The following is a 57,507-nucleotide window of genomic DNA, read 5'->3' as shown; positions in this document are numbered from 1 at the left end:
TCGGTGATCTGACGGTCTTCCTCGCCGTTCCCAAGCGTGGGCGTGGCGTCGGTGGCTTCCCCCTTCAACTTCGACACGGGGAACTCACCGGTCGTGGCGACCTCGGCGGCCACCTGCTGTGCCCGCAGCTGCCGCACGGCGAGGAACTCGAGCACGCGATCCTTCACATCCTTGAGCCCGTAGTGATCCTCGTCGAGGATCTCCCCGGCGCGCGCCAGTTCGAGATGGTCGTCGCTGCGCGTGTTCCACGGCAGCTCGGCGATCCACTCGAGATAGGTGCGGATGACCTGCGCCTCCATGCTTTCGCGACCGGCACGCTCCAGACGCCCGAGCTCGCGCTCCACCTCGGCGCGCGCCTCCTTGGGCAGCAGCAGCTTGCTGAGCTTCTCGCGGAGCTCGCTGATCTCCTTGCCGGTGTCGTCGTCGCCCAGCTCCTTCTGAATGGCCTTGAGCTGCTCGCGCAGGAACATCTCGCGCTGGCGCTCGCCCAGCTCCTCCTGGACCTGACTCTTGATGTCCTCCTGTGCCTCGAGCAGGCCGATCTGCCGCTGCACATGCACGAGCACACGACGCAGCCGCTCTTCCACGCTGAGCGTTTCCAGCAGCCCCTGCTTCTCGGGAACGGTGAGCTCGATGTAGCCGGCAACGAGGTCGGCGAAGCGACCAGCATCCTCGACCGAGTCGAGCACCTGATGCACGACCTCCTCGGGCAATCCCCGCTTCTCGCCAAGCTCTGCGGCGCGCTCGCGGGCTTCCTTGTGGAGCGCCGTGAACGCCGGATCCTTGAGATCGAGCGGCATCATCTCTTCGGCGGGCACGATGACGGACGTGAGATAGCCGTCCTGCTCGCCATAGTGCAGGGCGGTGGCGCGCTGTTCACCCTGCAGCAACAGCTGCACGCCGCCGAGGCCCCGCTGTACCTGGCCGATCCGTGCAATGACGCCGGTGCTGAACAGGATATCGGCGGTGGGCTCCTCGGTGTTGTCCCGCTGCGCCACCGCGAAGACGAGCCGGTCGCCCTTGAGCGCCGTTTCAATGGCACGCAGGGTTCCGGGTCGCCCGGCGGCGATGGGGGCCGTGATACCGGGAAACATGACCGTCCCACGCAACGGGAGGACGGGGAGGGTCTGGCGCTGACTCATGGGAGTTCCTGAGCAAAGGGATTGGCGCCACCAATGGAGCACGATCCGCACCATGCAAACTGCGTCACGACGGCAGGTACGCGTGAGATCTACCCTGATCGGCACTGTCAGGGTGGCGGGGCTGACCGCCGGTCCGGCGAAATCGGCAGGCATCCCGACGACTGCTCCGCCGGACGCCGCTGCTCAGGGGGTGAGTCAATCTGCAACTTTCCGGGGGGCACCCCACGTAGTGCCGGCACACCTCCCGTTCGTCCCATGCTGTCGTCCGTTTCCCTGCCGTGCTACACTAAGGAAGACGGTCATCTCCCCGAATTCCGCTTCGAGTGTCCGAAAACACCGCCCATCACGCCGAAGACGCCGAACTGCGTGCCCACGTGGAGCAGGCGCTCAGCGCCGCCTACGAGCTCGACCAGGAAATCGGCCGTGGCGGCATGGGCATCGTGTATCGTGCGCGCGATCGTCGTCTCAAGCGGCACGTCGCCATCAAGCTGCTGCCGCCGGAGCTGTCGTTCCGGCGTGACGTGCGGTCGCGGTTTCTCCGCGAGGCGGAAACGGCGGCGCAGCTGAGTCACCCGAACATCGTGCCCATCTACTCGGTCGACGAGGTGGGCAACCTGGTGTTCTTCGTCATGGCATGCATCGACGGGGACAACCTCGCCACGCTCGTGCAGAAGCGTGGCCCGTTGCCCGTGGACAGCGTGCGGCGCTGGCTGGGCGAAGTTGCCGATGCGCTGGCGTACGCGCACTCGCGCGGCGTGGTGCACCGCGACATCAAGCCCGACAACATCCTGCTTGACGGCATCGACGGGCGTGCGCTGGTCACTGACTTCGGCATCGCGCGGGCCGCCACGGACAGCGGAGAAACGTCGCGGCTCACGGCTACCGGGATGGCCATCGGCACGCCGGCGTACATGAGTCCGGAGCAGGCGTCGGGCGATCGCGATCTCGACGCGCGCAGTGACCTCTATTCACTGGGCATCGTGGCCTACCAGATGCTGTGTGGCGAACCGCCGTTCGTGGGCGGCACCACGCCGGCGCTGCTGGTCAAGCATCTGGCCGAGGCGCCGGTCCCCATTCAGCAGCGTCGCGCCGATGCCCCGCCGGACCTGGCGGCCATCGTGATGCGGCTGCTGGAAAAGAACCCCGATCATCGGTTCCAGCAGGCCACCGAGTTGTCGCAGGCTCTGCGGACGGGCGTGGTGCCACCCGCGCCGGCGGGAGCCACCTCGGCCAGCGTGCCGTTGTCCACCGCGCCCGTCTCGTTCAACGGCGCGCCCATTGGCGGCATGCCCATGGGTGGTATGCCCATGCCCGGGAATGGCAACAGTGGCTACCAGGCCGCGCCGTATCCGGCCCCCGGGTATCAGGCACCGGCCTATTCGCCGCGTACGCTCACCACGGCCCCGGCGGGGTTCGGCACCGCCGCGCCCGCGCCCGGTGGCGCCACGGTTCCGTCGTATGGCTATGGGCCGCGCAACGACGATGCGTACATCCCCACCACCGAAGACCGTGCCCGGTGGGAGGCGCCGCGCGTCGTGAAGTTCCGGCGCCAGCTCGTGCCGTACCTGTTCGTCAATTTCGCGTTCCTCGTCATCGCGATCTTCGGCGACTCCAGCTTCGGCAGCGTGACGACGATCTGGACGATCTTCTTGGTTTGGCAGTACACGAAGCTCTGGACCGACGGCTACGACTGGAAGGACGTGCTGCGGCAGCCCAAGCATCGGCTCTTCGGCGAAGTGCTGGAAGACATCACGAACAGCGTGTGGGCGACCTTCAGCAGCAGGAAGCGCGAAGAGCTGCGGGCGCAGGGCAAGCTCACCAATCGGCTCGCCGGCGCCCTCACGCTGGGCGGCGCGAACGCGCCCGTGCCCCTGGCCGCTGGTGGACGTGTGGCCCCGGCCCTGCCGGTGCGCGATCAGGAACTGGGCGCGTATCTGCCGCTCGTGCGCGCGGCACGTGCCGATCGCGAAGAAATCGGCCGGCTGCTGGCCACACTCCCCGCTGAGGATCTCCAGCGCATCCCCGATGTGGCCAACACCGCCATCGATCTGGTGCAGAAGCTCGAGGCCATCACCAAGGATCTCGTGCGCCTGGAGGCCACGCTGGCTCCCGAGCTGCTGACGCGTACGGAGCAGGAGATCGACACGCTGGAGCAGGAGGCGAACCCGCTCGACACGACGCGCAGCGAGGCCCGCGTGCGCCGGCTGGCACAGCTGCGCCGCGAGCGGCGGGCGCTGGTCGATGGTCAGGCCAAGCTGCAGGCGCGACGGGGGCAGGTGGACAGCTGCCGCCTGGCACTCGAGAACGTGCGCCTCGATCTGGTGCGCCTGCGCACCGGCAACAGTTCGGTGCAAAGCGTGACGCTCGTGGCGGAACAGGCGATGCAGATGGCCCGCGAGGTGGACATCGCCGTGCAGGCGGTGAACGAGGTGCGCGACCTCGCGTCGCCGCGCACGGCGTCGCGCGGCGCCTGACCCCCGGGAGCCGACGATGTTCGACACGCCTGACGTCGGTCCCGCGCAGCCGTCGGCTGGAGCCCCACCGGTGAACATGCCCGGCAATCTGGGGCGCGAGGGGGCGTACGGTACCGATGCGGCGATGCTGCGCGATCGGGTCACTGCCGCCATGGGCGACCACTATCTGGTCGGACGTGAAGTCGGCCGTGGTGGCATGGCGGTGGTGTACGCAGCCGAGGATGTCCGGCTGCAGCGCAAGGTGGCGCTCAAGGTGCTGCCCCCCGACCTCGCCTTCCGGCCGGATGTGCGTGAACGGTTCGTACGCGAGGCGCAGATGGCCGCACGCCTCAATCACCCACACATCGTGCCCATCTACGCCGTGCACGAGGTGCCCGGTCTGGTGTGTTTCGCCATGGCGCTGGTCGAGGGAGAGAGCCTGGCCACGCGCATCCTGCGCGAGCCGCGTCCGCCGTTCCCCTTCGTCGCGAGCGTGCTGGAGCAGATGGCCGACGCCCTGGCCTACGCGCATGCCTGCGGTGTGGTGCATCGGGACATGAAGCCGGACAACGTGCTGCTCGATCGCGAGTCCGGGCGCGCGCTGGTCACCGACTTTGGTATTGCGCGCGCGGCCGAAAGCGGTTCGCGGCTCACGCAAACGGGCATCGCCGTGGGAACGCCTGCCTTCATGAGCCCCGAACAGGCTATGGGGGACAAGGAGGTCGACGGGCGCAGTGATGTGTATGCCGTGGGCGTGATCGGCTATCTCATGCTGGCCGGCCGACTGCCGTTCGAGGCGCCCACAACGCCAGCGATGCTCATGAAGCATGTGAGCGACACCCCACCGCCGCTGCGCAGCCTGCGTCCCGAGACGCCGCGCGTGCTGGTGGACATTCTGGAGCGCTGCCTCGCGAAGAGACCCGCCGATCGCTGGGAGAGTGCGCTGCAACTGCGCGATACGCTGCGTCGGGTGCAGCGCGACGGGTCACTCTCGGCGCCGCTGCCAGCGCCCGTGGCGCCGTTCGCCGCTCCGCTGCCGGTGCCCGCCCCGCCGGCGCGGCCATGGGACCCCGACCGCGATGAACGCATCGGCTATCGTGCCGAGGACTGGGCGCCGCGGCGTGTCGTTGAGCCGTCGCCCGCCCCGCGGCATGCTCCAGCGCCCGGGGCGCTGCCGCCCATGCCGCAATTGCCGCCGCTGCCCATGGGGGCGGATCGCTCGACCCGGCGGGAATGGAAGAAGGCGAGCCGGGCGGCGGTGAAGCAGTGGCGCAAGTCGGTGAAGCGGCAGCGCAAGCAGGCGAACGAGGCGTACGTGGCCGAACTCAAGGCGCAGGAGATTGCGGGCAGGATGGCGGGGGGGCCAGCCAGCACGCCCGCCGTGGTGGCCGACCGCGTGATGCGTTTTCGCACGAGCCTCAAATGGTTGGGGGCCTCGTCGGCACTCGGGATCGGCAGCCTCATCGTGGGGGTCTCGCTGAACGAAGAGGTGTTCGTGGCGCCCATGCTCGCCGGACTCGTCGTGGGGCTGGGCAGCCTCGCTGTGGCGGGGCGGCGCGCGCTCCGGCTGCGGCGCTTGGGCATTTCCCCGCTGGCGGCGTTAGGGGAGGCGTGGCGCACGGCGCCGGCGGCGCGTGACAACCGCGCGCATCATGTGCGCCTGGCCGAATTGGTGGACAAGACGGCTGGTGGTGGGGTCGCCCAGTCGGCTTACGGGGACCTCGTGCGCAACGCCTGCGACGACCGGCTCGTGATTGCCGACATCTTGTCGAAGCTGTCGCCGGAGGACCAGGCGCTCGTGCCCGATATCGATCCCACGGCCGATGCGCTGCTCGAGCGCATTGGCGGGTTGGCGAGCGGTCTCGAACGGCTCGATCGTGACCTGCCCGGTGGTGCCCTGGCCGATCTTGCCGTACGCATTGCCGCCGTGGAAGCGGAGCCGCTCACCAGCCCCGATCGTGAGCGCCGTCTGACGCTGCTCATGCGTCAGCGCGCGTCACTCGACGATCTGCAGTCGCGCCGTGAAACCATGCGCCGACAGATCGACAGCGCGGGCATGGCGCTGCGTTCGTTGCGCCTCGACATCGTGAAGCTGCGCACGATGGGGATGCTCACGTCCATGGACGACGTGACCAGTGCTACGCAGGAAGCGCGCGCGGTGTCACGCGAACTGGGATACGTGCTCGAGGCGGCGGAGGAGAGCCGGCGGCTGTAGGGTCCGCGTTTCGGGATCGGGGGGCTGCCGTTGGGCCGTTCAGCCGCCGTACCGTTCCTCGAATTCCTGCACCATGCTGCCGTGCCCGTATCGTGTGGCCGCATCGATGCCCTTGGCAGCCGCCGCGCGCGCCTCAGTGTGGCGCCCCAGCGCGGTGAGCGTATCGGCATAGCGCAGCCACCCGTTGCCTTCGTCGTCGTAGCTGGCGAGGTACGCCTGCAGTTCGGTCGCGGCTTCCTCGAGCAGATTGGCCTTGAGCAGCTCGTTGGCGAGGCCGAAGCGCACGAGGGCATTGCCGGGCTGGCGAGCGGCCATGGCGCGCATGGTGGCAAGTCGATCGGTCATGGTGGCGATGAAGGAGTGCCGTGGGTGGTCGACGGGAACGTACTGGGCAGGTGACGGCGGTTCAGCGGGCAATGAGCTCGCCCACGAGGGTGCCGAGTCGGTCGGGCGCTTCTTCGGGAGCCACGTGGGCCACGCCGGGTAGGGTGTGCACGTCCACGGTGTTGCCGGTGGCGGTGCGGAGCCACCCCGCAAGCCGTTCACTGCGTGCGGCATTGAGAAACGGATCGTGTTCCCCCAGCACCAGTGCGGTGGGGCAGCGCAGCGCTCCGGGGGCAAGCGCCGCCACGGTGTCCCCGCGCGACTGCCCCAGCGCGCGGAGTTGGGCGCAGGCCGCGTCGCGCCCGTCGCGCTGGCGGAAGGGCATGAGGTACACATCGAGCGACCGCGCGCCGACATCGCGGTGGGCGAAGCAGGGGAGGAGCGCCGCGTGCAGCGCCGAAGCTACCCACGACGGGGCGAGTCGCTGCCAGAGCCAGACGAGCAACGCCACCCGGCGCACCTGGCGGTTGAGCAGCGCTTCACTGGCGTGCGCCGCGAGCAACGTGGGGTTCACGAGCATGAGGTGCGCGATGCGCTCGGGGTGTTCATGCGCCACGCGCGCGGCCACGGCGGCGCCCATGCCATGGCCCACCAGCACGACCTGCTGCACGCCCATGATGTCGAGCAGCCGCTCCAGCCGTTCCGCATGCGCGGCCACGGTCATGGACGCGGAGCCTGGCGGGTCGCTGCGACCGTGCCCCAGCAGGTCGAGCACCAGCACCCGGTGTCCCTTGGGGAGCCGCGGGAGCACGTCCTGCCACAGGTGAGAGGAGGTGAACGAACCATGCACCAGCACGATGGGGTGACCCGCGCCGCGTTGTCCGAAGGCATAGCAGTACAACCGGACCCCATCGAGGTCCACGAACTCGCCGCGCATTCAGCGGCACTCGCCTGCGAAGACGGTCCTGATTGGCATGATGGCCGAACGCTAATGCCCACAACGGCACAGGGGCACCGGCGATGTCGCCGATGCCCCCCGTGGCCGCCGGTGCCGTGGGGACGGCGCCGGGGATGTCTCAGCCCTCCGCGGCTCGGCGGCCGCCGCGGCGCCCCTGCGGCATGTTCTTGAGATTCTCGTCGAACTTCGCCTTGTCGGCGTCGCTGGTGAGCAGCGCCTTGAGGGCGTCGTTCCGCTCGGTGTTCATCTTCTGCATCTGCTCGCGCATGCTGGCCATGTCGCCACCGCCGGAGCGGGCAGCCTGCATGGCTTCCATCTGCTTGCGCATGCCCTGCATGATGAGGGTGTCGGCCTTGGCCGACTGGTCAGCCGACAGGGTGATGCCCCGGAAGAGCATTTCCTTCTGGCGGGCGAGGCGCTGTTCGGGGGACATCTGCCCCATGCCGCCGCCCGGGGGACCACCCTGGGCGAGGGCCGGGCTGGCAAAGGCGAGTGCCGCAAAGGCGGCCAGAGCACGCAGTGTGGTCTTCATGGATGGAGTTGGTGACTGGGGAGGGCGGGAGCGCCGACGCCTATGCGTCGGGTTCCGCGTTGTGAGGTGAGACGCACCAGGGCGCGCGTTCGTTAAGCGGGTGGGCCAATGGCGCGCAGCCTCTGGCGGACCCGCGAAATGCACGTACAATTGCGGAATTGTGACGATTCCCCCCTCCCCGATGCCACCGGCCGGCAGTGATGCGATTCTGGTTCCGGGCGAATTGACGGTACCGCGGCCGGTGTTCGTGCCGCCTCCGCCGCCACCGATGCCGGTGACCGTACCGATTTCGTGGCTGCTGGTGAATGGGTCGCCGGCGGTGCAACTCCGTGCCTGGCGAGATGTTGCCCTGCAGCGCCCGCCTGCGGGGCGCTGGGGGGTGCTGCCGTACGCGAGCCGAGCCGGGTGGTATCTGCTGGGGACCCAGGACCACGACGGCACGTGGCCGGGTGGCATGCTGGCGGTACCCACGGGTACGTCGCTGCAGGGGGTGGGCACCATTCCCGCGTTTCGGCGTCTGCTCGAATTGGGGTGGGATGTGGACGCCCCGGGGATGGCGGCAACCCGACGGCTGCTGTTCCGGCTGCTGGCCGAAGACACCGACCCCACCCTGCTGGCCGAGTTGCGTCCGGCGGACGACAACGACGAGCTGGTGCGCCGGGGGCGTCTCTTGCTGCGCGAGGCGGCGGCGGCGGCGCTGGCGCACGCCGGATTCGAGGCGGACCCTCGGTTGCGGGGGGCGGCACGCCGGCTCATTGACCGGGTGCACGGGTTCCTCACGTCACCGCAGGCGCAGAAGCCCTGGGTACGGATCGGCAACCAGCACGTGCTTCCACCGGAGGTGGCGATGCCGTCGTTCCACCTGCTGGTGATGCTGAGCTACATGCCGCAGTTCTGCAGCGAGCACTATCACTTCATGGATCTGCTCTTCAAGTGGCTCACGCAGCCGTGGCCACGGCAGGTCCCGATGCAGCAGGTTGGGGAGCATGTGGTCGAGCAGTCGCACTACGTGCTGGGGGATTTCCTGACCACGCGCAGCGCACTCGACGGGGACATGCCCAGCGCGCTGGCGTGGCTGGAAGCCGTCGCCCGACTGGGGTGGCTGCCCAGGCAGGAGGGGTGGGTGAAGCTGCTCGACCGCACGCTCGATGACCGCAAGCGCGGGGTGTGGACGCCGCCGCGGTCGGTGGTCATGCCGGCGCAGGTCCCGGTATGGTCGTGGCCGGTCCTGCCGCTGCACGATGCTGCGGCCGAGTCCGCTGGTGAGGCGGGAGCAGGCCGCGATGCCGCGGGGCTGTCGGCCGACGTTACCTTCCGTTTGGGCCTTGTGGCGAGACTCGCTGGCCGCACGATCGAGCTGGGGTGATCGTCCCCCGGCGTGTGGTGTTCGTCCCCACCTGCCGAGCGAGGGTGTTATCTTTCTCGGCTATACATGACAGTCATCGATCCTGATACGCTTGTCGGCGATGTGACCTTCGCCGATCTGGGGCTGGCGCAGCCCCTGTTGGATGCCCTGCACGAGGCCGGGTATGAGCGCCCCACACCCATCCAGCGTGAAGCCATTCCCCTGGCACTGACGGGGCGCGACCTCATTGGTCTGGCGCAGACCGGCACCGGCAAGACCGCCAGCTTCACGCTGCCGGTGGTGCATCGGCTCATTGGCGGACCGCGGCGAACCCGTGTGCTGGTGCTGACCCCCACCCGCGAGCTGTGTCTGCAGGTGGAAGAGAGTGTGCGGAAGTACTCCCAGTACGCGCCGGTGGATGTGATTCCGGTGTACGGCGGGGTGGGGTACGAGCCGCAGGAGCGCGCCTTGCGCAACGGCGTGGACGTGGTGGTGGCCACCCCCGGCCGCCTGCTCGATCACCTCGAGAAGCGCAACGTGGACTTCACGTATCTCGAGACGCTGGTGCTCGACGAGGCGGACCGCATGCTCGACATGGGGTTTGCGCCGCAGATCAATCGCATCGTGGACCAGATTCCGCGCTATCGGCAGACGTTGCTCTTTTCGGCGACGATGCCGCCGGAAGTGGAGGCGCTGGGGCGCAAGTATCTGCGCAAGCCGGTGGTGGTGCAGGTGGGGCGGCGTTCGAGTGCCGCGACGACGGTGACGCACGCCGTGTATCCGGTGCCGCGGCACCGGAAGAACGACCTGCTCGTGCACCTGCTCACGAAGGATGACCACGACTCGGTGCTGGTGTTCACGCGCACGAAGAGCGGCGCCGACCGGGTGGTGCGCGATCTCGAGCGTGCCGGGGTGAAGGCGGGTGCGATGCACGCCGACAAGTCGCAGCGCGAGCGCATGGCCGCATTGGAGGATTTCAAGAGCGGCAAGCTGCGGGTGCTGGTGGCCACGGACATTGCCCAGCGCGGCCTCGACATCAGTGGCATCACGCACGTGATCAACTTCGACGTGCCGCAGCAGCCGGAGGACTACGTGCACCGGATCGGGCGCACCGGTCGCGCGGCGAGCACTGGCGATGCGTACACGTTCATGAGCGCCGAAGAGATCGGGATGGTACGCACGATCGAGCGCACCATCGGGCAGGAGATTCCGCGCGTGTCGGTACCGGGGTTCGATTTCGGTACGTGAGGGCGGGGCGGGTGTGGTGGGTCAGTGCCACTGCACGCGCCCGAGTCGCGAGATGGTAATGGTGTCGGCGCGCGCGCCGCGCGACAGGACAAGCCGGAGATTGGCGGCGCCCACACCCAGCCCGTTGGCCGCGTAGGCCATGGAGTCGCGGGTGGCGTGCAGCCGCACGCCACGGTCGGTGAAGTCGGCGCGGGCGACGGTATCCGTGCCGATATGGACCACCACCTGCTGGTGCCCGAAGTGCACGGCTGTGCGTTCGCCGGCCGACAGGGCGTGATCACGGGCGAGCCCCAGCAGCGCCGTGGCATCGCGTGACGCGGTTTCCACGGCGGCGGCCTCCAGCAACGGGGCGCTGGTGGTCATGGCGATGAGCGCCAGGATGGCAAGCAGGGTGATAACGAGGAGTTGCTCGAGGAGCGTGGTGCCGGGGCGGGAGGGCATCGGAGTGCGGTGTGATCGGATTGATCGACTTGTCGGACATTGGATGTCCGATGAATGCCGGAGGTCGGAGGTGGGACGGTTGTCGGAGGGCGGAGGACGGATGGTTCGGCTGCGACGGGAAGATGGCATGGCCAGCGGGAGGGGCCGTTACCGAAAAACGGCCGATAGGGCCACTTAAACGCGCCACCCCCTTCCCTCCATTTCGGGTCCCGAGGGTACATTTGTGCACCTTCCCACACCCACGTCATTTTCAGAAACATGCGGATTGCCATTTCCACCGGTGGCGGTGACGCCCCGGGCCTGAACGCGGTCATTCGGGCCGCGGTCCTTTCGGCGCGTACCCGTGGCTGGGACGTGCTAGGCATCAAGCGCGGGTTTGCCGGTCTGCTTGGCGAGGACGAGATCGTCCCCCTCACGGTGGACAGTGTTCGTGGCATCGCGGGCCAGGGCGGCACGATCATCAAGACCACCAACCGCGGTAGCCCGTTTGCCTATCCCATTCAGCAGCCCGACGGCAGCTGGAAGAACATCGACCGTTCCGATGAGTTGGTGGAGAACGCCCGCAACCTGGGCATCGAAGCCATCATCTCCATTGGTGGCGACGGCTCGCTCAAGATCGCGCAGCAGCTGCAGGCCAAGGGGGTGCGCGTGGTGAGTGTGCCCAAGACGATCGACAACGACGTGGCGGGGACAATTACCACATTCGGGTTCGACACCGCCGTGAACACGGCGATGGAGGCGATCGACAAGCTGCACACGACGGCCGAGTCGCACGATCGCGTGATGGTGCTGGAGGTGATGGGGCGCGAAGCCGGCTTCATTGCCCTGCATGCCGGCGTGGCGGGTACCGCCGACGTGATCCTGATTCCCGAGATCGAGTGGGAGCTGGAGAAGGTGTGCGACAAGATCATGGCGCGCGACGCGAGCGGAAAGCGCTTCAGCATCGTGGTGGTGGCCGAGGGGTCGAAGCCGAAGGGGGGCAACGAGTCGATCATCGGCGCCTCGCTCCCCGGGCAGGACCGTCGCCTTGGCGGCATCGCGGAGCGGCTGGGGTACGATATCCAGCGGGTCACCGGGAAGGAGACGCGCTCGATGGTGCTGGGGCACCTGCAGCGCGGCGGGTCCCCCACGGGGTACGACCGGCTGCTTGCCACCCGCTTTGGTGCCGCGGCGGTGCAGGCGGTGGCGGACAAGAAGTGGGGGCACATGGTGGCGCTGCAGTCGCCGCACCTGGTGACGCTTCCCATTGAAGAGGTGCTGCGCGAAACGAAGCGGGTGGATCCCAAGCATGACATCGTGCAGACGGCGCGCATGATCGGGATCAGCTTCGGGGACTGAACGGAGGACACCTGCTGTCCCCCCGCTCGGACACCCCCGTGCCGTTGCGGACCCTCCCCCTGTCGGGAGGGTACTGATCTGCCGATACTTAGCGATGTCGGCCGATGACGCCGGCGCTGGCATGTACCCTGCCCCTGCTACCGGCAGGAGGACGGACGGCGGCTCACCGTGAGCGGCTGCCGGTCTCCGCTGGAGGATGTGCCCCGATGTTCTCACCCACTCGCATTTCGAACACGTCCGTGTCTGCTCCGTGGCGCCTGCTGGTGGCGGCCTCGGCGCTGGCGCTGGCGTTGCCGTTGGCGCAGGCGTCTGCCCAGTCGCGCGACCGGGACAAGGATCGTGAGAGCGACAAGACCGGTGTGCCGCGGGAGTTCCTGCCGCCCGCCGGGATGTGTCGTGTCTGGATCGATGGCGTGCCCGCGCAGCAGCAGCCGGCGCCCACCGACTGTGCGTCGGCGGTCCGCAACAAGCCGGCGAACGGTCGCGTGATTTACGGCGAGGACAAAGCCAAGGGGAAGAAGATTGACAACCTTCCCATCAAGAGCCTGCGCGGGATCGACCGGAAGGGTCCTCCGCTCATTCCGCCGGATCTGTCGCTCGCCGACGGCCGCGCGCGGGATGCCTGGGAAGCAAAGAAGATCACCGACGAACAGCTCCACGGCGATCGGCCGGCGTCCACTACGCCGGCTTCTTTGTATCCGGGAGGGGGACCGTTACAGCCCGGGATGGCAGGGTCATATGGTGGGTATGTCACCCCGGGCGGCGTCGTGGTGCCGGGCGGCCTGAACGATCCGCGCTACTTCGCGCCAAACACCCCGCCACCGGGCCGTGGCAGTGCGAGCTGCCTCGACCGCGACGGCGACGGCTGGTGCGATGATCAGCGCTTCGGCCCGCCAGTATGCGTGGATCGCGACAAGGACGGCCGGTGTGATGACCTGCCGGAGTTCGCCGCGCAGGCCTACCCGCAGACGCTGCCGAGCATGCGCAGTGCGCTGGACGTGGTGCAGGGGCGGCCGAGCACCGAGATCATGCAGTGGCTGGGGACGAACGAGTTTGTGCTGCGCATCCCCGACCAGGGGCGAGGCGGGGTGCCGTGGCGCGCCATCTTTCTCGACGTGAACAGCGAACTGCTGCAGGTGTGGACGGATGTGAACCGCGACGGCCGGGCCGATCGCGTGGAGGTCTTCCGCGGCGGGCAACGGGTGAAGCTGATTCAGCGGTGAGCGGGCGCCGGCGTCGTCCGAGCCCAGCCCCTGACAAGTAGATTGCGGTGGTGAGACAGACCACCGACCGCTTCCTGCCCCCCGACCGCGAGACCTATCTCGCGTCGAAGCCCGCCACCGGCCGCATCATCGTCATCGCGCCCACGCGCGCGGCGTGCGAAACGATCGAGCTGGCCGTGGGACTGCACCTCGACACGTTCCTCGAGCGCACCCGCGGCGACGATCTCCGGCGGCTCGCCGCAAGCGGCCAGGGGTTCGGCATCGTTGCCGGCACCGGCACCGGCAAGACCCTCGCCATCCGCCCCATCGCCGAAACCATCCTCGGCACCACCGACCTCCGGGTCGGCGTGGTGAACCGCGAGCGCGAAGCCACTCCGGACACCCCCTCCTGGAACGTGGTGGTGGTGACCACCGGCATCGCGCGGCGCTGGTTTCAGGATGGCGACATCCTACCCACCGACACCCTGGTCGTAGACGAGATCCATCAGACCAGCGCCGAGCTCGAGCTCTGCCTCGCCCTCGGCAAGCGCGTGGGGTGCCGCTATATCTGGCTCTCCGCCACCGTCGATCCCACGTTCTACGCGCGCTATCTCGAAAGCGCCGACGTGCTCAAGGTGTCCGCCTTCGACGCGACCAAGGCAGCCAAGGTGGAGGTGGAGCGCAAGCAACCGCTCGCCTTTCTCGATGATCGCTTCCTGCAGAAGCTCGCCCGCAGCGAGCGCGGCGTGGCGATCTTCCTCCCCACGCGGGCCGGCGTGGAGGAAGCGGCGGAGTGGGTGCGGCATCGATTCCCGCGCATCACCGCCGCGCACTATCACGGTGGCGAGCCCATTCGCGTCATCCGCCCGTTTCTCGAGGGCGTGGTACCCAAACCCTTCTTCCTGGCCATGACGGCAGCGGGGCAGAGCGCACTCAATGTGCCGGGGCTCGACACCGTCATCATCGACGACACGCGCTTTACCAACCTCATCGATCGCGGGCGCAACGTCCTCACGCGCGTGCACCTCGGCGCCAACGAGATCCTGCAGATGGCGGGGCGCGTGCACGGCCGCGTGGAAGGCGGACGCGTGTACATCCTGAGCGATCGTGACATCCGCTTCGAGGCGTTGCGCCCGACCGAACCCGAATTCCAGCTGGCGGGCGACAGCGAGCGGGTCGCGCTCACCTGCGCCGACCTCGGTGTGCGGGCCGATGCGCTCGACCTGCCGGTGCCCCTCGATCGCGCCGCCTACCGGAAGGCGGTCGCGCTGCTGGAGGCGCGCGGGCTCATCGAGAACGGTCGTCTGACCGCGTACGGCCGTGCGGTGGAGAAGCTCCCCGTGGAGCGCGCCTGGGGGGAACTCATCGTCAATGGTGACGACGAGCTGCTCCCCGCGCTGGCGGTAATGAGCGGCGTGGACAGCCTTCATCGCATGACGCGCGAAGGGCGCGATCTCGAGGGGCTGGTGGTCCGAGGCAGCGATCATCTCACCGCGTACAACCTGTACGCGGAAGCGTTTCGCGTGGCTGGCTATATCGGTGAAGTATACGGGCTGCCCCGTCACCTTTTCGAGGCGGAGCGCATTGCCCATTGGGCCGAGCAGCGCGGGGTCCTGGTGAAGGCGCTCGAGGACGCGGCGCTGGCCATGGCCAGCGTGTATCGCAGCGTGGGGATGCCGTTGCCGCAGACCCTGCCCATTGCGGGCGCCGCGATGCATCGCCGCTTTGCCGAGCTGCTCGCCCGCTACATGCCCTTCGATCTCGTCATCGAGGAGGAAACGGTGGATGGGCACGAAGCGCGCGTCTCCAAGACGAGCGTGTGCGGATCGTGGGGCGCGGTGGCCGGGTCGCTGCGGTACTTTGCCGACCGTCATGGCATTCCGCGCGCCGCCATTGAAGGGACACAGCTGTCGATGGACCTCGTGCGTCAGCATGCACAGCGGCACGAGCCCGAGTTGGCGCTCGACCCCGAGCGCAAGCACAGTCCGGTGCTGCTGCGGCGGCGTGTGACCTACTTTGGCTTCGAACTCTCGCGTGAGAGCGAGCCATTGCCGGTTTTCCCCGACGCACTGGCGGCCGCGGCGCGCCATCTGCTGGCGGAGGCGGCCGCGCGCGGCGAACTCCGCCACACCGCTGTGCGTCGCAACCAGCCCATCGTGGAGGAGATTCGCGAAGTCTGGCGGCGCCTCGGTGGCATCACCCCGCGCCTGGGGCAGGCAGAGCTCACGACCTGGTATGCACAGCGCATGGGTGATGCGCGCAGCTGGGAGGACATTCGCGCCATTCCCCTGCTGCTCGACCGCCGGGACTTCCTGAACGACGCGCAGATTGCCGCCGCGCGCGCGCTGCCGGGTGCCGTGGAGATTCGCGACCGCACGGTGGGCATCGACTACGATGTGGAGGAGCTCGACGGCGGGCGCGTACCGGTGGCGCGACTGCGACTGCCAGAGAAGCTCGCCCGCACGCTGGTGCTGGAAGAACTGCCGGTCCTCGATCGTGCCTTGCGCTTCGTGGTGCCGCGCGGCCAGCGCGGTGCCGTGCGTGCCGACGATCTGCTGGCGTTGCAGGACAAGCTCGACCTTCCCTTCACCGACGAGGAGCGGGCGGCCCATGACGCACGCGTGCGTGGAGGGGTGGAGCGAGGAAGGCGCGGGGAGAGCCGCGGGGAGAGCCGCGGCGGAAAGCCGGGCGGGGGGCCGCGCGGTGGTGGGCGCCCGGGCAAGGGTGGACGGCACCCGGGGCGGCGGCGGCGATAGTGCAGGTGCGGTTGGTGGGCGGCTCCCGGGGGTGGCGTCTGGTGACCGGACGGGTGCACGGCGGCTAGGACCGATCGGTCCTAAAACTTGGCTTCCCGGTGTTCCTCGAGGGGCATCCCGGGAGTGGTGGTATGGGTGTAATCTGTTGTTTTGTAATGGTTTACATTTCCGCAAAGGTGGCTCTTGCGTATTGGACCGCTTGGTCCTATCATACCGACACGATGTCAGACAGACGCACGCAGATCCTCGACGCCGCCGCCACGCTCATTTCTGAGCGGGGGTTCACGTCCACGTCGGTAGACGACGTGATCAAGGGGGCGAAGCTGAGTGGCAAGAGCCACTTCTATCACTACTTCAAGTCCAAGGAAGAGTTGGGCTATGAGGTGCTGAACCGGCAGTTCGAGCGGTTTGCGGAGCGTGGTCTGGCCATCCTGCGCGAGCCGATGATCGACCCGCTGGAACGGTTGAATCTGTTCATCGATGCGGTCGTGGCGCTCCAGTCGGAGAGCGGCGGCCGGCGGGGGTCGCCGTTCGGGAATCTGGCGGCGGAATTGGCCGATGCGCACGAGGGGTTTCGGGTGCGTATCGAGGCGGTGTTCGAGCGGTGGGCGAGTCAGATCCGTTCGCTACTGTGGGAGGCCCGTCCGCAGTTGCACGACGATGTCGATGCCGTGCGGCTGTCGCGGTTCATCATCGCGGCGCTGGAGGGGGCGGTGCTCATGACGCGGGTCAAGCGTGACCTGTCGGTGCTCGAAGGGATCGCGGCGGATCTCAAACGATTCATAGCGATGCATATCCGCGACGGCGCGGTCATGCAGCACAGCCGGAATCTCGAATAGGCCCTCTGCGGCCCACACGAGTACTTGTCGAGAACACGCGCGGGGGCATGTCGGTCCCCTCGGTGGCAGCATGACGCGACGGTCGCCGGAGCGGCCCTTGGAGACGGATCATGGTGAGCATGGACGAGCAGGCGATGGAGCAGGCAGTGGTGACACGCGACGTGCCGGAGGTGGCGAGCCGCGGCGACGTGTCGGCCTCGGCAGATCGTGCCGCGCGCCGCGCGCAGTTCGAGCGCGAGGCGCTCGTGCACCTCGACGCGTTGTACTCCTTCGCGCTCAAACTCGCGCGCTCGCGCGACGATGCCGAGGATCTCGTGTCCGACACGCTCCTGCGAGCGCTTGAGCGCTGGGAGCAGTACCATCTCGGCACCAATATCCGGGCGTGGCTCTTCACGATCCTCTACCACGTCTTCGTGAGCCGCAAGCGTCGCATCGACGCGCGCGAGGTGCAGCAGCCCGAGGACACCGAGGGTTGGGCGCTCTTCGAGGCGGTGGGGGAGGCCGATCCCGAGGGCAAGTTCTATGACTCGTTCCTCGACGAGGAGATCACGCGGGCCATCCGCTCGCTCCCCGAGGAGTATCGCTCGGCCGTGGTGCTGAGCGATCTGCAGGGGCTGCGCTACGCGGAGATCGCGAACGTACTGGGCGTCCCCGAGGGCACCGTGAAGTCGCGCCTGTTCCGTGGTCGGCGTCTCCTGCAGCGCAAGCTCGCCAACTACGCCGTCGAAATGGGCTACCTCAAGGAGTCGGTGGTACGCGCCGTCTTGGCCCCGTCGGTCACCACGCTCATGAGCGCGTAAGCACCGCAGCAACCGCTGTACCGCACGACCCACAACTCTTGACCCGAACTCGCGAAGCGGAACCGTTCAGTTCCGGAACCCGGGTTCGGGTTTCGAGCTTGTGGGACGCATGTCGGCGATTTCAGTGGCTTCTGCCGCCAGCGCCTCCAGGGCGCGCTCGACATTGCTGCTCCAGTGACTGAGCTGCTCGCGCAGCGTGGCGAGCTGCTGGCGCGCCGCCTGGGATTGCGCGGCTGCGTCATCGTGCATTACGGCGAGCTCCATCACCCGCTCCTGCATGACCTCCAGCTGGGCCACCGCTTCGTCGCGCACCCGCTCGGCACCTTCCAGCAACTCCTGCACGCCGGCTCGCGTGTGCGTCAGCAGCGTACACATGGCCCGCCACGCGTCACGCTCCAGTGTGAGCTGCTGCCGCGTGGCGGTGTCTTCGGCGAGGCGCTCGCGCAAGCGATGCAGCCGTTGCACGAGCGAGCCGTTGCCGTTCACGCTGGTCCCCGGTCCCAGCAGCGCCAGCGCCGCGTGCAACTCGCGGTCGAGTTCCACGTTGCGCCGCTGCTGCTCGTCACGCGCGGCGCGCGTTTCGTCGAGCGTGGCGAGCGCTTCCTGCAGCGCGCGCAACTCCACGGCAATGCGCCGCACGCCGCGCGCATCACCTTCGGCGACCAACCAGCGCAGCGACGCAACGAACCCACGCTCGAGTGACAGGTCGGGTGTCGGCGATGCCGTCACGGCATCGACCGCGCGCGAGGGGGTGCGCGGTGTCGTCATGACGGACGGGGCACGTGGAGGCTCGCCGTCACTTCGGTTCTCCGTGGCGCGCCCGGTGTCGCGCGGCCTTGGCGCGATTGCCGCAGGTACCCATGTCACACCAACGGCGGAGCCCGTTCTTGGTGCCATCGAGAAACACCCGATGGCATCGCGGGTCGGCGCAACGCCGTACGCGCGGCAGCTCGTCGCCAATGAGCGTGTCGGCCGCCGACTCGACGATGGGGATCATGAGACCGGCAAACGCATCACCCGTGGGGACAAAGCTCCGGACATAGCCCCCGTCGATCCCCGGGTCGAGCCGGCGGGTGCCGGCGCTGCGACCGAGCACGCGGTTGATCTCCACCACCGCGTCCTCGCGGACCTTGTCCTGCGTCTCTCCGCGCTCGGCCAGGGCCCGCAAGGCGGCGCGTACCCGTCGGGCGTCCACCAGCGTGGCCGCCGCGGCCGCGGGCTGCAACACGGCACGCCGACGGATTCCGGCTGCACGCTCGTCATCCACCGCAGCGTGCTCCTGCAGCCACCCGAGCAAGGCCTCGAAATCGCGCAACAGATCGCCCCCGGGCAATTGCGCGGCGGCGTCGGAATTGACGAAGTCGAGCCACAGGCGCGAGCGGGGAGGAACCGGCCCCGGCAGTCGGTCGCGCGCCGTGGCCCGCCTCGTATCGGTGGCGGAAGCAGGCATATGGTGGAGTCAGTTCGACAGAGGTTACTTGTCCACGTGCCTGCAAGCAAGCGGGTTGCCGGTTACTTCCTCACAATCCTGCTCCCAAGGTCATGCCGCTGCTGTCGCTTCACGACGTACACCAGGTCATCGTCGGGTCCGCCAACCCCGTGAAGATCGCGGCCGTGCGGGCCGTCCTGACGTCGGTGCTCCCTGAGGTCGTGGTGCGTGGGGTGGCGGTGCCGAGCGGGGTCCCCGATCAGCCGTTCGGCGACGAGGAGACGCAGCAGGGGGCGCGACAGCGGGCGTACGCCGCGCTCGCGGCCGCAGCGGACGCGTCGCTTGGGGTGGGGCTGGAGGGGGGCGTCGTGGCGCTCCCCGGCGGGCGGCTGCGCACCTGCGCCTGGGCCGTGGTGGTGGACCGCGACGGGCGCGAAGGCGTGGGCGGCTCGCTCAGCATGCCGCTGCCCGACCAGGTGGCGGCGCGCATCGGGCAGGGCGAGGAACTCGGACACGCCATGGACGCGGTGGCGCGCACCACGGGTACCAAGACGGGGCGAGGGGCCGTAGGCATCCTCACAGCCGGACTCGTCGACCGGCAGCGTGCCTACGAACCCATGGTGGCGTACGCGCTCGCCCCGTGGCTGGCGCCGGAGCTGTTTCTCCCGGCGCCCTAGCGGCGGCGACGCCCTGGCCCTACGACGCGTGCGGCGACGGGCGGTACACGAGCACTGGCTGGTGTGCGTGCCGCAGGACCTCGTCGGCGACGCTGCCCAGCACCAGCCGCTTGAAGCCGCCGCGTCCGTGCGTGGCCATCGCGATGGCGCCGCACGCGGCGTCCTCCGCCGCATCGAGAATCCCGCGCGGCACACTCATGTCGGTTATGGCGCGCACGGTGGTCCCCGGCGGACAGCTGGCTGCAATGCGCTGCAGATACTCCTCGCGCACGTGTTCCTCCGCACTCAGCGCGCTGTCATCGGCCAGCAGCGCCTCGGTGCCGAAGGGAGCCATGGAGATGGCATGCGGGACGGTCACCGCCACCAGATGCATGCGCAGGCCGGTGGCCTCGGCAAAAGTGCGCGCGTGCGGCAGGACGGCCTCGGCGAACTCGGAACCGTCGAGGGTGCACAGGAGCGTGCCCGAGGGGAGCGGCTGGTCGCCGTCCGGGTGTTCGCTCCCCGCGCCGCGCACGAGCAGGACCGGTACGGTGGCGCGCGTGAGGAACTCGGAGGCCACGCTGCCCAGACGCAGACGCGCGAATCCGCTGCGGCCGTGCGTGGTCATGATGACGAGGTCGGCGCCCACCGCCACGAGGTGCTCTTCGAGTGCTTCCACGATGGTCCCATCGAGCAGCACGCCGGTGGCCTTTACCCCCTGCTGCGTCAGGTGCGCCACGGCTATATCGAGCGCGTGCCGGTCGCGGTCCCGGTGGGCCTGCACGAGTTCCTGATCGTACACGGGAATGGCCACTTCACCGGGGACGAACGGGATGTACGCACTCGGGTCATGAACAATGGCCAGCTGCACGCTGGCGCCGGTACGTGCTGCCAGCGCGGCCGCTACCGGAAGGGCGCGGGCGCTGTGCGCCGAGCCGTCATAGGGCACAAGGATGGAAGTATACATGTCTTGAGGGTGCATGCGTGCGGCCGTTTCGGCCAGAGGGGAATCCCCGTCGTGATGTCACGGATTCGACGAAATGGTGCGTCTCGGGCGGGGACGGGCCGCCCCTCTCGTCCGTGCGGGGAACGACTAGATTTCCGTGATGGCCAACAGCACCCCTGAGACTGCACCGGCAGCGAGTCCGACCGCCGTGCCCGCCACGACCTACGTCCGCAAGGGTTTCGGCCTCAAGGCCGAGGTACAGGACACGCTCGCCGCCGACTATACCGGACATCTGGTGGACCTGCTGCGGGCGCGCGACTACGCGCTGACCGTTGGCGACACCACGATTCGTCTGGCGCGAGAGTTCGGCTTTTGCTACGGCGTGGAGCGCGCGGTCGATTACGCCTACCAGACGCGACTCAAGTTTCCGGAGAAGCGCATCTTCCTGGCCGGCGAGATCATCCACAATCCGCATGTCAACGATAAGCTGCGGGAGATGGGCGTGGTGTTCCTCGCGGCGAGTGGCAAGGGCTTCGACTACTCGCCCGTGGGGGCGCAGGACGTGGTCATCCTGCCGGCGTTCGGGGTGACCATCCAGGATTTCCAGACGCTGCGTGACCTGGGGTGCGTGATTGTGGATACCACCTGCGGGTCCGTGTTGAACGTGTGGAAGCGGGTGGAGGTGTATGCGCGCGACGGGTACACGTCGCTCATTCACGGCAAGTACTACCACGAAGAGACGCGGGCCACGGCATCGCAGGTGGAGAAGTACGCCAAGGGTCACTACCTGGTGGTACGTGACATGGCCGAGGCCGAGCTGGTGATGGACTACATCGAGGCGCGCGCGGGGCGTACACCGCCTCGGCCCGTGCTGTCACGGGAGGCGTTCCTCGACAGGTTCGCCGTGGCGGCGTCCGACGGTTTCGATCCCGATGTGCACCTCGACCGCATTGGGGTGGCCAACCAGACCACGATGCTGGCTCGCGAGTCGCTGGCCATCGGCGCGGCGGTGGGCGAGGCGATGGCCCGGGCGTACGGGGAGTCGCACAAAGCCGAGCATTTCCGCACGTTCGATACCATCTGCAGCGCCACGCAGGATCGCCAGGATGCGGTGCTGGAGCTGCTGCGCGAGCCCATCGACCTCATGGTGGTGGTGGGCGGATACAACTCCAGCAATACGATCTCCCTTGCCGCGTTGTGCGCCGAACAGGTGCCCACCTATCACATTGCGGATCCCGACGAAATCGATGTGGCGCTGAACGCCGTGCGCTACCGGCGTATCGCCAGGCACCATGCGGAGGACACGATGCAACCGTGGCTTGGCGTGACCGGGCCGTTGCGAGTGGGGATCACGGCCGGCGCAAGCACACCCAACAACAAGATCGGGCAGGCGGTGGCCCGGGTCTTCGCCATTCGCGGGATCGATCCGGCCGATGTGACCTGACGGACTGGCGATTGCAGGTCGGGGGGAGGAATTTGGCAAGATCCGCCTCCCGACTCCCTTCATCCGGCCTGCGCCATGTCCGAACTCCGTGGAACAATGATGCAGTTTCCTGCCGCGGGTGCCAACGCGCCCGCCGGCATGGCCGCCGGGTACCTGTCGCTCCCGCCATCAGGGATCGGGCCCGGAGTCATTCTGCTGCAGGAGTGGTGGGGGCTCGTCGACCACATCAAGCAGGTGGCCGATCGGCTGGCGACGGAAGGATACGTGGTGCTGGCACCGGATCTGTATCGCGGCGCATCCACCGGCAGCCCCGATGACGCCCAGCGTCTCATGATGGCGCTCGACCTGCCGTTTGCATCGCAGGCCATGGGTGGTGCCGCCGACTGGCTGCATGCGCACGAGGCAGTACACCCCAAGCGCGTGGGCGCCATGGGCTTCTGCATGGGGGGGCAGCTTGCCCTGTACGCGGCCACCGCCTACCCCGAGGCGATCGATGCGGTGGTGGACTTCTACGGCGTGTTCAATCCTCGGGTGCCGGTGAACCTGCGCCAACTGCGGGCGCCGGTGCTGGCGCATTTCGGCGTGCACGACCGCTCGATTCCTCGCGAGCAGGCGGAGCATCTGTTGCGGGACATCGCGCACGCCGGCGCCGACTGCGATGGATACTTCTACGAAGCGGGCCACGCGTTCTTCAACGATTCACGTCCGGCCGTGTATGATGCGTCGGCGGCGTCGCTGGCCTGGAACCGCACGCTGCAGTTCCTGCACTCCACGCTTGCCACGCACTGATCATGGCCCGCACGGTTACCGGTCTGCTCCTGTTGCTGCTTCTTGGCGCATGCCTCCGTACGCCGGCAGCCTCCACGACGGCGGGCCCCGCCGCGCCTGCCACCGTGCGCATGCTGCTGGTGAACGATGTATACGTGACCGACACGCTGCGCGACGGCTCGGGTGGGCTGGCGCGCGTGGCCGCGTTGCGTGACTCCATTGAAAGGGCAACAAACGCCAAGGTGCTGTTTGTACTCGCCGGGGATGTGCTTTCGCCGAGCGTGCTGGGGAAGTGGTACGGTGGCGCGCAGGTGGTGGACGGCTTCAATGCCGCACGGCTGGATCTGGCCACCCTGGGCAATCATGAGTTCGACAACCCGCGCGCCAACCTCGTGGCCCGACTCGGGGAGTCGAGGTTCCAGTGGCTGAGTGGCAACTGCGGTGAGGCAAACGGTACCGCCTTCCCCGGCGTGAAGGGGTGGGACACGGTGCGCGTGGGCGCCGTGAAGGTGGGCATCTTGGGGACCACGGTCGTGCGTGACTATCCCGGCTGGGTGCGCTGCCGCGATGCCGACAGCGCCACCACGGCGCTGGCGGACACGCTTGTGGCGCAGGGCGCGGCGCTCATCGTGGCGCTCACGCACCGCTTCATCTTCGAGGATGAGGCCACGCTCGCCAATGAACCGCGCATTCAGGCCATTCTGGGGGGACACGAGCATGATGGCCAACGCGTGGTGCGCGACGGTCGGCTGCTCGTGAAGGCGGTCTCCAACGCCCGGACGGCCGTGCTGGTCACCTTCACCCGCGAGGGGAGCGGCCCCTCCGCGCGCTGGCGCGTCGCTGATCAACGCTTCGCGCTGACGCGCGGTATGCGCGAGGATCCGGCCACGCTGGCCTCGGTGCAGCGCTGGCGCGATACCCTCACCCGGCGCATCGGCCCCGACCGGGTCCTCGGTATCGCCCCGGAGCCCATCAATGCCATTGACTCCGTCTCCAAGCGGGAGAGTCGCTTCGGCAACATGATCACCGATGGCATGCGTGCAGGCACCGGGGCCGACGTGGCGCTGATCAATTCCGGCGCCCTGCGTTTCGACGACATAATGGCCGCGGGACCGATTACCCGCCATCTCATTGAAGGGGTGTTTCTGTTCGCCGACGAAACACGGGCCGTGACCTTTCCGCTCACCGGGGCGCGCCTGCGTGAGATGCTGGAAACAGGGGTACGCCAGGGGGCACTGGGCGGCGGGGCCTATCCGCAGGTGAGCGGCGTACGATTCCGGATTGATGCCAGACGTCCAAGCGGAAGTCGGGTGGTGGGCGACCTCACCCGCGACGATGGACGGGTGATCGCGCCGGGCGATACCCTGCGCGTGACGTTCGTGACCTACCCGGCGTGCCGGTCCGGTGATGGGTATCGCATTCCCGAAGCGGTGGCCGCGTGCCAGCAAGTCGAGCGCCAGCCGTCATCGGCCCCGCGCACGGTCGATCTCGTCATCCAGCACCTCGAACGCATGAACGGGCGTATCGTGGCACCGCCACTCGGGCGTGTGACGCGTCTCGACCGGTAGCCGTCCCGAGTGCACATTCGGACACTCGCATTCCCTGGCTTTTCCCGTGCATTCCCCATGAGCTCCCATCACGAAGCACACGAGCCGTTGACGCCCCCCAGCGCCGACGCCATTTCCCGATTTCGGCTCGACGGTAAGGTGGCCATCGTGACCGGCGGAACACGCGGTATCGGCCTGTCGGTCGCGTGCACTCTGGCGCGCGCCGGCGCACGCGTGATGCTCTCGAGCCGCAAGGCCGACCACGTGGACAGCGCCGTGCGGGCGCTGCGCGCCGAAGGCCTCGAGGTACAGGGACTCGTGGCCAACATGGGCAAGCCCAGTGATGCGCACGAGCTGGCCGCGCGCACGGTCGAGCATTTCGATGGCATCGACATCATCGTGAACAACGCGGCGACGAACCCCATCTTCGGCCCCCTGCAGCAGGCCACGGCGGAGGCCTTCGACAAGATCTTCGACGTGAACGTGAAGGGGCCGTTCGAGCTGTGCAAGACGGCGCATTCGGTGATGGTGGAGCGCGGCGGTGGGGCCATCGTGAACGTGTCGAGCATTGGCGGGATCACGCCGGAGGCTGGACTTGGGCTCTACAGCATGAGCAAGTCGGCGCTCATTTCGCTGACCAAGGTCATGGCCCAGGAGTGGGGCGCCGACGGCATACGGGCCAACGCGATCTGCCCCGGGCTCATTCGTACGAAGTTCTCCGCGGCGCTGTGGCAGGATGGCGACATTGCCGACAAGGTGCTGGGGCATCAGCCGATCCGCCGCATTGGTGTTCCCGATGATGTGGCCGGTCTGACGCTCTTCCTGGCCTCGGACGCGTCGGCATACTGCACCGGCTCCGTGTACATGGTGGACGGCGGATACCTGTCATGAACGGACTGTCCTCACTGTCGGCCCTGCCCTTCACGCCAGCGGCCACGCAGGACCACCTGCTCGAGACAGCGCGGCGATTCGTACGCGAGGAGCTTGTCCCGCTCGAAGGGACCATGCTCACGCAGCCCTGGCACACCGCGGAGACAACCCTCAACGCCCTGCGCGAGCGGGCGCGCGACCTGGGATTGTGGGCGCCGTTCCTGCCGGCGGAGTATGGCGGTATCGGCATGCCACTCGAGGCGTTCGCGCAGCTGAGCGAAGTGCTGGGGTGGACGCCGTTCGGACACTACGTGTGCAACTGCCAGGCCCCCGATGTGGGCAACATGGAGCTGCTGCTGGCCTTCGGCACGGAGGCGCAGAAGCGGGAGTATCTGGAGCCGCTCGCGCGCGGCGACATCCGCAGCTGCTTTGCGATGACGGAGCCGGAGCACGCCGGATCGAATCCCGTGGTGCTGTCCACCACGGCGGTGCGCGACGAGACGCACTGGGTGATCAACGGCCACAAGTGGTTTACCAGCAGCGCCGACGGCGCGGCCTTCGCGGTGGTCATGGCGGTGACCGACGCCGACGAGACGCGGCGGCACTATCGCGCCAGCCAGATCATCGTGCCGCTGCCGAGCCCCGGCGTGCGCCGCGTGCGCAACATCTCGGTGATGGGGGAATCGGGGGGCGGGTGGGGGAGTCATGCCGAGCTGCGCTTCGAGGAAGTGCGTGTGCCGGTGGAGCAGCTCATCGGTCTGCAGGGGCATGGCTTCGCCCTCGCGCAGGAGCGGCTGGGGCCCGGTCGCATTCACCACTGCATGCGCTGGATCGGCATCTGCGAGCGCGCCTTCGATCTCATGTGCCGTCACGCGACCTCTCGCGAGCTGGCGCCCGGCGAGCTGCTGGCCAGCAAGCAGCAGGTGGAGTTCTGGATCGCCGAGTCCCGCATCGACATTCATGCGTCGCGGCTCATGGTGCTCGACGCCGCGCGCCGCATGGCCGCGCACGGTCAGGAAGCGGCGCGCGAGGAGATTGCGTACATCAAGGTGTTCGTGGCCAATACGCTGCAACGGGTGCTCGATCGTGCCATTCAGGTGCACGGGGCGCTGGGCATCACGGACGACACGCCACTGGCCTGGTGGTATCGCCATGAACGTGCGGCGCGCATCTACGACGGCGCCGACGAAGTGCACAAGTCGGTCATCGCACGCCGGGCCCTGCGGGCGTATGCCCCGCAGGGCCGCACGCCGCGCATGCCGGCCGCACCGCTTTAGCGCGGGTTGCGCTCGTGAGTGACGCGGCCATCCCGCCGCGCGACGACCGCGCGCTGCCGGTGGCGACACTGCACCGGTGGCTGACGGGTGCACTCCCTTCCCTCGTGTCCGGTGCCAGTACGATCACGCTGGAGCAGTTTCCGGCGGGTTTCTCCAACCTCACGTACCGGGTGGACGTGGACAGCGGCGGACGCACGCACTCGCTGGTCCTGCGGCGACCGCCGCCCGGGGTGGCGGGTGGCGTCGCACACGACATGGTGCGCGAATACGGCATTCTGGAGGCGCTGCAGGGAACCGGTGTTCCGGTCCCGACACCGCGGGCCTGCTGCGCCGACCCCGCCGTTATTGGCGCGCCGTTCTATGTGATGGAGCTGGTGGAGGGGCGCATTGTTCGCGGCTCACCACCGCGCGCCTGGGCGCGTGATGCGCAGGGGCTCGCGGTGCGCATGCGGCAGCTGTCGCACGCGTTCGCCACGACCCTGGCGGCGCTGCATACGGTACCCGTGCACGGCGCCCTCGCGTCGCTGGGGCGACCGCAGGGCTACGTCGCGCGCCAGGTGGAGGGGTGGGCCCGCCGCTGGACAGCGGCGCGTACGCACGACGTGCCAGCCATGGATCGGCTCGCGAGCTGGCTGGCCGCACACCAACCTGCCAGTGAGCGCGTCGCCCTGTTGCACAACGACTTCAAGATCGACAATCTCGTGCTCGACGACGAGGGCACCACCGTACGTGCCATTCTCGACTGGGAGATGGCCACCATCGGCGATCCGCTGCTCGACCTGGGCACGAGCCTCGCCTACTGGGTGGAGGCGGGCGATCCCCCCCTCTTCGCGGCACTCGGACTTGGCGTCACGGCACTGCCGGGCAGTCTGACGCGTCGTGAGCTCATCGAGGCCTACGGGCAGGCCGTGGGGGAGCCGGTGGTGAACGCCCGCTTCGCACTCTGTTTCGGACGATTCAAGGTGGCCGTGATTGCCCAGCAGATCTATGCGCGCTACCGCCAGGGGCACACTACCGACCAACGGTTCGCGATGCTGGGTGACGTCGTGCAGGCCCTCGCCACGCTGGCGGAGCAGGAGCTGGAGGGGCGCTGACGCAGCCGGTGATTGCGGTGGAAGGCGCGGGAAGGCAGAATCGTGTGTTCCCCTCCCTCTCTTCCGTCAACGCCCATGCCTCGTTCCCTCCTGTTCGCCGCCCTGGTCGCCCCGTTGTGCACGGTGAGTTTGGGCGCCACGCTCGGGGCGCAGTCCGCCCGTCAGGCGGCGCCCGCCCCGCGCGCAGTGCCCGACTCCACCTTCTTCGGGCTATCGTATCGCAACATCGGTCCCGCCAACATGAGTGGCCGGATCGCGACCGTCGTCGGCGTACCGGGCGATCCGTCGCTGATCTACGTGGGCAGTGCCTCGGGCGGTGTGTGGAAGTCCAGCAATGCGGGCACCACCTGGACCCCGATCTTCGACAAGCAGCCGGTGCAGACGATCGGAGACATCGTACTCGAGCCGGGGAACCCCGACGTCGTGTACGTGGGGTCCGGTGAGGGCAATCCGCGCAACTCGGTGTCGTTCGGCAACGGGATCTACCGGAGCAGCGACGGCGGCAAGACGTGGAAGTGGCTTGGTCTCGCCGATTCCCGGCACATCACGCGCATGGTCATCAATCCGCGTAATCCGCGCACGGTGTACGCGGCGGCGCTGGGGTCCGAGTACGGCCCCGGTACCGAGCGGGGGGTGTTCATGTCGGAGGACGGCGGCGAAACGTGGAAGCGCACGCTGTACGTGAGCGATCGCCACGGCGCCTCGGATCTCGATATCGACCCGCAGAACCCGAATGTGCTGTACGCCGGCATGTGGTACTTCGATCGCAAGCAGTGGACGCACACTTCGGGCGACGACAAGGGTGGCCTGTTCAAGTCGGTCGATGGGGGCAAGACGTGGACGAAGCTCACCAAGGGGTTGCCAGCGCTCATGGGGCGCATTGGCGTGAAGGTGGCCCCGAGCAATCCGCGCACGGTGTACGCGGTGATGGAAACGAAAGAAGGGTTCGTGTTCCGCTCCGACGATGCCGGAGAGAGCTGGCAGAAGGTGAGCAGCAACGCCAACACGATTGGCCGTGGCTTCTACTATGCCGACCTGCGTGTGGACCCGAAGAATGAGCATCACGTGTACACCCTCGGCATGTCGTTCATGCACAGCATCGACGGCGGACGCACCTTCACGAACGTGCCGGGCAACTTTCACGGCGATCATCAGGCGCTGTGGATCGATCCGCTCAACCCGAAGCGGTTGCTCATGGGTGACGACGGTGGTCTCGAGGTGAGCTACGACGGCGCCGGTGGCTGGGAGTGGTTCGGCAATCTCCCGCTCGGGCAGTTCTACCAGCTCTCGTACGATATGCGCGAGCCCTTCTACCATGTGGCCGGCGGACTGCAGGACAACGGCGTGTGGACCGGCCCGACCCGCACGCGGAAGAGCGCCATTTTCCTCTGGGACTGGCGCTTCATCCAGTACGGCGACGGGTACTATGCCATCTCGCATCCCGATGATCCCGACTGGTTCCTGAGCGACTATCAGGCCGGTGGCATTCAGGCCACGCATCTGGGGCGCTACGAGGTACGCGAAGCGTCGCCGCAGCCCAAGCGCATGGATGGCTATTCCGCCGACTCCAATGCGGTGCGCTTCAACTGGAACGCGCCCATCGTGCCGTCTCCGCACGATCCGCGCGTGGTGTACTTTGGCGGCAGCACGCTCTTCCGCAGCACGGACTGGGGGCGCACCTGGACGGCGCTGGGCGGAGACCTGAGCAAGAACGACAAGTCGCGGCAGGGGAACGCCGGCGGCCCCATTCTCAAGGAAAACACGGTGGCCGAGTACTACGGCACCATCTATTCCTTCGCCGAAAGCCCGGCCCGAAAGGGAGTCCTGTGGGCGGGCACCGATGACGGCAACCTGCAGGTCTCGCAGGACGATGGAAAGACGTGGACGAACGTCGCGCCCAACGTGCCGGGGATGGGGCCCGACGCGGTGATCAGCGGTATCGAAGCGTCGCGCACCGCCGCCGGGACGGCGTACGCGACCTTCGAACGGCACATGAACGACGACTTCAAGCCGTATGTGTTCAAGACCACCGACTTCGGGCGAACGTGGAGCAACATCACCGGCAACCTGCCGGTGAACGCCTACGCGCAGGTGATTCGCGAAGATCCCAGAAACCCGAACCTGCTGTACTACGGTTCGGAGTATGGCCTGTTCGCCAGCTGGACCGGCGGAACCCAATGGATGAAGCTGTCACTCAAGAACCTGCCCAACGTGGCGGTGCACGAAGTGCTGGTGCATCCGCGGGAGAACGACCTCATCGTGGCCACGCACGGCCGGGCCCTCTGGGTGTTCGACGACGCGTCGCCCATTCAGCAGATGTCCGCCGCGATCGCGGCGAAGCCGGCGCACCTCTTCCCCATGCGCGTAGCCACGCGATTCAATCTGGGCGATCAGTCGCTCAACTTCGGCCACAAGCAGTACCGCGGACAGAACGCGGCGTACGGCGCTCTCATCACCTACTGGCTCGCGCGCAGCGACAGCTCGGTGAAGGTGGAGATCCTGAAAGACGGGCAGGTCATTCGGCAGCTGCGCAAGCCACCGACGGCCGCCGGCTTCAACCGCACGACGTGGGACCTGCGCATGGCCCCGTCGCTGGCGTTGAGCGATACACCCGCCGACAGTGCCGACGAGGATGGCGCCCGGGGGCGCGTACCGGGAGCGCAGGTACTGCCGGGGAGCTACACGGTTCGCATCACGGTGGGCGGGCAGAGCCAGGAGCAGCCGCTCACGGTGCGGCTCGATCCGACGGCCACCTTTGCCGATGCCGACGTAAAGCTGCAGTTCGCTCAGGCCACACGGCTTGTTGCGACGGTGAACACCCTCATCGAGACAGAACGCGGGCTGGCCGCCTTTGCGGTGCAGGCGCAGGAGCGGTCGAACACGGCCAATGCGCTGCGTGCCGACGCCGCGCGGGAGCTGGTCGCCGCGACGAAGGAGGAACTGCGGAAGCTCGATTCGGTTCGGCTGCAGCTCACGCGCCCCGCCACCGACGTGGCGCCATACTACTCGGAAGGCCCGCGGCCCCTGCAGCGCGCATCGGCACTGCTCTCCAACATCGATGCCGGGCTGACGCCGGTCATTCCCGGACAGGTGGAGTACACTGGCGAGGTGCGGCGTGATGCCGACGTGGTGATGACGATGATCGATACGCAGATTCGCGCCACCGCCACCCGACTCAACCCCATGCTGGAGAAGCTCGACCTGCCCAAGCTGGTGGTGCCGGCCAAGAAGCCTCTGGCCATGTAAGGTCCCCGAAGCACAAAACTCGAAACTCCCCGTGAACCGCGGGGAGTTTCGAGTTTTGGGTTGCAAATAGACCACGCGAACAACGCCAGCTTCGCACCTCAGCCCGCGTACACCTCGAAGATGCCGGCCGCGCCCATGCCGCCGCCGATGCACATGGTCACCATGCCATAGCCGCCGCCACGCCGGCGCAGCTCGTGCACCAACTGCGTGGTGAGTTTGGCGCCAGTGGCACCCAGCGGATGCCCCAGGGCAATGGCGCCACCGTTCACGTTGATGATGTCGGTGGGCAGGTCGAGCTCCTTGATGACGGCGAGTGCCTGGGCGGCAAAGGCCTCGTTGAACTCGATGAGCTTGAGGTCGCGAAGGGAGAGACCGGCGCGCTTGAGCGCCTTGGGTACGGCCTTGATGGGGCCCACTCCCATGATGCCCGGATCCACGCCGCCCACGGCGAAACTCACGAAGCGGGCGAGCGGGGTGAGTCCGAGTGCCTTTGCGGTGTCTGCGCGCATGACCAGCACGGCTGCCGCGCCGTCGGAGTACGGACTGGCGTTGCCCGCCGTTACCGTGCCGGTGGGCACGAACGCCGGGCGCAGCTTCGCGAGTCCCTCGATGGTCGTGTCTGCACGCGGACATTCGTCGGTGTCGAACACCACGTCGGTCACCGCCTTCTCCGCTCCCTTCCACGCGTACCGCTGCGTGTGAATGGGGACGATCTCGTCGCGGAACACACCGGCCGCCACGGCGGCGGCGGCCTTCTGCTGGCTGTCACAGGCGAAGCGATCCTGCTGCTCGCGCGTGATGCCCCACTGCTTTGCCACGTTCTCCGCCGTGAAGCCCATGCCGATGTAGCTCTCGGTGATCGCCGGCGACAGACGGGCGTTATAGCCACTCATGGGCACCTGCGACATCATCTCGATGCCGCCCGCCATGACGGCATCGCCTTGCCCGGCGATAATGGCCTGTGCGGCATACGCCACCGACTGCAACCCCGATGAGCAGAAACGGTTGATCGTGGCGGCCGACGTTTCCACGGGCAAGCCGCCGCGGAGCCAGGCCAGCCGGGCATGGTTGAGCCCCTGCGCTGCCTCCGGCATCGCGCAGCCCCACTGCACATCTTCGATCACCGTCGGGTCCACCCCGGCGCGATCAATGGCGGCCTTCATGACGGCCGATGACAGATCCACCGGATGCACTCCGGCGAGTCCTCCATCGGCTTTGCCGCGGGCCACCGCACTGCGCGCGGCACTGACGATCACGACCTCGGTCATCTCCATCTCCTGTCGCGCTCAGTTGCGCAGCGGCTTGCCGGTCTTGAGGGTGTAGGCGATGCGCTCCTGCGTCTCCTTGGTGCCCAGGAGTGACAGGAACTGCTCGCGTTCGAGATCGAGAATGTCCTGCTCCGTCACGTCACGCGGTGTCCCATCGCCACCGCAGAGCACATAGGCGACGGCATGCCCCACGCGCACGTCGTGGGCACTCGCCTGACCCGCTTCCTTCGCGGCCCACAGCGCGTACTCGAGATTGCCGATGCCTTCACGACCGAGCGCACGCACCCGCATCTCCGTGGGTGGCAGATAGCCCGGTGCCAGATCGAGCACGCGCTGCTTCGCGTCGGCTATCTGGTGGTCGCGGTTCATCGAAATGCGATCGCGATCGCGCAGGTACCCCAGCGCCTTCGCGTCGTGGGCGCTGGTGCTGGTCGTGGCGAACGCGATGATCTTGAAGGCACGCTTCACGGCGGCGAAGAGGTCGAGTTCTTCATACTGCTGCAGTTCGCTCGTGAAGCGCATGAGCAGTTCCTTGGTGCCGCCGCCACCTGGCAGCAGCCCCACGCCCACTTCCACCAGCCCCATATACGTCTCGGCGTGCGCCTGCACCGCGTCGGCGTGCAACGTGAACTCCGCCCCACCACCGAGCGTCATGCCGGCTGGAGCCACCACCACCGGGAACGGCGCCTTGCGAATGCTCATCGTGGCGTTCTGGAAGGTACGGATGGACGCCTCAATATCGTCCCACGCCCCGGCCGCCACGGCGAACGACACGAGCGACAGATCGGCGCCCACACTGAAGGCGCGCGCATCCTCGTTGCCGATGATCATGCCGTTGAAGCCAAGCTGTTCGACCTTCTTGAGCGACTGCTCCAACCCTTCCAGCACGCCCTGCCCGAGGCTGTTCATCTTGCTGCGGAACTCGAAGCAGGCCACGCCATCGCCCACATCGAGCAGTCGCGAGAGACCATTGTCCATGAGGACGCGCCCGCTCGCGGCCAGGCCGGCCAGCGCGATGCGCCCCGGGATACCGGGGATCGGTTCGTAGCTGCCGTCGAAGGTGAGGTACTCGCCCTGCCGATAGAAGCTGCCCCGCGCGAGATCGAGGAGTTCGGGAATCTCGAGTCCCTCGGCCTTGAACTGTTCGCGCAGCCAGTCGAGACCGAGCGCGTCCATGACCTGAAAGGGACCCGCCTCCCACCCGTAGCCCCACTCCATGGCACGATCAATCGCCACGATGTCATGGGCCAGTTGCGACGCGAGCGTGAGCGTGTAGTGCGCCACATCCACGACATGATCGCGAATGAAGGCGCCCTGCGCGCCGGGAATGCTCTTGATGGCGGGGAGTCGCTGTGCCACCGGAAGACGAATGGCCGCGCCGATGTCACCGCCTTCGAGCCGCTGCTGTGGCACATACTCCTTTGTCTTCCAGTTGAAGGTGAGCGTGCCCGCCTTCGTCTTCTGGTAGAAACCGCCGCCGCTCTTGTCGCCCAGCTTGCCCTTGGCCACGAGATCGTCGTGCACCCATACCGGGAGCGCGAAATCCTCGCCGGTGGTGGCGCCAATACCGCGAGTGACATGGGCCAGCACATCGAGTCCCGACAGGTCGCCGGTGCGGAAGGTGGCCGAGCGGGCCCGGCCGATGAGCGACCCGGTGAGTCCGTCCACCTCGTCAATGGTGAGGCCGTGCTGCTCCATGCGCCGCATGGTAGCGACCATGCCGAACACGCCGAGGCGGTTGGCAATGAAGCCCGGTACGTCCTTGGCAAGCACGATCCCCTTGCCGAGCGTTCGCTCGGCAAAGCGGCGCATGGCCCCGATGACGGCATGATCGGTCTCGGGGGTGGGGATCACCTCGAGCAGATGCATGTACCGCGGCGGATTGAAGAAGTGCGTGCCGAGGAAGCGTCGGCGGAATCGCTCGCCGCGACCCTCGAGCAGGACGGCCATGGGAATGCCCGACGTGTTCGACGAGATGATCGCCGTGGGCTTCATGAGCGCCTCGATCTTCGCAAAAAGCTCCTGCTTGGGCGCGGGCTGCTCGATGATCGCCTCGCAGATCCAGTCGCACTCGGCGAGCCACGCGAGGTGATCGGCGGTGTTGCCGGTGCGCACGCGGCTGGCCGCCGCCGCATCCATGAAGCTGGCCGGCTTGCTCTTGATGGCCTTCTGCAAGCCGGTGCGAGCGGGGGCACTGCGATTGGGCGACGCAGGGTCCGGGTCGCCGGGGATGTCGAGCAAAACGACACGGCACCCGGCCGACGCTGCCAGTGCCGCGATGCCGCTCCCCATGGCGCCGGCGCCTACCACGCCGACGGTCGTCACACGCATTCGGGCTCTCTCCGTAAGGGATGGGAGGAACTTCCGCTCGGGACGCCGGGAGCGGAAGGGGTTGGCCATGAAAAAGACGACGGGGGCGTCATGTTTTGGCGCAGCCCCGCGGCTGCATTGCCGTGGCTGGCCGGCGGGTGCTTTGTTCTGGCATCCGCTCACCACCGACCCATGACCTCCTTGCCGTCTCTGGCGGGCGCATCGGCGCCATCGGATGGACCGCTCCTCGAGGCCCTCTTCACGCAGGGCTTCTACGGTGTGGCCGAGTTCGACCTTGCGCTGCGGTTCGTGCGCCTCAACGAGACGCTGGCGCGTATCAACGGCCTGCCCGTCGCGGCCCATCTCGGGCGCACCGTGGCCGAGGTGGTCCCGGCGCTGGCGGCGGCCGTCGACGAGGTCACGGCGCAGGTGGCATGCAGCCGCGCGCCGGTCACCAAGGAGATCCGCGGGGAGACGCCAGCCCAGCCCGGGGTGCTCCGGACATGGCTGGAGCATTGGCTGCCACTGTTCAGTGCCGATCAGGTGCTGGTGGGATACGCCGTGCTCGTGGAGGAGACGACCGACCGGGCGGCCGTGTTGCGCTCCTTGCAGGTGACCAGCGATGCGCTGCGGGCCAGTGAGGCGCGTCTGCGGCTCAGTCTCGAGGCTGCGTACCTGATCAGCTTTTCCTGGGATATCGTGCGCGACGCGGTGCATCGCTTCCACAGCGTCTCCACGGCGCTGCCGTCAACGGCACGCCCCGTACGCCTCGCCGATGTCCTGGCGGCGGTGCACCCCGACGATCGGGTGGCGTTTCAGGAGCGTGTCGACCGCTGCCTGGCAGGTCCCGGGCAGTACGAGAACGAGTTTCGCGTGCTGGAAGCGGACGGCACGGTGCGCTGGCTGTACGAGCGCGGGGTGGTCACCCGGGCGGATGATGGCACGCCGCTGACGCTTTCCGGGCTGTCGCAGGACATCACCGCCCGCAAGACTGCCGAGCTGGCGCTCCAGATGGCGAATCGTCGCAAGGATGAGTTTCTGGCCACGCTCGCGCACGAATTGCGCAACCCGCTAGCCCCCATCCGCAGCGCGGCCGAAGTCTTGCGAATGCTCGCCCCTGAGGACCCCACCATGCAGCAAGCGGTGGGCATCATCGACCGTCAGGTGAGCCAAATGGTACGACTTGTTAACGACCTGCTCGACGTGAACCGCATCAGCCGCGGTGACATCCTGCTGCTGTCCGAACGCCTGGACGTGGCGGACGCCGTGTGGGCCGCCGTGGAAACGAGCCGGCCACTCATCGAGGCCGGCGAGCACCATCTGCAGGTGAGCCTGCCGCACGCGCCTGTCACCGTGACCGGTGATGCGGCGCGCCTGTCGCAGGCGCTGTCGAACCTGCTCAACAACGCCGCGCATTACACGCCCACGGGCGGACAGCTTGCACTGACCGTAGTGCGCGACGGGGGGCGGGTGCGCATTGCCGTGACCGACAACGGCCGCGGACTCCCCGCCGACCGATGCGACGATGTCTTCGAGATGTTCACCCGTGTGCGGCAGGATGGGCAGGGCGGACTCGGCATCGGTCTGGCGCTGGTCCGGCGGATCGTGGAACTGCACGGGGGCGAGGTGCGCGCGCTCAGCAATGGTGAGGGGCAGGGGTGTACCTTCGAGATGTGGTTGCCGGTGCCCGGACCGGCCTCCTCCCCCGCCGTGGCGCGGCCGGCCGCGGCCAATGCGGTGCCGGCGGCGGCGGTGGGCGCCAGAGTGCGGGGGCTGCGCATCCTGATCGTAGACGACAACGTCGATTTCGCCCAGAGCGAAGCGACGATGCTCGAACTGAAGCAGCACATCGTGTGTGTGGTGCACGATGCACGCGCCGCCCTCGATGTGGTGCCCGTTTTCGCGCCCGATGTGGCGCTCCTCGACATTGGCCTGCCGGGAATGGACGGGTACGAACTGGCGGCCCGGTTGCGCGCCGATCCGGCCAACGCCGACCTCGTGCTCATTGCACAGACGGGGTGGGGACAGCCGGCCGACCGGGAGCGCGCCCTCGCTCAGGGCTTTCGCGCGCACCTCACCAAACCGGTGGACTGGGCCACCCTCGAACGCGCCCTGCTCCCCGCCTGATTACGCGATCTGCTGGCGGCGGTCGTACCCGCAGACACCGGCGTACAGCGACCGCACACGCGCGATCCCCTCGGTGATGTCTGCTTCGTCGGGGGTGACCGTGGGCCCCAGGCGCACCAGCTTGTGCTCCCAATCGAGCGCCACCAGGCAGATGGGGATACCGGCGCCCTTCGCCACGTGCCAGAATCCGGTGCGCCATTCGGTGACGGCCTTGCGCGTGCCTTCCGGCGACAGGGCCAGGGCGAACCGTTCGCTGCGTTGCGCCAACTCCACCGTGCGCTGCACGGCGTTGCCCTTGTTGCGACGGTCCACAGGAATACCGCCGTTGGCCCGCATGAACCAGCCAAGGGGGGGGCGAAAGAGTGTGTCCTTTCCCCACCAATGGGCATCGAAGCCAAGCGCCCACTTGGCCGCGAGCCCCACGGGAAAGTCCCAGTTCGAGGTGTGGGGCGCCACGATGCAGACGAACTTGGGAATGTCCGGCATGGAACCGGCAAAGTTCCAGCCGGCGCGGCGCATGAGGAACCACCCGAGCGCGCGCAGCCAGAGGCGCTGGGTTTGCGGGGCGTTGGGACCGAGCTGCCAACTGGCGTGGGGTGACGACATGGCGTTCATTTGAACCCATGAGCCATTTCCACCGCAAGGGACGAGGGCATTCTGCGTCCAGATTTGCTGCCGCGGTTCGTGGGCTGCCGTTCATCGGGGCCGCTGTCGCGCTGACGTTCGCCGTCCCCTTCGCCGCCCCCGTCGCCCTGCAGGCTCAGGGGACGCGTTCGCAGCCCGTGGCGCCCCAGTCCACGAGCGATGAGGCACGACTCGAGGGCCCCCTGGTGCTGCGCCTCCCTGCCAGCGCGCGGCTGCTGGGCATGGCCAATGCCGGAGCGGCGGCGGCCGACGGCGACGCGGTGTTCTACAATCCCGGCATGTTGCCTCAGGCGCGCGGGGTCGCCGTTTCCGTGCAGCGATACGGCGCCCGCGCCACGAGTGGCTCCTTCGGCAGCGTGCAGACCTTCGGCGCTTACTCGATCGGGCTGGGCGCGCAGCTGCTGCAGTACCAGGGAGACGCGGCAGACCCGGTGGGTGCCAACGAGCGTGGCGGTCCACGGCTTTCCGACGGTGGGACCGTCACGGCGTCGAGCAACGCGTTCGTGTTCGGGGTAGCGCGTACCATCAAGGGGCTGCGGGTCGGCGCGAGCGCCAAGTACGCGGAAGAGCGACTCGACGCCGTTCACGATGGGGGCTTCGCGCTCGACGTGGGCGTGAGCAAACCGCTGGGATCGGCCACGCTGGCCATGGCCGTGCAGAACATCGGGAGCGATCCCGATCTCGGGTTCGGGCCGGGGGCGCTCCCGACGCGCTTTACCGTGGGCTTCGGTGGTGGCCTCTTTCCGCTCTGGGAGCACTGGGATCTGGGCATGCAGACGCAGGTGAGCGTCGAGCGTGACGGATTCGTGCGCCCGGCGGGCGGTGTGGAGCTGGGCTATGTGCCCATCGAGGGGGTCGCGGTGGTCGTGCGCAGCGGGCTGCGGCTCCCGCGAGAAATCGATGAGCCCCTCGCGACAGCCGGCTTCGGTCTCAACGTCGACCGGTTCTCCGTCGACTGGGCGATGGAGCCCATGCGCGGCGGACGTCCGGTGGTGCACCGCGTGGGCATCCGGCTGCGGTAACGGCAACTCGCGTCGTGCGTTCGCAGCGGCTGAAAAAAACGCCCGGCCATCTGGCCGGGCGTTGCGCATCGGGGGCTGCTGTTCGTCAGCCGCAATTGGGGCGGCCGCGCGGCAACGACAGGGTGCAGTTCCTGGTCGTACCATCCTGCGTGATCGTCACCTTGGCCGTGGTCGACCCGTCGTACTCCACCACCTCGCGGCGCTCCTTCACACTGGGCGTGCCGCCGACCACCGTCGTGGTGACTTTCATGGTGCGAACGACTCTGCCGGCCGTGGGGTGCCGCGGTCCGGTGGTGGACACCGGCACCACGAGATTGGTCGTCGTGTCGGCCGAGAGGCGCACGGCGGTGAAGCTCTGGCCGTCGCGATTGGTGCCGGTAGAGTTTTCGGTACCGCGCGAGGTGCCGTTTACCGTGCGCTGCGTGCTGCTGGCGGCGAGCCCGGTCACGGTACGATCGCTGGTGTGATTCACGGTGGCCGTCACGTTCGCCCCGTCACGGCCGTGCGTGCTGGTACCCGTGACCGTGGCGCGTGTACGCACCGAATTGGTGGTGATGGTGTCGATGCGCGTTTGCGCGGCGCCGGCCGCGTCATGAATGGTGTAGATGGTGGTGGCGGTGAGGCCGTTGTCGGTGCGCGTGCAGGTGACGTCGCCGGCGCTCACGGTGCAGGTGGAGTCGATGCGCGCCGCAAACGGACCGCGATGGGCTCCGCGCCCGAAGCCCCCGGTGCCGAGGAAGTCGGCACCCATGCCGCCGCCCATGAGTCCCATCATGCCGGGGCCGCCGGGGCCGCGGCCGCGGCGCGGCCCGCCCCACGCCCCTTCGCTGTCGGGGGAGAAGGAGCTGGTCGCGCCATCGAGTCCGGTTGGTGCGCTGTCGAAGGCCGAGTCGAACTGCATGGTGTCGCCGGGGCCGCCAAACGCGTCGAATGTGCAGGCCGTCGCGCCGATCAGCGTGGTCGCCGTTGCCAGTACACGAAACAGGGTGCGTGCCATGAGAGTGTCCGGGAGTGATGCCGAGCCGGGCCGGCGACTGTCGTCGGCGTGTCCTCGGGCGTTCATGCAGAGGAACACCGCGGCGGCTGCGAACCCTAGCTGTCTGCTGCTCGGTGCAGAAAGGGGGCGAGCTTTTCTCGCAGCTGGCGCAAGGCGCGGCTCATGTTGGCCTCCACGGCCTTCACGCTCACGCCGAGCTGAGCAGCGATCTCGCTGTACTTGAGGTTGCGTTCGCGGCTGAGCAGAAAGACTTCCCGCGTGCGCGGCGGCAACTCGGCAATGGCCTCGTGCATGGCCCCCTCGAGCTCGTTGGCGTGCGCGTCGGCGTCGGCGTGCTCCGCGGGCTCATGGAGCGCCTCCACGTGCAGCTGCGACTTCTTCTGCACCTGCAGGTGCCGAAGATGATTGAGCGCCCGGTTGCGTGCCGCCTGCACGAGATAGCCGGCCACGCTGCTGCCATCGGGCAGCTGATCACGCCGCCGCCACAGCTCGAGAAACACGTCCTGCGCAATCTCCTCGGCGACGCCTGGCTCATGCAGAATGCGATTGGCCGACCGTACGACTGGCTCGTACCACTGCCGGAAGATGGCGTCGAACGCCGCGTGCTCCCCCTGACGAAGTCGAGTCAGCAGGTCGGCGTCGGTCACGGAGCGGTTGATCGGGGGCGCACAGGCAGCGGAGCGAGCGGTGGACGAACGAGGACAGTCCGTGCAGGTGAATAATGCTAAGTTTCCGATCGCGCCATGCGCCCCGGGTTCGCACGCGGGGCGTGGCCGACCGACGTAGGGTTCCGATCCGCTCCCGTGTTCCCCTCTGTATGTCCGACCGTTCCAACGAACTCCGACCTGCTTCCGGCCAGCCGCCGGACGCCAATTGGGAGGCGATCGCCCGCCATCTGGCGGGGGAGAGCGACCCGATTGAGGCGGCGTCCGTTCGGAGCTGGCTTGCCACGCATGTGGAAGACGCCAGGCTGGTCGATCTCGTTAAGGTGCACACCGCCAATGCCGAGCATCGGGCCGACATGACGGTGGATACCGAGCGTGCCCTGGCGGCGGTGCGCGCCCGCATGGGAGCGGATTCCGCTACTCCCCACCTTTCGGTGAAGCGCGGGGGATCGCCGGGGAGAGCGAACGTGTCGGGGGGGCAGCCGGCGCGGCGCCGGTCGTCGTGGGTGGCCGGTGCCCTGGCGGCCGGGGTGGCCGCGCTGGCGGCCCTCTCGCAATTCCGCAGTGCCCCCCAGGCGAGCGCCTCACGTGAATACCGCACGGCCGTGGGGCAGCGCGATAGCGTGCGGTTACCCGACGGCAGCATGGTGGTTCTGGCGCCAGGAAGTCGCCTGGTGGTGGCCGCGGCGTACGGTGTCTCGTCGCGCGACGTGGAGCTGGACGGCGCGGCCTACTTCGACGTGAAGCACGATGCCGCGCACCCGTTTACGGTGCACACGGCCAGCGCCGACATTCGCGACATCGGCACGGCGTTCGCGGTCAAGACGAGTGACGACGGCGAAGTGACGGTGGATGTGACGCACGGGATCGTCGCGCTGCGTGCGGCACACTCGACCGTGGCCCCGGTGGAACTGCGCGCCGGCGACCGCGGCGTGCTGGTGCGCGAGGCGGTGTCCGTGCGCCGCGGGACGGTGACCGCCGACGACGTGGCCTGGACACGCGGCCAGCTCTCGTATCGCGACGCTTCGCTCACGGAAGTGCGCGCCGACGTACGGCGCTGGTACGGCATCGACCTGCGCGTTCCTGACAGCACACTGGCGGCGCGCACGCTCACGGCCTCCTTCCGCGGCGATTCTGCCACTCAGGTGCTGCGAGTCATCGCGTTGGCCCTGGGGGCCGAGCTGGTGCAACGGGGAGACACCGTGACGCTGCAACCGCAGGGTGTCGGTTCCTCGACGCCGCGCTGATGACATGACGCCGTGCTCGGGAGCGCGCGGGGCGGGGCGACGGTCCGGCGGCCGTCACAGCCGTGCCGTGCGCGCGGCAGTCGCTCTCCTGGTGGCGTGGGGCGTGCTCCCCGTGCGCACGGCGCTGGCGAGTCCCGGCGTTCCCGCGCGTACCGGGCACACGGACCCGTCGTGTACCGTGCGCGTACCCGCGGCCGATCGCGCCGCCTTGTGGGCGCCGCCGCTCGACCGGCTGGTATCGTTGCGCGTGTCCGACCTGACGGTTCGCGATGCCGTGGACCATCTCGCGGGCGTGGCGCGTCTCGACCTGTCCTACAGTGCCGATCTGCTGCCCGCGACAAAGCGGGTCTGCCTGGCCCTCGAGCGCGTCCCGGTGGGCGCGGTGCTCGATCATCTGCTCCAGGGGTCGGTGCTCAGCCCCATCGTGCTGGGCAGTGCACAGGTCGTGCTGGCCCCATCGCGTACGTCCACCGGTGTGCCGGTCGCCACGGTGTCGCGCCGCACCAGCCTGCTCGATCGTGTCGTTGTGACCGGGTCTCCCGATGGGGCCGCACAACGTGGGTCGCCGTTCGCGCTCGACGTGGTGGATGGCGCACAGCTGGCCGACCACGGCGTGAGTACCCTTGGCGAAGCGCTGGAGCTGTCGGTTCCCGGGGTGTGGAGCTGGACGACGCCCGCCGGTTCGGTGACGGCGCGCTACGGGAGCATCCGCGGGGCCAGTTCGTTCGGCGTGAGCGCTCCCAAGGTCTATCTCGACGGCATTGAGGTGGCGAACCCGCTGCTCGTGACTCAGCTGGACCCGGCACGCGTGGCGCGGGTGGAAGTGATTCGCGGGCCACAGGGTGCCGCGCTGTACGGCGCGGATGCCATCAGCGGCGTAGTGAACATTCTCACGCGCCACGACGGGACGTCGGATGGGCAGCGTGAAATCCAGGTGCAGGCCGCGGCGGGAGTGACGAGCACCGCTTTCGCGGCGCGCGATCCGTTCGTGCAGGAGCACTCCGTGTCGCTGCGGCGCGGGTCGGCGGCGCGCAACGCGGGGCTCGGGGTGAACGTGAGCACCATGGGCGCCTACGTGTCGGGCGCGTCGGAGCGCCGCCTCCTGCTCGATGCCGACGGACGCTTTTCGCGGCAACGCTCCATTTACACGGGATTCAGCCGTTTCGCACTGCAACGCGCCAATGCCGCCTCGTCGATGCCATTTGCGCAGGACAGTGTCAGTGGTCAGGCCATGGCGCAGTACACGCTGGGGGGCAGCATTGCCGTGATGCCCTCCATGCACTGGACCCACACGGTCATCGCGGGAGTCGATGGCTATCGCCTGCGTGGACTGTCGCCGTATTCGCTCGTGGGACCACAGCAGCTGTCGGCGGCCGCGGTAGGGAGCCCGGAGGGGGCCGCCGATCGTGCGTCGGTACGCTTGCGCACGGTGGGGCGATTCGATGTGGCACCGGGGGCGCTGCTCACGCTCACACTGGGGGCCGAGCAGGCGTTCACGCACGAGGTGACACGCGGTGCGATGTCAGGGGCGGGCGGTGCGGTCACGCCACTCCCGACGCTGGGACCGGGGAGCGGTGCACCCGGCGGCACCACCGCGTTCGCGGGGCTGCGTGGCGCCGCCGCCTCGGGTTCGTCGCAAACCACGTATGACAACGCCGGCCTGCTCACGCAGCTGCAGTTCGCGTGGCAGGATCGCTGGTTCGCTTCGGCGGGTGTCCGCGGAGAGCGCATCCAGGGCGCGACCCCCAATGCCCAGCATTCGGCGCTGCCCATGCTGGGAGCCGCATACGTGCGCGAAGTCGGGAACACGGTGGTCAAGGTCCGCAGCGCCTTTGGCACCGGCATTCGCCCGGCCCGCACGCTGCTGCGCTCATCGTCGTGGATGGGACAGGGGCAAGGGGCGCTGCTGTCCGCCCTCGACCCCGAGCAGCAGTCGGGCACGGAGCTTGGCGTGGACCTCATGCTCGGCGGTCGCGTAGCGGTGCACGTGACGCGATTCGACCAGAGCGCCACCGGTCTCATCCAGCCGGTGTCGCGCGTGGTGACCGCCGTGAACAGCGCCGGGCGCCTGACCCGCACGATGGCATTCACGTTGCAGAACGTGGGCGCCATCAGCAACCGGGGCTGGGAGGTGGAGGCGACGGCGCGGGTCCGGACGCTGTCACTGGCGGCGACCATGACCCAGGTGGACAGCCGCGTGACGCGGCTGGCACCGGGATATCGCGGTGACCTGCGCACGGGTGACCGCATGCTGGATGTGCCGGCGCACACCGTGAGTGTGTCGGCGGCGTGGACCCGTGGGCGCTGGATGCTCACGAGCACGGCGATGCACGCCGCCGATTGGATGGGCTACGACCGAATGGCCGTGGGGACGCTGCTGGCAGCCGTCGAGCAATCACCGCGCGGACTCGACGGGAACAACCTGCGCCAGTACTGGATGCGCTACGGTGGCGTGACGCGATGGCGTGCCGGGATGCAGTTCCGGTTGCGCGGTGACCTGGCACTCATGACAGCGGGGGAGAACCTGCTCGACGTGCAGACGGGTGCCCCGGACAACGCCACCGTGATCGCCGGGCGTACGCTCACCTTCGGGGTCCGCACCACGTTCTGAGGCGCACCGTGCGCTGCCGGCAACCGTACGGATGCTGGCAGCCGGCGGTCAGCGCGACGAGATGCCCACGTCGTCGAGCGTGATGGCGCCAACCCGCTTGCGGTCGAAGACGAGGCGGATGGCGTGCAGCGTCGCCGGGTCGAACGCGGTGTTCGCGTCGCGGAAGCGGGCGAGCGGCATCGTGTAGGTCTGCATGACCGGTTCGGCGAGCGTGGGAAACTGCGTCTTGTCGCGATTGCGCCGCCGATAGATGTAGCTCTCGAAGGGCATGCGGACGGGGCCGAAGGTGGAGAGGGGCATGCGCGCGATGTGCCCGCTGGCGTCTTCCAGCTCCACGGTGAGGTCTGGCGCAACCGTATCCTTGGCCGACTTCTTCGGTCGCGGCGGCGCGGGGCGACGGGAGGCCGTGCGGGTGCTGTCGCGCGCCGTGCTGTCGCGGCGTGCGGTGTCACGCGGCACCTTGCGGGGGCCCGGCTTCTGGTCGGTACTGCCGATGGTGAGCAGCAGCGAAGCGGACGACGACACCGACCAGGCGCGGCGCAGGGAGTCGGGCACGGTCACGGTTACCCGCGCGGGCCATCGCGTGAGCGTACTGTCCTTGCCGATGGCCGTATTGTTCCAGCCGAAGGTGGCGTTGTTGCTGCGGAAGGTCGATGCGCGTGAACGCGCCGGGGCGTCGGCTTCCTTCCAGGTGCTCACCGAATCGGCGGTGATGCGGACACCGGGGGCCGTGCCCGTCGTTACATCGACGTCCTCGTCAAAGGTGGCGAGCCAGCGCGTGTTCGCGTCGGCATAGCGCGTGATGTACATCTCGGGCGGCAGCCAATCGCCGGCCGTGCGGTGATCGCGGAAGAGCGGCCGGTACTCGTCACGTCCATGGAGCGTCGCCTCGAGAAACCCGCCAATCACCACCCGTCCGAAGCGCCGCTGCTCCTCCCCGCTCACCAGCGCGTCGAGCTGCAGCGCGCGCACGGAGTAGCTGCCGTTGTCCTTGTTGTTCCACTCGGTGTTCCACTGCCCGTGATTGGCGCGGTGCATCCAGATGGCGCTCTTGAATTCGGGCCCCGGCCGCGTGAAGCGAAAGCGGTTGTACTGGGTGAGCCCCATGAAGCTCGACACATCGCCATCGTGCGACCCATGAATGACGAGGTAGCTGTAGTCGCTCACCGGCGTGGGCTGCTCCGCCGGGCGGTACTGCCCATCGACCGGGGCGATGGCCACGAGTGACTTGATGGCGAAGTTGAAGTTGAAGCGGATGGTGGCGTCGTCGGGGTAGTGCGGCAGTCGGTTGAAGGCCCCGGCAATGGCCACGGCCTCACCGCCACGCGAATGGCCCATGAGCGCGATGCGCGACAGGTCGAGCTTGCCGAAGAGCGGCTTGCCGGCGCTGTCGTTGAGGGCGCGGAACACCTCGAGGTGCTTGAGCAGCATCCAGCCGCGCGCATCGTTCTCGCCACGCAGGTTGCCGTTGAGGAAGTTCTCGTCGATGGACGCGAGCACGAAGCCGCGTGAGGCGAGCAGCTCGCCCAGCCACCGATAGCCGGGGTCGGAGAACTCGCGCATGTTGTGATTGCCGTGTACCACGAGCACGAGCGGGAAGGGACCGTTCCCTTCGGGATACCACACCCGCGCATTGAGCGGAAACGCCGTGTTGTCATACCCCCAGTACTTCTTGCGCGCCCTGGCATTGGACGGCTCGGTGCGCGCGAACGGCGACGCGTCCACCGGGGCCGTACGGTAGGTAATGGAGTCGCGGTACTCGGGGCGCCGTCGATCCTTGCCACTGCCGTAGTACAGGAAGCGCACCGTGTGCGGGCCAGGGTGGCCGGGGTTGGCGGCGGTAATCGAGCGACGCGCGAGGACGGCGGCGGCGTCGCTCGGGGCGATGGTCAGCGGCTGAGCACAGGCCGCCAGGCCGGCCAGCAACGCCGTGGCCAACACGGCCCGGCGGGAAAGTCGAAAGCTGCGCATACGGGCACGATACGCCGCGGACGCGTCAGACGCGACCGCCGTCCACGGGCCAATCGCGCTCAGGGCTCGCGCTGAGGACCGCCTCTGGTGCTCTGAGATGGGGACCGTGAGCGGCACGGGTCCCGAGGCGGTGGCCGCAGCTCCTCTCGCGGGGCGTCGTTGCGTGCAGCATGTTGTGGGATGGACCGCCGCCTCTTCGTTGCCGCGCTTGCCGGGACCTCCGCCCTCCCGGCGCTCTCCGCTCCCCGCTTCGCGCCCGGGGCCATACGCCGTCTGCTCGACGCCGCCGACGTGGCCCGAAGTCGAGGGCGTGCCCTGGTTGATCCGGCCACCGGCGCCTGGCAGGGGAGCGCGGAGGAGGCGCAGCGGTTCGCCGCCGACGAAGAGTTCTGGGAGCCCGTGCAACGGGCCTTCGACCTCGATCGCACCTGGATCAACCTGAACAACGGCGGGTGCTCCCCGGCTCCCACGCATGTCATGGCGCAGCTCGAACGGGACCTCCGCTACAGCAACGAGCTGCCCGTGATCCACATGTGGCGCGACCTCGAACCGCGCATCGAGGTGGTACGCCGCGAGTTGGCGCGCGAGTTCGGATGCGACCCCGAGGAGATGGCCGTGACGCGCAACGCCTCGGAGGCGTTGCTGACGCTCATTCACGGCATCGACCTCAAGCCCGGCGACGAGGTCCTGCTAAGCAACCAGAACTACGGCCGCATGATCAACGGGTGGAAGCAGCGGGCGCGGCGTCAGGGGATCGTGGTGAAGGAGATCTCGTTCCCCGTGCCCTGCACCACGCCGCAGCAGATCGTCGATGCCTTTGCCGCCGGCATCACCCCGCGGACACGTGTCATGGAGATCACGCACATCACCAACCTCACCGGCCAGATCCTGCCCGTGAAGGAACTGGTGGCCATGGCGCGGGCGCGTGGGGTCGAAACGTTCGTCGACGGCGCGCATGCGTTCGCGCAGTTCCCGTTCACGCGCGACGAACTGGGGTGCGACTACTACGGCACGAGCCTGCACAAGTGGCTGCTGGCGCCCATCGGTACCGGTTTCCTCTATGTGCGGCGCGATCGTATCCCGCGTGTCTGGCCGCTCTACGCCGAGAACGACGGCCAGGCGGCCGACATTCGCAAGTACGAGGAGGTGGGGACGCATCCCGCGGCGAACCACAACGCGGTGTCGGTGTCACTGGCCTTCCACCGGGCGCTGGGCGCCGCGCGCAAGTCGGCGCGTCTGGTGTACCTGCGCGACCGGTGGGCGAAGCGCCTCCTGGCGGAGGGCGCGGGACGGGTGCGCCTGCTCACGCCGCTCGATTCTCCGTGGGGCGGCGGGCTCGGCTTCTTCAATGTGGACGGACTCGACCCGGTGAAGCTCGGCGACTGGCTGTTCAGCAAGCATCGCGTGGTGCAGACGCCCATCGTGCATCCCGAGTTCAAGGGGATCCGCGTGACGCCGAACGTGTATACCTCTCTCGATGAGATCGACCGGTTCGCCGAACTGGTGCTGACCGCCATGCACAAGGGGCTGGCCTGATGTTCTGCAGGGGAATGGTTGCCGGTGCGACGATGGCCGGGGCGCTGCTGGCGGCCCCGCGCCTGCACGCGCAGGCGTTCGAGGGGAGCATCACCATGCGCATGGCGTCGCGCGGCCCGCAGGGCGCGATGTCGCAAGCCGTGGAGTACCTCGTGCGCGGCGGCAAGATGCGCGTGACCATGGGTGGCCCCATGGGCGGCGCGGCCATGATCGTGTCGCCAGCAGAAAAGAAGATGTACATGCTGCTGACCGCGCAGAACAGCTATGTGGAGATGAGCCTCCCCGACAGTCTCGCCGACCGGGCGCGCTCCTCGGCCGCCGCCGCCGACAGTGTGAAGGTCACGCGCACCGGACGTCGGGAGCAGGTGGCGGGGCTGACGTGCGAGCATGTGCTTGTGAGCAGCGGCGGCACGGCTACGGACCTGTGCCTCACGGGGGAGCTCGGTCGGTTCGTAAATCCCATGGAAAGCCTGCGAGCCGGGGCGCTGGCGCCGTGGCAGCGGCAGCTGGGGGCGGAGTTTCCTCTCAAGGTCACCATGGCCGACGGCTCGGTGCCGCTGGAAGTGACCAAGGTGGAGCGCAAGCGCCTATCCAACGACCTGTTTGCGGTGCCCAGCTCGTACACCAAGGTGACCATGCCACCGCGCCGTCCGCCCGGGTGAAACCTGTGCGGCGTGGCGCCGTTAGGATGAGCAGCCCCGCGCGTCCGGCCTGAACCGACATCTCACGGCCCGCGCGCCTACGTTGCCACTTCGGAGGATCCATGATCTCCCTGCTCGTTTCGTTCGCCATCGCCAGCATACTGGCCATCGTGCTGCACGGATCCACCCGCCGTTTCGTGCGCACCCGTTTGCGGTACGTCGACGCCGTGCAGAAGTCGCTGGCGCCGTGGCTTGCCGGTGGCGCGGTGTTCCTGGTGGGGAGCGCCGCCGCCGGTCTGCTCCCGCTGGTTGGTGTGGGGACGGCGCTCACAGCGGCCCTCGCCGTGGGAGCAGGCGTCGCCGCCGGTGCGCGCGATATCCGGCAGGGGACGGCGCCCATGGTGTACAGCCCGTAAGGCGGTGCTCGTGCCATGGGCGTCGCCTCTCACGTGACGTCGGGCGTTTCGCATGTAAGTTCAGCCATGGCTGACACCGACCTGCCCACTGCCTTCGCGGCGCCACCCTCGGCACGCCCGTGGGTGGCGCCGTTTGCCGTTTTTCTGCTGTGGATGCTGGTCTGGCCGTTAGTGCCGCTCGACGAGCTGCGTTCGGAACTGCTGCGCTTTGGCCTGCTGGCGGTGGTGCTGCTGACTGTGTCGCGCGGTATTGTGGCGTCGCTGCGCGTGACGCGCTGGCTGTCGAGCATCACGGTGGGCTTGCTGGTGGCCGGGCTCTGGCTGCTGCCGGGGGTGGTGTGGCCGGGGTACCGCGAGCAGAGCCTGTTTCAGAACGGCATCACGGGCGAAACCGTGAGCACGCTGCCCGACAGTTGGCTGGCAAGTCCGCTGCTCCTGTCGCTGCGTATTGCGCGCGCGGTGCTGCTCGTGCCCCTGGTGGAGGAAATCTTCTGGCGCGGCTTCCTCCCCCGCTGGGTGCTGCGGAACAACTGGGATGCCGTCCCCATGGGGAGCTACAACACGGTGGCGTTCGTGGCCACGGCGCTCCTCTTTGCCGCGCAGCACGGCCCCTACTGGGACGTGGCGCTGATGTGCGGGCTCATCTTCAACTGGTACATGTGGACGACACGCTCGCTGGGAGACCTGGTGCTGGCGCACGTGGCCACCAACGCCGCGCTGGCGGCCTATGCGGTGGCGACGAAGCAGTACGTCTTCTGGATGTGAGCGCCTTCACGTACCGATCGTCACGATGCCGCGGCGCCGGCGCCGCGCACCTCGCGCACCAGCAGCGCCCGCGGACCGCCAAAGTCGAAGAGGAGGCTGTCACCTGCCCCGTGGCTGAGCCGTACGGACATGGCGTGCGGTGCCGCCGGATTCTCTGTGTGCAGCACCTCGCCCTCCACGCGATAGAGCAGGTCGATGGTCTGATCGACGCCGCCCACGTCCACGTGGTAGCGCAATACACCACCGGGGAGAAACTCCATGCGCACACCCGGCGCAAAGTCCAGCGGTTCGTCGGCGCGCACGAGGCGCCATGTGCCCAGCAGCCAATCCGTCGACATGGGTGAAGCATAATGGCCGGCACAACGCGCATTGGGCGCGTAGGCCCGCTGCTGCTCGCCCTGGCGGCCATGGTCGTGCTGTGCCCGCCGCTTCGTGCGCAGGCCTCGCTGCACGACCCCTTCGACCGCTTGCTGCGCGCGCACGTGCGTGACGGTCTGGTGGACTACGACGCCTTCGCCGCGGCGCCCGAGTTTGCCCGATACCTCGCGTCGCTCGATGCGGTACGTCCGGCAACACTGAGTGAGGACGATCGACTGGCCTTCTGGATCAACGTGTACAACGCGTACACGATCCAGCTCATCATCACGCACGGCGAGCGGACGTCGATCCGCAACATCAACCGCACATTGGGTGTCCTGCAGCTCAAGGGGCCGTGGAACGAGCGACTGGTGCGTGCCGGCGGGCAGGTGTACAGCCTCGACCAACTGCTGCACCGCGTCCTACGCAAGGAGTTCCACGAGCCGCGCGTACACTTCGCGCTGGTACCTGCGGCCAAGGGTGCGCCGCCGCTGCGCAGTGAAGCCTACACCGGTGCTCGCGTGGTCGAACAGCTGGAGGACCAGACACGTCGCCTGCTCTCCGATACGACGAGGACGTGGTACCGCAATGGGGTGCTGGGGGTGAACGCGCTGTTCCTGGCCTACGAGCGCGACTTCGGGGCCACGCGGCAGGAATGGGTGCAGTTCGTGGCGCCGTACGTCACCCTGCGCCCAACGGAGCCGCAGAGGAAGCGGCTGCTGGAGGGAAAGGCCATCGTGCAGCCACGCAGCTACGACTGGTCGCTCAACATTCAGAAGCGGCAAGGTGTGTCGTGAGTCGGAGATGCGGGGTCATCCCCACGCCTTGCTCACGATGCCGTTGGCATCCTTGACATACGGCACCCAGAGCAGGGCGCACAGCTGCACGTGCACGTCGGCAGCCTTGGCCTTCACCACGACCTCCTCCAGCGCCTCCTGCTGCGCATCGTAGGCCGCGCCAAGGGCGTCCACCTCGGCCTGCAGCCTGGCTTCGAGGTCGGCGTACTGCTGCCGAACAGCCTCGACTGATTCCTGTGCGCGGGTCACGTCGCCCGCCTGTTGTGCGGCGCGACCCGCCCCGCGCGTTGCGGTGGCCACCTTGCCCAGTGTGCCCACGCCCACCTTGCCGCGCCCGAAGATGGCGCCAAGGATGGCGCCACCCACCGAAATGGCGGTGTCCATCTTGGCCTGCGAGGCCTGCTGGGCTTCGCGCTGCACGGCCTGCTCCGCGCGCCGCAGCTTGTCCTGCAGCGCCGACAGCCGCGTGGTGTACTTGCCGCGCAGTACCTCGATCTTCGCGTCGCGCGTTTCGTGCGCCATGACCTGCAGGCGAACGCGGAACTGCCCTACGCTCTCGCCCGGCTGTGAGGTGGCCTTGAACGCCGCGCTCTTGAACAGCGTCACCGTTTCGTTGGCCACCACCCACTTCTGCAGCGTCTTGCTCCACACCGCGTAGTTCTTGGACTTCGTGGCCACTGCGGGCAACGCGCCAAATGCCGCGCCGTCATGCGGTCGCTGCTCGAGGGCCGACGGCTCCAGCTCCACCCGCTCGGCGGCATCCCACTCGAGCGCGATGGGGCCGTCGTCCACCGACGTCATGAGCATGACCCGGCGCTGTTCGGTGACGCCCAGCCTGGCGTTGGCGAAGCTCACATCGGCGAGCCCCAGCACCACCGGGTTGTAGAGCAGGGCGCCGTCCCTGGTCGGCGGCAGGAAGTACTGCGGGACGTCAGGGGGCAGCACGGGTGCCACGGCCGCACGCGCATCGAGCGACGCGAACCCACCACCGGTAGCCGCGGTACTCAATGCCGGTGCCGACGCGGGCGCTGCCGCGGGCGCTGCCGCGGGCGCTGCCGCGGGCGCCGCCGCTGGAGCCAGCGCTGTCACGCTGCGAATCTGCTCGCGGGTCATGGGGCCGGCGAGATACGACAGCGTCCACCGGGTTTCGAAGGTGATGGGGGCCGGCTCGTGCACGCTGTGCAGCAGGAACACGCGCTTGCCGAGCCCCGCAATGGTCTGCTCCATGGCGCCCTTGTCGAACGGCTGGCCGCCGCTCACGCCTTCGAGTCCTTCCATGACCCGCATCTTGTCGCGCTCGGTCTGCAGACGGCCAATGAACCACGTCCCCGTGTTCGAGAGACCGCGATAGTCGAGATCGACAGGGTTCTGCGTAGCCAGCACCACCCCCAGCCCATACGCGCGTGCCTGCTTGAGCAGCGTAAGCAGCAGCACCTTGCTGGGCGGGTTGGCCACCGGCGGCATGTAGCCGAAGAGTTCGTCGATGTAGAGAATGGCGCGCAATGACCCGGTTCCCGGCTGCGTGCGCACCCACGCCAGAATGTCCGACAGCAGCAGCGTCATGAAGAACATGCGCTCGGCATCGTTCAGATGCGCAATGGAAATGACGCTGCCGCGCGGCTTGCCGTTGATGTCGTAGAGCAGCGCGGCCGTATCGAGCGGTTCGCCCTGCATCCACGTTTGGAAGCCTGGGGCCGCGAGCAGGTTGTTGAGCTGCATGGCCAGCGTCATGCGCTCCTTGGGTGGGAACACCGTATCCAACGGCATGACGCCCACCGTGGTGAACGGGGGGTTCTGGATGCCGCCAATGAGCCCGGCGAGATCGAGGCTGCGCCCCGCGCGCCAGGCGTGGTGCAGCAGGTTGGCCACGAGAATGTGTTCGCGGCTCGAGATGGGATCGGCGTCGATGCCAAGCAGCGCGAGCAGCGAGGTGGCGGTGGCGTTGACCCGCTCCTGCAGCGCCTCGGCATCGTCGCGCACGGCGGCGGGAGGGGCATCGAATGCCTTGAGCAGCGACAGCGGTCGCCCCGCGGTCGACCCGGGCGTGTAGATGGTGATGTCGGCCGCGTCGCGATAGCGCGCAATGCGGGCGCCGTCCTGCCCCCAGCCGGCGAGTCCGTTCTTCCACAGGTCGGCCTGCTGGGCGGCGTACTGGTCGGCGGTCATGCCGGCGTTGGTGGCCTGCTGCGGATCCACCCACGGCCGGAAGTCGCTCGCGTCGAGGGCGGGGAAGCGCAACGCGAGGTTACCCAGGTCGCCCTTGGGGTCCACCGCAATCACCGGCACCTTGTCGATGAGCGCCTCTTCGAGCAGTCCCACCCCGAGACCGGTCTTGCCGCTGCCGGTCATGCCGATGATCACGGCGTGGGTGGTGAGATCCTTGGCGTCGTACAACACGTAGTCGTCGCGACGGGCGCGCGCGGGAACGTCGTAGCGCTTGCCGAGGTAGAAGGCGCCGAGGGTTTCGAAATCCGTCATGATGGTGGGGAAGGGTGGGAGCGCGTGCCTCCTGCGTCGCGACCGCTCTCTATTCTACACCACGAGCGGACCTCGACTACACCGGTGTCAGCTCCGTCGCCGGCGCACGGAGTATGCGCTGCATCTCCGCCGCGGCATCCACCTGGCGTTGCAGCTCACGCACGGCCTCCAACTGTTCGGTGAGTGATCCGGGCAGGGTGCGATCGGCTTCGAGCCGCAGCAGGTCGAGGCGGATGTTCTCCAATCCGGCGATGGCGGTGCCGAGGCGCGCCCGTACGGTCGCCTGCTGCTGTTCGATATCGGCCAGCATGGCGGCATCGTGCGGCGCAGTGCGCAGCCGACGGTGCTCGGCCGACAGCGCCTCGGCCCTGGCACGGAGAGCCAAGGCTTCGCGGGCGAGTGCGGCGGTGGCGTCGGGGAGCGCCGCGAGCGGCAGGCGCACGTCGCGTGGCAGGCGCTCGAAGATGGCGTTGACCGCCTCGCTGAGCAGGACTTCGGTATGTGATGGCGACGCCGACAGCGCAGGCGTCGTATCGCGGGCGCCGGTACCTCCGAGCCAGCGTACGATGCGTTGCGCAAGCGGACGACGAACGAACGGGTAGAGCCAACCGCTCTGGCCGTTCGGGTGGCGCATACCGGTCGTGGCGCGGTGAATGAGCAACGGTGGTGCCACCCACGTGATCAGGTTGCCCAGCAACTCGAGCGCCGATGGCAGCCCCAGGGGATCGATCTGGGCCTGTGCAAGGGCAAGGGACGATCCTGCGATGAGGAGCCCGATTCCCTGCAGGAAACCGACCGGGCGATCTGGTGCGGCCGGGGGAGGCGCCAGGGCCTCCACAACATCCCGTGGCGCCACGCCGCGGCGCAGGGCGGTGCGTGCGGCCAAGACTGCTTCGCCGACACGTACAGCCGTCGCCGTGCCGATGAAGAGCAGCCCGGCCTCCACGATGCCGATCATGATGTTGCGGCCGAACGACTGCGGAGGCTCACCCATCACGAGGAAGAGGCCGGCGTAGGCCATGGCGAGCGTCCAGTCGACAAGGCTCATGGCACTGCTTATGGCATAGCGTGTGGCCCGCGCCTCATTCGGCAACTCGCCACCGTCCGGTGTGCGTTCGAGCGCGTGCACGAACCGCGCGGCGCTGTCGAACCGTTCGCTTACGCGAACAGCGACACATTGGTCGATGGCATCGGCGAGTTGCACTGGTAACCGCGGCGCCCGTTCACGCACGGGGAGTGCCGCCGTGGTCGACTGCTGCGCGAGAATGGCCACCGACGACGCGCCGTCGAAGGGGTACGCGCCGGTGGCGGCCACGTACAGCGTAACGCCAAGGGCGTACAGGTCCGCCCGCCCGTCGATGGGTTCACCGAGTGCCTGCTCGGGCGCCATATAGCGTGCGGTGCCAGCCACCTCGCCGCTGTGATGCGGGCCGTTCGCGGCAACGGCGATCCCGAAGTCGGCGATGAGCGCCCGATCGGACCCCTGTTCGAGGAGAATGTTCTCGGGCTTCACATCGCGATGCACCACGCCGCGCTCGTGCGCGTACGCGAGCGCCCATCCGATTTCCCGACCGATGCGACGCACCTCCTCGGCGGGCAGCGGGCCCGCGCGGCGCAACCGATCGGCCAGCGATTCGCCTGGCACATACGCCATGACGAACCAGGCGAGATCACCCGCTTCGGCCACCTCGTGGATGGGCACGATGTTGGGGTGGAAGCACTGCGCGGCCAGTCGCGCTTCGCGCAGGAAGCGGCGGCGCATGTCCTCGCGGGCTGCAAGTGCGGGGGCGAGCAGCTTGATGGCGACCGGACGTTCGAGCAGCACATCGCGGGCGAGATACACGATGCCCATGCCGCCGCGACCGAGTTCGCTTTCCAGGGAGAAGCGGCCGGCGACGGCGGACTGCAGGGCGATGAACGAGGGATCGGCGGGCGTGGTGCTCACGGTGGTACCTACGGGCGGCCACCCGGCCGGGGTTTCCCGGTCCTCAGAACTCGCGGCGCTTCATTTCCTTGAAAATCTCTTTCGCTTCCGAATCGTCGGCCTGGTCGTTGCCACGGGTGGCCGCCAAGGTGGGATCGTACGCCTGCTTGGTGGGCTTCTTCACCTGTGCGGCCTTGGCCTGCGTCTTCTTCAGCAGCGACTTGAACTGATTGTCCTTCATCTGGGCAACTCCGGATTGGGTGAACGACATAGGTAGACGATGACGCCCGCCCGACCTTCTGTAAAGCGAAGCGCTGCAGCGCGCGGGACGACGGGCGCGGCGGTCAACCGCCCGGACGCGTGGATAGGAGGAGCGAGAGCAACTCGCGCACGACGGTGCGCCCAGCCTCGGTGCGCGGGTCCAGGAGCTCGAAGTGCCCGCCGGGCACCGTCCGGTTCACCGCCGGCGCATCGCCGGCGGCGCGGGCGGCCTGTACGTAGTCCTGACGGACGCTATCGGGGGCAATGCCATCCTGCTCACCGGCGATGTGCAGCGTTGGGGTGCCAAGGGGGAGGCGGCGAATCGGCGAGGAGGCGGCGAGCCGGTCGGGGAGTTCCGCCGGGGTGCCGCCGAGCAGGCGGGGCACGCCGCGGCCGCACCCGGAGGCGGCGCGTCGGGCGAACTCGTCGAGGTCGGTGATTCCGCCCAGCGAGACCACGGCCGCCGGCCGCAATGGATCGGCCCGGTACAGCGGTGACGCGGGCACCAGGGCGCCCCGACTGGCAGCCCAGAGCGCCAGTTGCCCACCGGCGGAATGCCCGACGATGACCACGCGCGCCGTGTCGATGGGGAAGGAGCGGGCGAGCACGCGCAGGTGATCCACCGCGGCTGCCACGTCGAGGAAGGTGTTGGGCCAGCCTCCGCCCGGGCTATCGCTGCGCCGATACTCCACGTTCCAGGTCGCCATGCCACCAGCCGCCAGTGCGTCGGCCAATGGTGCCGTGTTGCGCAGCGTGGCGAAGGACGCGATCCAGCATCCCCCGTGCAGCAGCACCGCTACGGGTGCCCGTTCCGCGGGCCCCTGCCGATCCGGGAGGCGTAACTCGCCCCACTGCAGGGAATCCGCGCCGTAGGGCTGACGCAGGGCGGGGCGTGCCAACGTGACGGTATCGATGTCCGCCGCGGACATGCGCCGCGCGGGCGCTGTGGGGGGCTGTGCCGGCAACTCGGTCACGGCCACCATGGTCACCGGCAGCAGGACGGCGAGGGTGCGGCGCATACGGTTCGCGGAAGCAGGCAAGGGCGCGAGCATGTGCGGGGTGGGTAGAGGATACCGGAGAACGGAACGCGGCTGTGACCCACGGCAGTCGGACGCCGTCCTATCCGGGAGTGTAACCCGAGCGTGACCGGGGGGCCGGAATTCAGTATTGACGCGTTGTTCCGGCCGCGCTAACGTCTTGGAGCACTCAGATCATGATGGGCGCGCCACGGCGCGGGAAACGCAGACGCAGGCGACTTCGGGGACCTGGCTCTACGCGGGTCCCTTCTTCGTACACGCGCATTGCGATGTGAATGCTTGGTCGCCGTTGCACGACGACGACTAACCCGCGCGGGGGAACGGTCCGCGAATCAACGCGAGTGCTCGGTGCGTACGGCAGGGCCGGACTCCGAACACCCAGTAACACACAGGAGCAGTGCCATGCGTACGACCGGCAAGGTGAAGTGGTTCAACGACGCGAAGGGCTTTGGCTTCATCACGCCCGACGACGGCTCGAAGGATTGCTTCGTCCACCACTCGGCCATTCAGGGCGGCGGCTTCCGCACCCTGGCCGAGGGCGAGCGTGTCGAATTCGACATCGTGCAGGGCCAGAAGGGCCCCGCGGCCGAGCAGGTCGTGAAGCTCCGCGGCTGAGCCGCGACTTCAGCGAACTGACGACGGGCCATCGGTCAAGCGACCGGTGGCCCGTTGGTGTTTCCCCTGCTCCCGCCACGTGGCCATGATGTCAGACACACCCGCGATGCCAGCGCGTGCGACGACCGCCCCTTCGCTGCGCGCGGCGCGTGCGCAGCTGGCGGCACTTGCCGCCGCGGCGCGCGCTCGACGCGATGCGGCGCTGGACGCCCGCAACGTGCCCCGCGAGGACACACCCACGTCGCCGTGGCCGGTGGCGCTCGTGCCGCGGCATCGGGCGCGGGTGCGCCCAACGGCTCAGCGTCGCCACGCGCGCTTCGAGGCGCGGTTGCGCGCACTGATCGCCTTCGTGCGATCGCACGGTGCCGACGCCGACGAGCGCACGCTCGCCCATCCGGCGCCACTCGATGCGGTCGCCACCGCCGTGGTGGCCGCAACGTGCAGCGCCTGCCGTGGCGCCTGTTGCGCCAACGGCGGCGATCATGCGTTTCTGCGCACGCGCACGCTGCGCGAGGTCATGGCGCGCCACCCGTTGCTGGACGACGAAGCGGTCGTGGCCCTCTATCGGTCGTGGCTCCCCGAGCGCGCGATGGCTGGCGGGTGTGTCTATCAGGGGGGCCAAGGGTGCACGCTCCCGCGTGACCTGCGCAGCAGCATCTGCAACGCGTACCTCTGTGGCGGTTTGCAGCGCGCCCTGGCCGATGTGGTCCCTGGCGAAACCGCGGGCGTGTATGTGGCACATCGGGTTGGTGCGGCGGTGGTGGGCGGCCAATTGCGCGCGTTGCCGGTGCTGTCTGCCGGCTGATGCCCAGCCGTTATCTTTCCCGCTCAACGCAAACCACGGGGCGGCGATGGGGCTGTTCGACGGAGCACTGGGTGACGTAGCGGGCTCGCTCTTGGGCGGCCAGGGTGGCGACGCGCAGCAGATGCTGGGCGGGTTGCTCAAG

At 68.3% G+C, this 57,507-nt stretch carries 48 protein-coding genes (2 of these 48 only partly in view); 29 read left to right on the top strand and 19 right to left on the bottom strand.

What is annotated here, in order from left to right; translation table 11 throughout:
• Nucleotides 1-1,142, bottom strand: partial view of an endopeptidase La gene (gene lon, locus O9271_RS07465; protein WP_298267811.1) — the 5' end (the start) only. It extends 1,411 nt beyond the left edge of the window; only the first 1,142 of its 2,553 coding nucleotides appear in the window; it begins with the start codon at nt 1,140-1,142; its stop codon lies off the left edge, out of view.
• 323 nt (nt 1,143-1,465) lie between these two features.
• Here lon and O9271_RS07460 point away from each other — a divergent pair, with 323 nt between their 5' ends.
• Together O9271_RS07460 and O9271_RS07455 are read left to right on the top strand one after the other, a co-directional pair.
• On the top strand, nt 1,466-3,616 hold the full coding sequence (locus O9271_RS07460) for a serine/threonine-protein kinase (RefSeq protein WP_298267808.1): 2,151 nt from the start codon (nt 1,466-1,468) through the stop codon (nt 3,614-3,616).
• Between the two features lie 16 nt (nt 3,617-3,632).
• Complete coding sequence (locus O9271_RS07455; RefSeq protein ID WP_298267805.1) at nt 3,633-5,810, top strand: serine/threonine-protein kinase; 2,178 nt, start codon at nt 3,633-3,635, stop codon at nt 5,808-5,810.
• A gap of 39 nt (nt 5,811-5,849) precedes the next feature.
• Here the strand turns inward: O9271_RS07455 and O9271_RS07450 are convergent, their stop codons facing one another.
• The 3 genes from O9271_RS07450 to O9271_RS07440 all read right to left on the bottom strand — a co-directional run bounded on the left by O9271_RS07450 (nt 5,850) and on the right by O9271_RS07440 (nt 7,624).
• A complete protein-coding gene (locus O9271_RS07450) occupies nt 5,850-6,155 on the bottom strand; it encodes a hypothetical protein (protein WP_298267803.1) in 306 nt (101 codons plus the stop codon).
• Nucleotides 6,156-6,216: 61 nt separating this feature from the next.
• Complete coding sequence (locus O9271_RS07445; protein ID WP_298267800.1) at nt 6,217-7,071, bottom strand: alpha/beta hydrolase; 855 nt, start codon at nt 7,069-7,071, stop codon at nt 6,217-6,219.
• 139 nt (nt 7,072-7,210) lie between these two features.
• Nucleotides 7,211-7,624 carry a hypothetical protein gene (locus tag O9271_RS07440; protein ID WP_298267799.1) on the bottom strand — a complete coding sequence of 138 codons (414 nt, stop codon included), beginning with the start codon at nt 7,622-7,624 and terminating at the stop codon, nt 7,211-7,213.
• 160 nt (nt 7,625-7,784) lie between these two features.
• Here O9271_RS07440 and O9271_RS07435 point away from each other — a divergent pair, with 160 nt between their 5' ends.
• Together O9271_RS07435 and O9271_RS07430 are read left to right on the top strand one after the other, a co-directional pair.
• The gene (locus O9271_RS07435; RefSeq protein ID WP_298267797.1) at nt 7,785-8,990 is read left to right on the top strand and encodes a hypothetical protein; all 1,206 of its coding nucleotides are present in this window, start codon (nt 7,785-7,787) and stop codon (nt 8,988-8,990) included.
• A gap of 66 nt (nt 8,991-9,056) precedes the next feature.
• Nucleotides 9,057-10,217 (top strand): DEAD/DEAH box helicase, encoded by a 1,161-nt coding sequence (locus O9271_RS07430; RefSeq protein ID WP_298267795.1) that lies wholly within the window; start codon nt 9,057-9,059, stop codon nt 10,215-10,217.
• Between the two features lie 21 nt (nt 10,218-10,238).
• Here the strand turns inward: O9271_RS07430 and O9271_RS07425 are convergent, their stop codons facing one another.
• The gene (locus tag O9271_RS07425) at nt 10,239-10,658 is read right to left on the bottom strand and encodes a hypothetical protein (RefSeq protein ID WP_298267794.1); all 420 of its coding nucleotides are present in this window, start codon (nt 10,656-10,658) and stop codon (nt 10,239-10,241) included.
• Between the two features lie 258 nt (nt 10,659-10,916).
• Between O9271_RS07425 and O9271_RS07420 the strand changes: the two genes are divergently transcribed.
• The 5 genes from O9271_RS07420 (at nt 10,917) to O9271_RS07400 (ending at nt 17,593) form a co-directional block, all read left to right on the top strand.
• Nucleotides 10,917-11,996, top strand: a complete 1,080-nt coding sequence (locus tag O9271_RS07420; protein ID WP_298267792.1) for an ATP-dependent 6-phosphofructokinase — start codon at nt 10,917-10,919, stop codon at nt 11,994-11,996.
• A 239-nt stretch (nt 11,997-12,235) separates the two neighbouring features.
• Nucleotides 12,236-13,219 (top strand): hypothetical protein, encoded by a 984-nt coding sequence (locus tag O9271_RS07415; RefSeq protein ID WP_298267790.1) that lies wholly within the window; start codon nt 12,236-12,238, stop codon nt 13,217-13,219.
• Nucleotides 13,220-13,269: 50 nt separating this feature from the next.
• The gene (locus tag O9271_RS07410) at nt 13,270-15,954 is read left to right on the top strand and encodes a DEAD/DEAH box helicase (protein WP_298267788.1); all 2,685 of its coding nucleotides are present in this window, start codon (nt 13,270-13,272) and stop codon (nt 15,952-15,954) included.
• Nucleotides 15,955-16,175: 221 nt separating this feature from the next.
• Nucleotides 16,176-16,793, top strand: a complete 618-nt coding sequence (locus O9271_RS07405) for a TetR/AcrR family transcriptional regulator (protein WP_291262413.1) — start codon at nt 16,176-16,178, stop codon at nt 16,791-16,793.
• A 110-nt stretch (nt 16,794-16,903) separates the two neighbouring features.
• The gene (locus tag O9271_RS07400; RefSeq protein ID WP_298267786.1) at nt 16,904-17,593 is read left to right on the top strand and encodes a sigma-70 family RNA polymerase sigma factor; all 690 of its coding nucleotides are present in this window, start codon (nt 16,904-16,906) and stop codon (nt 17,591-17,593) included.
• Between the two features lie 66 nt (nt 17,594-17,659).
• On the opposite strand, the gene O9271_RS07395 is transcribed toward O9271_RS07400, so the two are convergent.
• Both O9271_RS07395 and O9271_RS07390 read right to left on the bottom strand, forming a co-directional pair.
• Nucleotides 17,660-18,361, bottom strand: a complete 702-nt coding sequence (locus O9271_RS07395) for a hypothetical protein (protein WP_298267783.1) — start codon at nt 18,359-18,361, stop codon at nt 17,660-17,662.
• Nucleotides 18,362-18,389: 28 nt separating this feature from the next.
• The gene (locus O9271_RS07390) at nt 18,390-19,043 is read right to left on the bottom strand and encodes a CGNR zinc finger domain-containing protein (protein WP_298267780.1); all 654 of its coding nucleotides are present in this window, start codon (nt 19,041-19,043) and stop codon (nt 18,390-18,392) included.
• A gap of 92 nt (nt 19,044-19,135) precedes the next feature.
• Here O9271_RS07390 and yjjX point away from each other — a divergent pair, with 92 nt between their 5' ends.
• The gene (gene yjjX / locus O9271_RS07385; protein WP_298267779.1) at nt 19,136-19,699 is read left to right on the top strand and encodes an inosine/xanthosine triphosphatase; all 564 of its coding nucleotides are present in this window, start codon (nt 19,136-19,138) and stop codon (nt 19,697-19,699) included.
• Between the two features lie 19 nt (nt 19,700-19,718).
• Here the strand turns inward: yjjX and O9271_RS07380 are convergent, their stop codons facing one another.
• The gene (locus O9271_RS07380; protein ID WP_298267777.1) at nt 19,719-20,645 is read right to left on the bottom strand and encodes a universal stress protein; all 927 of its coding nucleotides are present in this window, start codon (nt 20,643-20,645) and stop codon (nt 19,719-19,721) included.
• A 139-nt stretch (nt 20,646-20,784) separates the two neighbouring features.
• On the opposite strand from O9271_RS07380, the gene O9271_RS07375 reads away from it, so the two are divergent.
• The 7 genes from O9271_RS07375 (at nt 20,785) to O9271_RS07345 (ending at nt 30,870) form a co-directional block, all read left to right on the top strand.
• Nucleotides 20,785-22,068, top strand: a complete 1,284-nt coding sequence (locus O9271_RS07375) for a 4-hydroxy-3-methylbut-2-enyl diphosphate reductase (RefSeq protein WP_298267775.1) — start codon at nt 20,785-20,787, stop codon at nt 22,066-22,068.
• A gap of 96 nt (nt 22,069-22,164) precedes the next feature.
• The gene (locus tag O9271_RS07370; RefSeq protein ID WP_298267773.1) at nt 22,165-22,857 is read left to right on the top strand and encodes a dienelactone hydrolase family protein; all 693 of its coding nucleotides are present in this window, start codon (nt 22,165-22,167) and stop codon (nt 22,855-22,857) included.
• Between the two features lie 2 nt (nt 22,858-22,859).
• The gene (locus tag O9271_RS07365) at nt 22,860-24,404 is read left to right on the top strand and encodes a 5'-nucleotidase C-terminal domain-containing protein (RefSeq protein ID WP_298267771.1); all 1,545 of its coding nucleotides are present in this window, start codon (nt 22,860-22,862) and stop codon (nt 24,402-24,404) included.
• A 57-nt stretch (nt 24,405-24,461) separates the two neighbouring features.
• The gene (locus O9271_RS07360; RefSeq protein WP_298267769.1) at nt 24,462-25,274 is read left to right on the top strand and encodes an SDR family oxidoreductase; all 813 of its coding nucleotides are present in this window, start codon (nt 24,462-24,464) and stop codon (nt 25,272-25,274) included.
• The gene (locus tag O9271_RS07355; protein ID WP_298267767.1) at nt 25,271-26,530 is read left to right on the top strand and encodes an acyl-CoA dehydrogenase family protein; all 1,260 of its coding nucleotides are present in this window, start codon (nt 25,271-25,273) and stop codon (nt 26,528-26,530) included. Before O9271_RS07360 ends, O9271_RS07355 begins: the two co-directional genes overlap by 4 nt.
• A gap of 14 nt (nt 26,531-26,544) precedes the next feature.
• A complete protein-coding gene (locus O9271_RS07350; protein ID WP_298267765.1) occupies nt 26,545-27,624 on the top strand; it encodes a phosphotransferase family protein in 1,080 nt (359 codons plus the stop codon).
• A 75-nt stretch (nt 27,625-27,699) separates the two neighbouring features.
• Nucleotides 27,700-30,870, top strand: coding sequence for a hypothetical protein (locus tag O9271_RS07345; protein WP_298267763.1), 3,171 nt, complete (start codon nt 27,700-27,702; stop codon nt 30,868-30,870).
• A gap of 98 nt (nt 30,871-30,968) precedes the next feature.
• Here O9271_RS07345 and O9271_RS07340 read toward each other — a convergent pair whose 3' ends face one another.
• Both O9271_RS07340 and O9271_RS07335 read right to left on the bottom strand, forming a co-directional pair.
• The gene (locus tag O9271_RS07340; protein ID WP_298267760.1) at nt 30,969-32,138 is read right to left on the bottom strand and encodes a thiolase family protein; all 1,170 of its coding nucleotides are present in this window, start codon (nt 32,136-32,138) and stop codon (nt 30,969-30,971) included.
• An 18-nt stretch (nt 32,139-32,156) separates the two neighbouring features.
• Nucleotides 32,157-34,469 (bottom strand): 3-hydroxyacyl-CoA dehydrogenase NAD-binding domain-containing protein, encoded by a 2,313-nt coding sequence (locus O9271_RS07335; RefSeq protein ID WP_298267758.1) that lies wholly within the window; start codon nt 34,467-34,469, stop codon nt 32,157-32,159.
• A 171-nt stretch (nt 34,470-34,640) separates the two neighbouring features.
• Between O9271_RS07335 and O9271_RS07330 the strand changes: the two genes are divergently transcribed.
• A complete protein-coding gene (locus tag O9271_RS07330) occupies nt 34,641-36,575 on the top strand; it encodes an ATP-binding protein (protein WP_298267755.1) in 1,935 nt (644 codons plus the stop codon).
• On the opposite strand, the gene O9271_RS07325 is transcribed toward O9271_RS07330, so the two are convergent.
• On the bottom strand, nt 36,576-37,181 hold the full coding sequence (locus O9271_RS07325) for a lysophospholipid acyltransferase family protein (RefSeq protein WP_298267752.1): 606 nt from the start codon (nt 37,179-37,181) through the stop codon (nt 36,576-36,578).
• A gap of 17 nt (nt 37,182-37,198) precedes the next feature.
• Between O9271_RS07325 and O9271_RS07320 the strand changes: the two genes are divergently transcribed.
• A complete protein-coding gene (locus O9271_RS07320) occupies nt 37,199-38,242 on the top strand; it encodes a hypothetical protein (RefSeq protein ID WP_298267749.1) in 1,044 nt (347 codons plus the stop codon).
• An 85-nt stretch (nt 38,243-38,327) separates the two neighbouring features.
• Here the strand turns inward: O9271_RS07320 and O9271_RS07315 are convergent, their stop codons facing one another.
• Nucleotides 38,328-39,239, bottom strand: a complete 912-nt coding sequence (locus O9271_RS07315) for a hypothetical protein (RefSeq protein ID WP_298267747.1) — start codon at nt 39,237-39,239, stop codon at nt 38,328-38,330.
• A 95-nt stretch (nt 39,240-39,334) separates the two neighbouring features.
• On the bottom strand, nt 39,335-39,886 hold the full coding sequence (locus O9271_RS07310) for an RNA polymerase sigma-70 factor (protein ID WP_298267745.1): 552 nt from the start codon (nt 39,884-39,886) through the stop codon (nt 39,335-39,337).
• A gap of 170 nt (nt 39,887-40,056) precedes the next feature.
• Here O9271_RS07310 and O9271_RS07305 point away from each other — a divergent pair, with 170 nt between their 5' ends.
• Nucleotides 40,057-41,151 carry a FecR domain-containing protein gene (locus O9271_RS07305; RefSeq protein ID WP_298267741.1) on the top strand — a complete coding sequence of 365 codons (1,095 nt, stop codon included), beginning with the start codon at nt 40,057-40,059 and terminating at the stop codon, nt 41,149-41,151.
• A gap of 67 nt (nt 41,152-41,218) precedes the next feature.
• Nucleotides 41,219-43,762, top strand: coding sequence for a TonB-dependent receptor (locus O9271_RS07300; RefSeq protein WP_298267739.1), 2,544 nt, complete (start codon nt 41,219-41,221; stop codon nt 43,760-43,762).
• A gap of 48 nt (nt 43,763-43,810) precedes the next feature.
• Here O9271_RS07300 and O9271_RS07295 read toward each other — a convergent pair whose 3' ends face one another.
• Nucleotides 43,811-45,733: a hypothetical protein gene (locus O9271_RS07295; protein ID WP_298267736.1), complete on the bottom strand. Its 1,923-nt coding sequence runs from the start codon at nt 45,731-45,733 to the stop codon at nt 43,811-43,813.
• 180 nt (nt 45,734-45,913) lie between these two features.
• Here O9271_RS07295 and O9271_RS07290 point away from each other — a divergent pair, with 180 nt between their 5' ends.
• The 4 genes from O9271_RS07290 to O9271_RS07275 all read left to right on the top strand — a co-directional run bounded on the left by O9271_RS07290 (nt 45,914) and on the right by O9271_RS07275 (nt 49,091).
• Nucleotides 45,914-47,269, top strand: a complete 1,356-nt coding sequence (locus O9271_RS07290) for an aminotransferase class V-fold PLP-dependent enzyme (protein WP_298267733.1) — start codon at nt 45,914-45,916, stop codon at nt 47,267-47,269.
• Nucleotides 47,269-47,931 (top strand): DUF4412 domain-containing protein, encoded by a 663-nt coding sequence (locus O9271_RS07285; RefSeq protein WP_298267731.1) that lies wholly within the window; start codon nt 47,269-47,271, stop codon nt 47,929-47,931. Before O9271_RS07290 ends, O9271_RS07285 begins: the two co-directional genes overlap by 1 nt.
• A gap of 101 nt (nt 47,932-48,032) precedes the next feature.
• Nucleotides 48,033-48,326, top strand: a complete 294-nt coding sequence (locus O9271_RS07280) for a hypothetical protein (protein ID WP_298267729.1) — start codon at nt 48,033-48,035, stop codon at nt 48,324-48,326.
• 66 nt (nt 48,327-48,392) lie between these two features.
• Nucleotides 48,393-49,091 carry a CAAX prenyl protease-related protein gene (locus O9271_RS07275; RefSeq protein WP_298267727.1) on the top strand — a complete coding sequence of 233 codons (699 nt, stop codon included), beginning with the start codon at nt 48,393-48,395 and terminating at the stop codon, nt 49,089-49,091.
• A 20-nt stretch (nt 49,092-49,111) separates the two neighbouring features.
• On the opposite strand, the gene O9271_RS07270 is transcribed toward O9271_RS07275, so the two are convergent.
• Entirely contained in the window at nt 49,112-49,429 is a 318-nt protein-coding gene (locus O9271_RS07270; RefSeq protein WP_298267725.1) for a hypothetical protein, read from the bottom strand.
• Nucleotides 49,430-49,441: 12 nt separating this feature from the next.
• Between O9271_RS07270 and O9271_RS07265 the strand changes: the two genes are divergently transcribed.
• Nucleotides 49,442-50,245 carry a DUF547 domain-containing protein gene (locus O9271_RS07265; RefSeq protein ID WP_298267722.1) on the top strand — a complete coding sequence of 268 codons (804 nt, stop codon included), beginning with the start codon at nt 49,442-49,444 and terminating at the stop codon, nt 50,243-50,245.
• Between the two features lie 15 nt (nt 50,246-50,260).
• On the opposite strand, the gene O9271_RS07260 is transcribed toward O9271_RS07265, so the two are convergent.
• From O9271_RS07260 to O9271_RS07245, 4 genes are all read right to left on the bottom strand, one after another.
• On the bottom strand, nt 50,261-52,723 hold the full coding sequence (locus O9271_RS07260) for a DUF87 domain-containing protein (RefSeq protein WP_298267718.1): 2,463 nt from the start codon (nt 52,721-52,723) through the stop codon (nt 50,261-50,263).
• A gap of 76 nt (nt 52,724-52,799) precedes the next feature.
• Complete coding sequence (locus O9271_RS07255) at nt 52,800-54,668, bottom strand: serine/threonine-protein kinase (protein ID WP_298267715.1); 1,869 nt, start codon at nt 54,666-54,668, stop codon at nt 52,800-52,802.
• Nucleotides 54,669-54,711: 43 nt separating this feature from the next.
• On the bottom strand, nt 54,712-54,888 hold the full coding sequence (locus tag O9271_RS07250; protein ID WP_298267713.1) for a hypothetical protein: 177 nt from the start codon (nt 54,886-54,888) through the stop codon (nt 54,712-54,714).
• A gap of 103 nt (nt 54,889-54,991) precedes the next feature.
• Nucleotides 54,992-55,927, bottom strand: coding sequence for an alpha/beta hydrolase (locus tag O9271_RS07245; RefSeq protein ID WP_298267710.1), 936 nt, complete (start codon nt 55,925-55,927; stop codon nt 54,992-54,994).
• 420 nt (nt 55,928-56,347) lie between these two features.
• Here O9271_RS07245 and O9271_RS07240 point away from each other — a divergent pair, with 420 nt between their 5' ends.
• From O9271_RS07240 to O9271_RS07230, 3 genes are all read left to right on the top strand, one after another.
• Nucleotides 56,348-56,560 (top strand): cold-shock protein, encoded by a 213-nt coding sequence (locus tag O9271_RS07240; RefSeq protein WP_291160622.1) that lies wholly within the window; start codon nt 56,348-56,350, stop codon nt 56,558-56,560.
• A gap of 106 nt (nt 56,561-56,666) precedes the next feature.
• On the top strand, nt 56,667-57,365 hold the full coding sequence (locus O9271_RS07235; protein ID WP_298267707.1) for a hypothetical protein: 699 nt from the start codon (nt 56,667-56,669) through the stop codon (nt 57,363-57,365).
• 46 nt (nt 57,366-57,411) lie between these two features.
• Nucleotides 57,412-57,507, top strand: the start of a protein-coding gene (locus O9271_RS07230) for a YidB family protein (RefSeq protein WP_298267704.1). The gene runs 357 nt beyond the window's last position; the window shows 96 of its 453 coding nt (coding positions 1-96); its start codon is at nt 57,412-57,414; its stop codon lies off the right edge, out of view.

The organism is Gemmatimonas sp., from assembly GCF_027531815.1.
Lineage (GTDB): Bacteria > Gemmatimonadota > Gemmatimonadetes > Gemmatimonadales > Gemmatimonadaceae > Gemmatimonas.
Note: the sequence above shows the minus strand (reverse complement) of the source record. Positions and strands in the feature narration are given on the sequence as shown.

Excerpts from the sequence above, each read along its gene's own strand:
- O9271_RS07455 (WP_298267805.1), top strand. The coding sequence starts at position 3,633 with ATGTTCGACACGCCTGACGTCGGTCCCGCGCAGCCGTCGGCTGGAGCC.
- O9271_RS07450 (WP_298267803.1), bottom strand. The coding sequence starts at position 6,155 with ATGACCGATCGACTTGCCACCATGCGCGCCATGGCCGCTCGCCAGCCC.
- O9271_RS07445 (WP_298267800.1), bottom strand. The coding sequence starts at position 7,071 with ATGCGCGGCGAGTTCGTGGACCTCGATGGGGTCCGGTTGTACTGCTAT.
- O9271_RS07440 (WP_298267799.1), bottom strand. The coding sequence starts at position 7,624 with ATGAAGACCACACTGCGTGCTCTGGCCGCCTTTGCGGCACTCGCCTTT.
- O9271_RS07430 (WP_298267795.1), top strand. The coding sequence starts at position 9,057 with ATGACAGTCATCGATCCTGATACGCTTGTCGGCGATGTGACCTTCGCC.
- O9271_RS07425 (WP_298267794.1), bottom strand. The coding sequence starts at position 10,658 with ATGCCCTCCCGCCCCGGCACCACGCTCCTCGAGCAACTCCTCGTTATC.
- O9271_RS07420 (WP_298267792.1), top strand. The coding sequence starts at position 10,917 with ATGCGGATTGCCATTTCCACCGGTGGCGGTGACGCCCCGGGCCTGAAC.
- O9271_RS07405 (WP_291262413.1), top strand. The coding sequence starts at position 16,176 with ATGTCAGACAGACGCACGCAGATCCTCGACGCCGCCGCCACGCTCATT.
- O9271_RS07400 (WP_298267786.1), top strand. The coding sequence starts at position 16,904 with ATGGTGAGCATGGACGAGCAGGCGATGGAGCAGGCAGTGGTGACACGC.
- O9271_RS07395 (WP_298267783.1), bottom strand. The coding sequence starts at position 18,361 with ATGACGACACCGCGCACCCCCTCGCGCGCGGTCGATGCCGTGACGGCA.
- O9271_RS07390 (WP_298267780.1), bottom strand. The coding sequence starts at position 19,043 with ATGCCTGCTTCCGCCACCGATACGAGGCGGGCCACGGCGCGCGACCGA.
- yjjX (WP_298267779.1), top strand. The coding sequence starts at position 19,136 with ATGCCGCTGCTGTCGCTTCACGACGTACACCAGGTCATCGTCGGGTCC.
- O9271_RS07380 (WP_298267777.1), bottom strand. The coding sequence starts at position 20,645 with ATGTATACTTCCATCCTTGTGCCCTATGACGGCTCGGCGCACAGCGCC.
- O9271_RS07375 (WP_298267775.1), top strand. The coding sequence starts at position 20,785 with ATGGCCAACAGCACCCCTGAGACTGCACCGGCAGCGAGTCCGACCGCC.
- O9271_RS07370 (WP_298267773.1), top strand. The coding sequence starts at position 22,165 with ATGATGCAGTTTCCTGCCGCGGGTGCCAACGCGCCCGCCGGCATGGCC.
- O9271_RS07365 (WP_298267771.1), top strand. The coding sequence starts at position 22,860 with ATGGCCCGCACGGTTACCGGTCTGCTCCTGTTGCTGCTTCTTGGCGCA.
- O9271_RS07360 (WP_298267769.1), top strand. The coding sequence starts at position 24,462 with ATGAGCTCCCATCACGAAGCACACGAGCCGTTGACGCCCCCCAGCGCC.
- O9271_RS07355 (WP_298267767.1), top strand. The coding sequence starts at position 25,271 with ATGAACGGACTGTCCTCACTGTCGGCCCTGCCCTTCACGCCAGCGGCC.
- O9271_RS07345 (WP_298267763.1), top strand. The coding sequence starts at position 27,700 with ATGCCTCGTTCCCTCCTGTTCGCCGCCCTGGTCGCCCCGTTGTGCACG.
- O9271_RS07340 (WP_298267760.1), bottom strand. The coding sequence starts at position 32,138 with ATGACCGAGGTCGTGATCGTCAGTGCCGCGCGCAGTGCGGTGGCCCGC.
- O9271_RS07335 (WP_298267758.1), bottom strand. The coding sequence starts at position 34,469 with ATGCGTGTGACGACCGTCGGCGTGGTAGGCGCCGGCGCCATGGGGAGC.
- O9271_RS07330 (WP_298267755.1), top strand. The coding sequence starts at position 34,641 with ATGACCTCCTTGCCGTCTCTGGCGGGCGCATCGGCGCCATCGGATGGA.
- O9271_RS07325 (WP_298267752.1), bottom strand. The coding sequence starts at position 37,181 with ATGTCGTCACCCCACGCCAGTTGGCAGCTCGGTCCCAACGCCCCGCAA.
- O9271_RS07320 (WP_298267749.1), top strand. The coding sequence starts at position 37,199 with ATGAGCCATTTCCACCGCAAGGGACGAGGGCATTCTGCGTCCAGATTT.
- O9271_RS07315 (WP_298267747.1), bottom strand. The coding sequence starts at position 39,239 with ATGGCACGCACCCTGTTTCGTGTACTGGCAACGGCGACCACGCTGATC.
- O9271_RS07305 (WP_298267741.1), top strand. The coding sequence starts at position 40,057 with ATGTCCGACCGTTCCAACGAACTCCGACCTGCTTCCGGCCAGCCGCCG.
- O9271_RS07295 (WP_298267736.1), bottom strand. The coding sequence starts at position 45,733 with ATGCGCAGCTTTCGACTTTCCCGCCGGGCCGTGTTGGCCACGGCGTTG.
- O9271_RS07290 (WP_298267733.1), top strand. The coding sequence starts at position 45,914 with ATGGACCGCCGCCTCTTCGTTGCCGCGCTTGCCGGGACCTCCGCCCTC.
- O9271_RS07285 (WP_298267731.1), top strand. The coding sequence starts at position 47,269 with ATGTTCTGCAGGGGAATGGTTGCCGGTGCGACGATGGCCGGGGCGCTG.
- O9271_RS07280 (WP_298267729.1), top strand. The coding sequence starts at position 48,033 with ATGATCTCCCTGCTCGTTTCGTTCGCCATCGCCAGCATACTGGCCATC.
- O9271_RS07275 (WP_298267727.1), top strand. The coding sequence starts at position 48,393 with ATGGCTGACACCGACCTGCCCACTGCCTTCGCGGCGCCACCCTCGGCA.
- O9271_RS07270 (WP_298267725.1), bottom strand. The coding sequence starts at position 49,429 with ATGTCGACGGATTGGCTGCTGGGCACATGGCGCCTCGTGCGCGCCGAC.
- O9271_RS07265 (WP_298267722.1), top strand. The coding sequence starts at position 49,442 with ATGGCCGGCACAACGCGCATTGGGCGCGTAGGCCCGCTGCTGCTCGCC.
- O9271_RS07260 (WP_298267718.1), bottom strand. The coding sequence starts at position 52,723 with ATGACGGATTTCGAAACCCTCGGCGCCTTCTACCTCGGCAAGCGCTAC.
- O9271_RS07250 (WP_298267713.1), bottom strand. The coding sequence starts at position 54,888 with ATGAAGGACAATCAGTTCAAGTCGCTGCTGAAGAAGACGCAGGCCAAG.
- O9271_RS07245 (WP_298267710.1), bottom strand. The coding sequence starts at position 55,927 with ATGCGCCGCACCCTCGCCGTCCTGCTGCCGGTGACCATGGTGGCCGTG.
- O9271_RS07240 (WP_291160622.1), top strand. The coding sequence starts at position 56,348 with ATGCGTACGACCGGCAAGGTGAAGTGGTTCAACGACGCGAAGGGCTTT.
- O9271_RS07235 (WP_298267707.1), top strand. The coding sequence starts at position 56,667 with ATGCCAGCGCGTGCGACGACCGCCCCTTCGCTGCGCGCGGCGCGTGCG.